Below are 57,671 nucleotides of genomic sequence, written 5' to 3'. Positions count from 1 at the left end.
CCGAGCAGATCGCCCATCATCACCACCGACTCGGGCATCGGCCCGCCGCTGTCGGCTGTCACCCCCACTCCGGAGCGGACATCGGACTCCCCGGGCAGGCCGAAGAGGTTCTGTGAGACCGCCTCGAGCTGACTCGCGGTCAGCGGGGGCACGTCGATCGCCTCCGAGTCGAACTGGCCCATAAGGTTGGGGCGTCCGGACTTCATGACGTGGTCAGGCAGTGGCAAGCCGTGCGCGACCTCGTGCAGCAGATCGAGCGGGCTCGCACCGGCCCGGAGGTTGTACCGGTCCATGTCCGCGGAATCCTCGACGATCGAGGCGTGCCAGTGCGCGGCCTTCGACTCGGCCAGCTCGACCCGCATGATCAGCTGGCTGCCGTTCCGCAGCATGTTGGCCGGCTGGCGGTTGAACGCCTGAACCCCCACCTGCAGAGCCGCGAAGACGTTCGTCACCCGATCGGTCGCCGGCGAGCCGCCATCGGTGAGCGACAACCTCTGAGTCACCTCGGTGACCGGTTTTCCGTTGAAGATGAACTCGCGGACGTCGAAATCAGCGACGAAGGTCTGACTCCGCTGGGCCGGAGGGCGGGGATCCTCGTCGAGTCGCTCGGGCACGACCCGGACGTACCTCCGAGGCGACGGGTCAGCCCCGGCACGGGCAGTCTCGAGCTCGGGATCGGCCTGCGGTCGCGGATAGACGATCTGATCGGGACCAGGGATCCTTCCCCGGACTGACAGGCCGGCGGCCGTCGCCATGCTCGTGAACAGCTTGCCTATCCCCGCTTGGTCGAGGACGACAGTGGCCTCCCAGTGGTTGACCTGGAGTCCGTCGGCCATCGTCACGTGCCAGCCGATGCGTGATCGGACGGAGTTGTCCCCCTCCCGCACGGCGACTTCGGGATCTCCCATGCTCATCGGGCCGACCAGATGAAACCCGGAAGCCGCATCGAGCAGACCCTGGTGACCCGGATACCCGGTACCGGAGCGTGGAAGGACCAGGATGTTCTCCGGGTTCAGCCGGGCCTGTCCCCGGAGCTCCCCGATCCGGGCGATCAGGGCGTTCGAACGATCGGCCAGTGCCCCCGGGTCATCGGCGTTGTTGAGGACGAAGACGTCGACGGTCCGGCGGCCGCCTTTCCGACCGTCGAGTTGCACGACGTGGTGAGAGAACGGACTGGTCTCCCGTGTATCGGCGAAGCCCTCCCACCGGTCGTCGATGCCGTCGTTGAGGAAGGCGGTGACGACGAGCTCCACCGGGTTGTGCCGCGTGTACAGGTCGGGGGTCTGCCTGAGGGTCAGGAGAATCGCCTCCCTGATCTGCTGTGGCGTGACCTCGATCCCCGCGGCCCTGAACCAGTTCCCCACCGTCGCTTGCAGCTCGATCTGGCTCGTTGCCGAGCCGGTCGGCGCAGGCGCTCCTTCCGGTATGGACGGAAGGGGACGCCCGCTCGGCCGCACCTCGGGCGTGTCAAGCGGCCGCATCAGCGTAAAGCGATCGATCGCGGCGTCGAAGAGGGCCGTGGCTCGTTGGTCAGAGCCCGCCCCGGCGGCCGATCGGCCGAGCTCGGCTCGTGCCTCGGCTCCGGTGAAGCCGAAGCCGAGAAGCCGCGCCTCGGTGTCGGCCCACACTCGATCCCGATCTGGTGCCGGCTCGCCGGCCACCGCTGCGCTGTCAGTGATGAGTTGGCCGGCGACCACGTCGGTGAATGCTCTGATGGCGCGGTCGTCGATGAACGGCAACGACAACCATTCACCGCCGTTCCTTTCCTGAACGGTGCCGATGGCCTTCAGAACAGCGTCGCGGGTCGGACGAGCGTCGTTCGCGTCCCGCGCCCCCCGCGAACCGAGGCTTTCCAAGGCGCCATCGCGCAGGCGGGCTTCGCGAACGGCCACGTCCTGCTCCGGAACCACGGGCGGAGCGGCGGCCACTTCGTCGGCGAGCGCCTCGAAGATAGCCGTCGCGGGCCGGCCGGCGGCGCTCAGGCGCCTTGCCGTCGCCCGAGTTCCGGCCCGGCTGAGCATGGAGACCAGCGACGCCGGCACCGCCTGTCCCCGGCCGCGCAACACAGCGTCGACGCTCTGTGCGGTTACGGCAAGCGTGTCCACGACCGCCGGAGCAGAATTCGCCGACGGGTCCTCGCCCGGACCGAACGCCGTGACGAAGGGCTGTTGCTGGTCACTGAGGTTGTACTGAACGAGCCGCCCCGCATCGTCGACCAGCAGCGAGACCTCAGTCACTCGATTCGGCTCGACCGGGCCTCCGCCCTGGGCGGGGTCCAGGAACGTCGGCCGTGCTGGGTCATCCGTACCGACCATCAGCAGAGCGTCGTCTCCGGCGTAGATCGGGGTGACCGCGCCCGCGTCCAGATGCGGCAGGTGGCCGGCCAGCGCGCCGTCGCCTACGGGTCTGAGCTGTGCGGGCCATCCGGAACGGCCGGCCCACGCGGTCATGGGGAAGTCGTCCGGCCCCGGCATCACCCCGGTGAGGCGGGCGAAGAACAGCCCGATCCGGGTCTCGTTCGTCATGCCGGGCGCGGTGACCGGGCGCATGAAGTCGAGCGCTTCGAGGGTCGCGTGCACCTGGCTGAGCCCTCGCAATGCGGTGGCCGGAAGCGGGATTCGGACGTCTCCGCCCGCGAGATGGGCGCCGGCATCGACCAACGCGGTCAGGTCGGCCACGCCGTACCCCACTTGCTCGACGGTGGATCTCAACGAGTACTGATCCGGCACCCTGATCCGCAGAAGAGAGTGGGTGGACCGGTTCACCGCCGGTGGCTCGAGCGGGAAAGCCATCAAACCCGACGGATGGGCCCTCAACAGGTCCAACAGGCTCGGCTCGGGCCAGCCGACCGGAATCCGGATGTAGGCGTTCGTGAGTTGGCCGCCGTTCGGGGACTTCCCGACCAGCGCCCGCCGGACGGCTTGTGCCTCCGCGCTGTCGCCGGCTCGAACCCTGCCCTGGACGACGCTCTGAAAGGCGGTCGGCAGGTCGACGGCGGGACTTCCCGCCAACTCGGGCCGGATGAGCTTGAACAGATCCTCCGGGGTGATTCCCCGATGAGTCGCTTTCTCGTTGCGGACCAGCTCCCAGGAGGCCCGGTTCGCCTCACCCCGATACACGAACACATCCGCGACCTGCGACAGCTGCCCGACGAAGCGCCCACGATCCCCGCGCATCTCGCCGGCCCGGTCCTGGAGGATCACGATCGGCCGGTCTTTGCCGTTGTTCGGCAGCCGGTCGGCGTACTGCCGGGCGTCGAGAAGCTCGGACTCGCCGACGTCAAGAAGTCCGCCCTCGAAACTGCCAGGCTCGATGATCAAGCGGCCGAGGTCCGCCGGAGGCAGGGTCTCCAGGTCCTTCCAGGCGGCGATGTCCCTGTGCAACGAAACCGCGACCAGTTCCTCGGCGCCGGTTCCAGCGACGCGGTATCGATTCACCCAGATCCGGGTGTTGGCCTCCACGGCCGGTTGGACGACGGATGCCGCAGTCTCCGGCAGCTTGAGGTTGCCGGGCACGTGGAGAACCTCCGCCCGTAGACCGAGCCCGATCCGGACCGGAACACTGGGCCGGGCCTCAGCGCGGGAGACGACCTCTCGGATCGACCACGGTTTCAACCAGATCCGCGTCACATTGGTGATGTCGCCGAAGCCGGCGGTCACCGGCACCCAGACAACCGATGCCGGTACGCGGACCGCACGGTCTCCGTTCGAGCCGGGAAGTGACGACGCCTGAATCTTCTCCAGCAGCGCGCGGTTGCTCAAGGTCTTCGCGAAGCCGAATCCCGCGACACGGGCGCGCAACTCGGCGAGCCCGGAACCGAGAGCCGGATCGCGCTCGAACACGGCGGCCAAGGCCGTGCTCAGATCGTCGGCCGGACGGATCGCTCCAATAGCGGTGACGGTTCGCCAGGAAGTCACGCCCTCCGTTTGACTGGTGCCGCCCAGCACGACACCGTGCAGGCGGCCGTTCCTTTCCAGCAGTTCTTGACCGATGAGCTGCTGGAGTTCGCGGCCGAAAGCATCGCCGGTCGCGGGATCGCCGGCGACGGTGAGTACCAGCGCTCGTGTCGCATCACCGAGCTGCGGCTTGACCGCGGCAAGCAGGTCTCGGGCGCTGAGCCTCGACCCGCTCTCGGCCGTCTCGATGAACGGCTCGCCGCGGTCTTCACCGACTGTCCCGGCGACAGTGAAGGAATGGGTGAGCCGGTCGGCGAGGGTGGCGGCATTCTGCGCGATGGTTCGCACGATTCTCTCGGCCTCGCCGCCGACCGCCTTCGAGTGCACCTCCCAGGCGAGCGACGAGGCATGCGCGCCGTACGCCATGCGCAACTCGGACCGGCGGTCGTCGGTCACCGGCTGCGCCGACCTGGCGCCGGTCAGGAATTGCAGTTCCACCAGTGGCGGAGCGTGGTCACTCTGGTGGACGACCGAGTCGTCCGTGGCCGTGATCGAGGAGAGAACGGTGGCCCGCCGGCCGAGTTGCTCGGTCAGTACCCGGGCGAGCGTGCCCCTGATCGCCGTGTCCCGGCTCGCCAGCCATCGCCCGGCACGGGCGGCGAGATACGGGTTGTCACGCTGGCCTTCGAGCTGAGCAAGCCCTCGCACCACCTCCGTCAGGGAGGACACCGAGGCCACCAGCACGTCGGTGTACCTCCGCCGGTTGTTCGCCCAGGCGTCCAGGAACCAAAGACTCGCGATGCCGTGGACGGTCGCGTACGACTGAACGTCGAGAAGCCCCGTAGCGGCGACCGCCTGCGTATCGATACCGAGCTCATCGCGGGCGAAGTCGCCGGCGATGAGATGGCCGAAGCCGTCGGCCGACCGCAGCAGCGACGCCGCCGGAGAATCGTCGGAAAGCGCGGACATCTCTCCGGTCAGCACGCGGCGGATATCGGTCAACGCCACGGTGACGGTGCGTTCCTCGGGCTGCGCCTCCTGACTCGGGAGAGCATGTGCCGCCAGTAGATCACCGCCACGGGTCCACTGCCGGACGTAGCTGGAGGGATCGGTGTCGGGCCACCAATGGGACGCGTCCATCGGCTGTCCCCGGCCGACCACATCGACAGTTCGGTGAGGCTGTCCGTCCGGTCCGACCCTCTCGGCCCGCAACCGCAGAAGACGGCCTTCCACCAGGATTTCCCTGCCGGCATGGAACTGTTCCAGGCCGGCCGCCAAGGCGCCGAAAACCCGCTCGGCCTCCTTGCCGCCGATCGAAACCCGCGTCGTCCGCTCGAGGAACGGCCGCTCCTGAAACTCGAACCGGCGTTCGTCGAAATGTGACCCGGCCGTGAGACTTCCGTCGGCACGGGCCTGTTCCCAACGGGCATCGGGAGGAACGGTGTACGAAGCGAAATCGAGGGGTGCTCCGACGGTCTGCACGTCGGTGGGTTCGGTACCGCTACGGGCGGGTGGGGCGAATCCCGCCGGCGAGCCCGCCAACGTCGGCACCGCCGGCACTGCCGGCAACCGCCGCGGCGTCCGCGCGCCACGGGGCTTCGACGACTCACCGGCCCTCTGCGGGGTTCCGCCGGAATCCGGATCCATTCCGCCGAGCATCCTGAATGTTCGGCCGGTCTCGAAACGGGTGACGACCGTGTCGACCAGATCTTCGAACGGGAACGGTACGTGGCTCCCGCGGGCCGCGCGGTAGAACTCCGCGGTCTTGACGATCGTGTAAGGCGAAGGTCCGGCGCCTGGCGGCCTGTTGAGTCGTTCGAGAACCCTGGCGATCAAGGCGTTGTCGTCCGTCGGGAGAGGAGCCCAGGTTCTCTGCACCTCCAGCTCCGCCGCCCCACTCAGATCCCGATTTCGCCGGACACGCCGGCGGAGCGGCTGTGCGGGCGCCGCATCGCGAACGTCATCGTCCGGAGCCGGCCCGGTCGTCGACCCTCCTTCGGGCTTGCTCGGCTGCGCGCCGTCGACCCGGGGTTCACCGGAACGTTCCGGCCTGGTCCACTCCTCGAGCTCCGTCGCGGTGAGGCCGCTGCGGCGCCTTCCCCGGCCGGCCGTGGCGCCCTCGGTCGCGATCGCCGGCCGCTCGGTGGCCGGCGACGAGTGCCTGACGAAGGCGACCGACCGGTCGGGCGAGGCGAGGTCGACCTGCGCGAGCCCTCCCCGGCCATCACGGAGGAGCTCGATGCCCCCGGCCATGACATTCCGCGAGGCCCGGCTCCCGTCCGGGTGGAACAGAATCGGCTCCGCCGGGTCATCGCCGCCGACGGCCACGAAGATCCGTTCCCCGGCCCGGACCGGGGTGGCCGCCCCGGCCATGAGCAGAGAGAGATCGCCGGCGGCGCCGGTCCGGAACCGGGCCCCGAAATCTGCCGCCCAGTCCGTCAGCGGAGACACTCCGGTCGCCTGAGTGACCATGAAGAACAGTTGACCGGCGCGGTCCTCGGCGTTGCCCTGTTCCGCCGACGTGGCCAGAAACCTCCGCACCCGCTCGATACCCAGATGGGCGGACGAGGGGACGGGAAACATCATGCGGCCGTCATAGGACTTGACGGCGCCGGCTTCGACCAGTGCCGTCAGATCGACGGCCCCCGGATAGCTGTCGCCGCCGACCCAGCCGGCGAAGCGGGCCGGAACACTGATCGGGATCGCGGGCCTACCGCCCGGCCTGGTCCGGTACAGGGGCATCAGGCCCGCCGGATAGACGGACTTCCATGAGGCGGCGGCGCTGGAGTGACGCAGGCTTTGCGGAAGCGGCAGATACCCATTCAGGACGGCTTCGTCGCCCGGGCCCGCCATCGCCAACAGCCGGCGGACCAGCATCGCATTGTCGTGATCGAGATCCAGGCCCTGGTCGAGCATGGTCAATGGATGCGCGAAGCCGGCGACTTCCAAGCCTGCCTTCTCCCGCAGGACCCAGCCGATTCCCCGGCCTTCGGGATCGGCATCGGCATCGAGCTGTCGGCCGTCGTCGAACTGAGCCCATCGACCGGTACCCGCCGTCTTGACGAAAACCATGGCGTGCCGCGCCAGTTCCAGCACGAATGTCCGGTCGTGGGAACTGCCGGTGAGCTCGGTTGACGTCAGGACCACGACTGGTCGTTGATCGTTCCCGACGAAGGGAAGCCGGCGTGCGTAGCCCACAGCGGAAAAGGGCTCGCCTTCGACGATGAGACGACCGCTCATGAGCTGACCCGGCTCCATGGTGAGCCGAGCGACCGAGGTCATCGAGAGCTCGTCGAGGACGCTCGAGTCGGCCTCCTCGGGCAGCGGGACCGCGGTCAGGACGATATCGCTGGAACGGTCGGCGGAGGAATGCCGGCGGTTGACCCAGATCCGATGCCGGGAGTTCCGGGTGCTGACCGGGTTGATGAACGATGCTGACATCTCGGGGTCGGCGCCGGTGGGCGCAAGACGCAGGACCCAGGCCTGGAGACCGTCGTTCACCCGGACGGAAACGACGGCCGATTCCCGGCCGCTGACCGGGTTCTCCCGGAACGTCCCAGGGCGCAGCCACATCCGGGCGGCATCCATCATCTCGACGTCGGTAGCACCGGGACGGACCGGAATCAACAGTTCGTCGACGGTCTCATAGCCCCCTACTGCCTCCGCGGGGACCGTCCGGCCGGCCGACGCCCTCTCGGCCTGGATCGATTCGGTCGCCGCCCTGAAGACCTCGGACGACGGCACATCCGGCTCGGCCAGGTGTCCCGCGGCCCGCGCACGAACTTCCCGAATCGCGTCGAAGGCAGGTGGGCCATCGCTTCGGGCCGCCGCCAGTGCCTGGTCGAGACCGGGCTCCGATCGCAGTTCGAAGGTCCGGCGGTCGACGACCTGCCATACTTCCGGGCCCAGCGCCGCAGGCGCACGAACGACGACGGCGCGGGGGCCGGGCCGCCCCAGCAACTCCTCGGCGCTGAGGTGGCGTTGCGCATGCTGGGCCAATTCCACGGCCGAGACCGGAGAACCGAAGAGATCAAGGATCAGTACGGAGGGATCGCCACCCTCACGGAGGACCGTGTCGACCAGACCACGGACCATCTGGTCGGGGAGCACCAAGCCGGTCGAGTCGAGTACGCCGTGCCGGCCATCGACTTCACCGGCATACCCGATGATCGTGATGGCGTCCGGCCGACGGCTCATCCGGGCCGCGAACACGACCGTCTCGTCGTCCGGACCAGGCGTCCGGCTCGCCGAGGAGGACGTGTCGCGGGCGTAGACGAAGACACCGTTCGCCGTGCGGACAGCGGTGCTGCCGGGCACGGGCCGAAGTGGGGTCCGATCGGTCCGCGCGGACCCGCCGGGCAGCCGGCCGACGTGGCCGTTGTTGCGGAGAAAATCGGTGACCCACATGGCGAGCTGGCTCACCTTGTGTTCCGACAACGGCGGATTCTGGAGTTTCCGGGCGTCGAGGATCTCCTGGGTGGCGGCCGGCCCGAAGTCCTTGAGCCGCCAGTTCACCTCGGCCACCAGAGCGGCCTCGTTGCGGGTCAGCCCGGCCGGCGGCTGCCGGCCGGTCCGGAGGTCGTCGAGCTCCGGCCACGAGAGGGCGCCACGACGATCGTCGCGGACGTCGCGATCCAGACCCGAGACCCGCCATCCCGACGGCGAGATCACATGTTTCCCGGTCCGCGCCACCGGAGCCGGCTCGGCCGGGACCAACGTGCCCAGGCCGAACCCGCGGGCCACCGCCTGGAAAACTGCGAGCTGCGGATCCTCGCTGGACATGCCCTCCAGGACCACGAACCCCGGCAACGCCGGGACATCCCGGTCCAGATAGTCGATGATCTCGGGCAGATTATCGGCGCCGGCGTTCACGCTCACCACGACCAGACCTTGGCCGGTGACCACATGACTGGTCGGCGCCGGCGGCGCGACGGGAACCGGGGCGGGACGGACGTCGGTCTCGGCCACCACTCCCGGTTCCAGCCCGATGATCCGGCCGTCGCCGCCGACCAGCACCCACAGATCACCGTCCACGACGGCCAGCGCCTCGGCTTCGTCGGCGGCCGGATGAGTCTCGGCCCCGGCCCGTCCGCCGACCGCCTCCACGAACGTCAACCCCAGCTCGGTGCGCTGCACCAGCAACACGTGTTCGGGGTCGTCGGTGCGTTGCGCCTGCACCAACGACACCGTGCCGGACGGCAGTTCGAACAGGCTCTCGGCCATCACCTGCTGCCACCGGCCCGAGAACTCGTCCGCCAGTTTCGGAGCGGACCAGTCGGTGCGGGGCTCGGAGGCGACCCCGGCCATGCTCAGCACCTCACCGACCCGCTGAGCACTCTTGTCCCCGACCGCTCCCCGCGGCAGTGCCGCCAGCGCCGGCGCCAGCCACAACCGCACCGCCCAGCGGAACATCCCTCGCGACGCGTCCCGCGTCGCGCCCTCCAGCGCCGCGTGATCGGTGCGGATCTGATCAAGCATGTCCCGCATGTCACCGGCCGCGGCCGGATCCGTCCGATCCCGGGACACCGCATCGACCCGGTCCGGACCCTCCGGCATGTTGTCGATCACGGTCAGCAACGCCGCCACACCTTCAGCCGCGGCCACCGTCTCGGCCAGTTCGGGCCGCGCCTCACCCACCAGCTGCAGCTCGAACCGCGGCAGATGCCACGATCCCGGCACCGGCTGCGCCATCACCTCCGCACCCGGCGCCGCCGTCGCCGGGCCGGCCGGGCCCGCAGCCGGGCCCAGCAGCCTGCTCAGCATGTCGCCGGCGGTCGTGGACATCCCGTCGGCCGGCACCGGGGTGTCCCACACCGGCGTGTCACCCGGCGTGGTGACGTGGCGAGCCAGGACCTCACGCAGCAAACCCTGGTGACCAGTCAGGAACGTGAGCAGGTTCGGGTCGGTCTCGGCGAGGATCGCGCTGATCGGCAGACGGGCCGTGACCACCGCGACATGCTCCGGATCGACAGCGGCCGCGACCGCCTCATGCACCAGGGCGACCACCTCGAGCAGACCGGCGACCTGGCTGTCCACCTGGGCCGCCTGCACCACATCGGCATAGGTGACCTCTACGCCCGTACGGTCGTGCAAGAAGTGGGCGGCTACATCGAAGGCCGACCGCAGCGGCGGGGAGTCCTCCCCCAGCACGCTACGGAGCACGGTGTGGACGCCACCACCGAGGGGGACGCTGACAACCGTCCCGGGTGTGGCGTCGTCGGCGACGGCCGCCGCCGGGGTGTCGCCCAGCTCGCCGTCGAACATCGCGGGGAGCACGTCACCAGGGTCGACGCCCAGCGTCCGGAGATGGTCGGCGACGTCGTCCCGCAGGCCGGTGACCTCGGTGTCCGCGACGGGCACCGGCAGGCCCTGCGCCCGCGCGTCGGCCGCGGCCTCGGCCAGGTGAACAGCGAGCCCCTCCGGACGGTCCGGCCTGGCGACAGCATCGTCGGCCAGCAACATCCCGGTACGGTTGAAGTCGGCGTCACGCTTGCCGAAACCGTCCTCGAACCGGTGCCGGCCGGTCGCGGCATAGCGCCGCCGGACGCTGCCGGGAATGCCGCGCCACCGGCCGGTCCGCTGATCGAGGGAGAGGTCGACCACCGACTTGACACTTCCCAGGTCGTTTCTCAGCGACCGCAGGAAACCCGTCCACGGCACGGCCGGATGCTCCGACGGCGCCAACGCCCGCTGCGCCGCCACCAGGTTCAGCGTCTCCCCGGAGCCGGCCAGCCCTTCGGCCTTGGCCGCGCGCAGCAGGCGTACGGTCTCCGCTCGGTCGTCCAGCGGCACGGGACCGCCGGTGCGCGGTTGCGGCCCCTCCGCGTACGGGAAATCCTTCTGCATGGCCCGGATCAGCTCGTAGCTGATCGCGAACTCGTGCGTCGGCGTCAGCCCGCCGTGCACGACCCAGTGCCCACCACGAGGGATCACCAGGCCCGCGTCGGACGACAACTCGGTCGACGGTTCGTAGACCCGCAGCGGAAAGCCCGCTTCGGCCAATGCTCGCTGCACCTCGCGGCCCTGCGAACCGGAGGTCAGCAGCGTGATCGAATCAATCGGGTCACCCGCCCGGGTCAGTTCCGCCACGAACTCCGGCATCGCCAGCAGCCGCTGCGCCAGCACCGCGCCGCTGTCAGCGTCGTCGGCCCGCACCGGGAAAGTCCGGCGGTCACCCGCCCAGGGCGCCGTGACGTCGAGGTGCCGCAGCGGGCCGGGGTTGCCGTTCTCGTCGACGAGCTGGTTCTCCAGCCTTGTCTTCGTTTGGTCGCACTCGCGAAACCGGCCCGCCGACGACGCCGAGATCGCCCGGCCGTCGAACGAGACAGCTGTCGCCCGGTCGCCGTCCTTGGTGACGGACCCACTCGGGCGTTGCGGGGTGGCGGTCGATCCGGCGTTGTGCGGGCTGGTCAAGGGTGTCTCCTCGGCGGTACGTGGTGTTGCTGGGAAAGTCGGGGATCAGCCGCGCCGGCGCACGTGCACGTCGGCACACTGGTCGACCGGCAGCAGCTTGGACGGCTGCTCATGGGCCGTCCGGTAGTCGTCGAACGAGAACACCTGGGAGCCGTCGCGGTTCACGGTCACCACGCGCAGATCGTCGTCGTGCCCGTGATGGACGAACACGACGTCGTCATTGCCGGACGCCAGGAAGGTGAGGCTGCCCGCACCGGTGTTCTCGGCGACCTCCTCGATCTCCTCCCAGGAAGACACCGTCTGCCATCCCGGTCCGGCCGGCCGGCCACCGTCGAACAGCCATTCCAGGCCGGGCTTCGCTCCCGGCGTTCCGGCTCGGGCGCCCTTGATCTGAATGCCGAGCGCGAACCGTTTCTGAAGCACACCGTGTGTCCGGGGGACGCCGGTCGACTCGCTGAGAGCAAAGCCGCGAACGGCCATGTCAACGACGCGGTGCACGGACGCCGGTAGTGACTCCGCCGGGATGGCGTTGATGGGCATCGATTCCCTTTCGGCTGGAGGCTGCGGGTCGTCCGGTGAAGAGCGTTCGGCGGGGGCCTCTCCGACGACCGGCGTACGCGGCGGAACCGGCGGCTCACGGGTCAGGGCCGGGTCGAACTCGCCGCCGACCCGGCCGACCTCGCCCGGTTCGACCGGATCGCCCAGTGGGGCCACCTCGACCGGGCCGACCGGGATGAAGATCGGCGGTCGATGTGCCGGCAGGACCGCCCGGCCACCCCGCTGACCGTCCAGGAACAACACGCCGTCGCCGTCGTTCACGACGTTGACGAGATGGTTCCGCCCGCCCGGGCCGCCGACGATCACCAGGCCCTGTGCGCCGCGACCGGCCGCCCGCAGCGCCCGGGCGATGACGTCGTACGACTCGGCCCGGACCAGTCGCCTCGGGCCGGTCGTCCCCCCGGGCGCCGGGAGGGTGTCGTTGGCGTAGGCGACGACCTCTACGGCGTCGACGCCGCCACCGCTGTACTGCGGATCCTCGATCGCCAGACCCGGCGCCACGAACGACGGGATCTCCCCGTTCAGCTGGGTCTCGACCGCCATGTGCGTCGCCAGCGCGGCCAGGAAACAGTTCACGGTCCGCTCGCCGGTCTGGTGGCGGTCCTGACCGCCGTCGTTCACCTGCGCGAGCCAGCCGTACCGCTGGTGGAAGACGGCATCGCCCGCACCCTGCGGGGCCCACCACTGGAAATCGATCGATGCTGGGGCCAGCCCACTCGGGACGGCGGCGCCCGGCGGCCTGTCGTGGTCGAGGACATTCCGCTGAGGCGGCTGCGCGGCGTTCGGATTCTGGGGCACGGCGGCAGGACCGGTCGAATCCGGAGCTGACATAGGCCCGGCGACCGCGGGCACATGATCATCCCAGTGGCTCACCCCATCGGCAGAGGACATGCCGGACGGACCGGTTGACATCGGACCCGCCTCGGTGGGCCGGGTCGTGCCGTCGGGAGCGAGGGCGGTGTCGCCCGGTCCGAAGGCCTGCGCGGGGTCGCTCGCGCTGCCGGGCGCGGGGACGTCCGGCGGGACGGAAGCCTCGACCGTCCGCCCGGCGCCGTCGTTCAAAGACCGGAATTCGTCGCTCAGGCGCACGGTCTGCGACACGGGTTTCGGGTCGCTGCCGGCGCCGTCAAGGAGCGGGGCCGGGCTCCGCGACTGCTGGGCGGGCGCAGCGGATCCGGTGGCCGGCGAAGCGGCCGGGGGAACCGGCGAAGCGGCCGGGGGAACCGGCGAAGCGGCCGGGGGAACCGGCGAAGCGGCCGGGGGAACCGGCGAAGCGGCCGGGGGAACCGGCGACGCGGGCCGGGACGGGACGCCGGGGTCGCCTCGGGTCTCCGCCCCGCCGCCCGGGATCGCCGCCGTCCGGTCGTCAGCCGCCGTCGGCACCTCCCGCTGGTCGACGACTCCGCCGGCCACGGCATCGACCGGCGCCGGCGTGGCGTCGAAGCCGGGGCCCACAGCCGCCGGCGTGGCGTCGAAGCCGGGGTCCGCGGCCGCCGGTGTCGCGTCATGGTCCGCAACGGCCGGCGCGGACCCACCGTCATAGCCGGGACCGGCAGGCGCCGGGGTCGCGGACGAGCCCGGGGAACGGGGCAATGCCAGGTCGTCATACGGGGCTTCGTTGTGGCCCTCGGTCACAGCCTCCGCCGCCGGAGCGCCGACGCGGTCGGGTGCGGGCACCGGCGAAGACGGCCCGGCGTGGTTGCCGGTGTGCGTGCGGTGGCGCAACGCGTCGCCCGACACGTGACCGGCGTGCTCCGTCAAGCCTGACACCGCACCGGAGGCCGCACCTCCGTACAACGACTCCGCAGTGACTTCCTCTCCCTGGATACCCGCCCATGTGGGTCCGACCAGGACCTCCGTACCGGCCTCGACCACCACGTTGTCCACCCAGCCCTCCTCCTGCTCCGGCGGCGCCGGAGCTCTGTTGACCGGAGGCGCATCGGTGACCGGAGATCGCGGAGCAACGGGAGGCACCTCGTCGCCGACGGTCGACCTCGGCACGGCGGGCGCCGGCGGAATCTCCGGCTTGGGGTCGGGCCTACCCGGCCCGTCCCTACCGATGATCTTGGCGAACACCTTGCCGAACTGCGGGCCGAGGATGTTGTAGAGCTGGCCGACACCGACGCCGAGCGCGCCACCCAGCGCGCCGATCGCCGCCGAGTCCGAGACCTTCTTCCAGTCGATGTCGTCGATCGAGCCGTTACGTTTCATGATGGCCTGCACGGCCAGCGACATGATCACCTGCGCGCCCGCACCCATGGCCTGCCCCATGGCGATCTGCATGCCCAGGCGCAGCAGGAACGCGATGACCCGGGACCGCCCGATCACCAGCCGCAGCAACCACCCCGAGATGAGTCCCGGGAACAGCCACTGCAACGCCAGAACGATCATGAATGTGATCAGCAGCTCGACCAGAGTCGCGATGATCATCAGCTTGGCGTACTCGACCTCGACGGCGAGGTTGTCGAAGTCGTCGCTCATCCGGTAGACGTAGCGCCCGGCGAGCGGGAGGAAGCCGGGATTGTCGACGTACTCCCGCATCGCGTCGACGAAGGCGCGGTCGGCCGCGCCCTGCATCGCGCTGGAAAGCGAGTTGACCACAGCCACGAAGTCCGGTTGCAAGCCCTCGATCTCGAGGCCGAGCGACCTCAGCGCCTCCCCCAACTGCCGAAGGATGGTCTCGTCGACCGCCGGGAACTGCTCGCCGGACAACCAGAACTGGAAGCGGTTGTACTCGTCCGAGACGTCGATACCCACGACCGAACAACCCCCACTGACGAACCGCGGCTATATCGAGGACGACGCACCGAACGACGGGAGCTTCAGGAGGGTGTGCGGCGCCACGCCTCGGCCAGGCGCTGCAGCGCCTGGCCGGCCTGCGGGCCGGACACGACCGGTGTGCCCGGCGAGGGCTCAGTCGCTTTCCGGGTGCGCAGGAAGCCCTCGGTCAGCTGCCGGCCGATCTCCTGAACGGTGCGCGGGTCCGGCCCGTACGCCTCGAGGATCATGTCGTGCCGCAGCGTCCACGGCAGCGTACGCAGGGCCGCACGCGCCTGCTCCGAAGGCACGGCACCGACCACGACGGTGACCCGCTCGTCGACGACCGGAACGGTGAGCAGCTCACCCGGCATCGGCTCGCTCGCCGGGTGCAGCCACAGGCCCGCGGGAATCGGGGTGAAGCCGGATCCGTGCCGCAGGAGCGGTTGCCATCGCGGGGCCGGGAAGCGAGCGCCCTGAGCGACCGGCTCCCGGCCGGGCTCGAACCGGACCCACTCGCCCTCCTGGACGAACAGCCGCTCCGGCAGCATCAGGGCGGCCCCGGTGGGCGCCACGACCGTCACGCCCAGGCTGTCGGCCAGCGTACGGGCGATGCCGTTGGCCCCCGAGAACGAGAGAAGCAGCCGGATCCCGTCGGTGCGGCCGCCCAGGAGCCGCGCGAGCTCCTCGCCGGTCGGCCCGGGGTGGACGGCGACGACGACGTGCCGGATGCCGGGCTCGGAGGGCAGCCCGGCCAGCAGTTCGTCGGGCGGTGCGGGTGAGTCGCCGAGCACGACCGTCACACCGGCCCGCTCGAGCAGATGGGGCGCGGTCACGCCCCGGCCTTCGCGACAACGTCCTCGACCAGCAGGGTGCGCAACTGGTCGACGGTCGGCCGGCCCAGCGCCCGGATCCGGCCGGCCTGGCGGGTCACCGCCTCGTCGAGGACCTGCCGGGCGTACCGGCCGTTGCCGAAGGTGGCCGTACGCCGTACACCCTCGAACCTCTCCCGAACCGCGCCCAGCGTGGCCCCCGGGCATTCGTAACCGCTGGTCATCGCCAGTTGCTGGAAGATGCTGGTCAGCTCGTCGGGGGTGTAGTTCTCGAAGTGGATGCGCCGGGAGAAGCGGGACGCCAGGCCGGCGTTGGCGGCCAGGAACGTCTCGATCTCCTGCTCGTAGCCGGCGGCGATCACCACGACCTCGTCGCGGTGGTCCTCCATCAGCTTGACCAGCGTGTCGATCGCCTCGCGGCCGAAGTCGTTCTGGGCGCCGGGCGGGGCCAGGGTGTACGCCTCGTCGATGAACAGCACACCGCCGCGCGCCCGCTCGAACGCCTCCCGGGTGCGATGCGCGGTGTGCCCGATGTACTCACCGACCAGGTCGGCCCGGGCGACTTCCACGAATTGACCTCCCGCGAGCACGCCCAGAGCGGTCAGCAGGTCACCGTACAGCCGGGCCACCGTGGTCTTGCCGGTGCCGGGCGGGCCGGAGAAGACCAGGTGCCGCGACATCGACGGGGCCGGAAGCCCGGCCGCGACCCGGGCCCGGGTGGCCGCCAGCAGGTCGATCATCTCGGTGACCTCCCGCTTGACCGCCTCCAGCCCGGTCATCCGCTGCAGCTTGGCCAGCATCTCGTCGACCCTCGCCTGCTCGCCCTCGCCATCGCCGTCCCGCGCGTCGGCGCCGAGATCCTGCGGCATCAGCTGGGCGAGCTCGACCCCGGACGGGTCGTCGCTCTGGGCCAGCCGGAACGCCTGCCGGCCCACCATCTCCTCGAACACCTTCCGGGCCACGCGGGCGTTGCCGAAGTTCTCGTCGCGCACCATGCCGCCGAACAGCTCGGTCAGCGCGAGGCGGGTGTCGTACTCCAGCGAGTAGTGGTGGCTGCTGCAGATTCGCTCGACGATCGTCACCAGCTCGGCCGTCGAGTAACTCTCGAACTCGATGGTCTTGGCGAACCGCGAGGCGAGACCCGGGTTGGCTCCGAGGAACGCGCGCATCTGCGGTGAGTAGCCGGCCACGATGACCACGACCTCGTCGCGATGGTCCTCCATGAGCTTGACCAAGGTGTCCACGGCTTCCCGGCCGAAGTCGTGGCCGCCACCCTCGACCGGCATCAGGGTGTACGCCTCGTCGATGAACAGCACCCCGCCGAGCGCCGCCTCGAAGCGTTCAGTGGTCTTCACTGCCGTGCCGCCGATGTGCTCGGCCACCAGGTCGGCCCGCGCCACCTCGACGATCTGCCCGGTCTTGAGGACGCCGAGGCCGGCCAGAATCTTGCCGTAGAGCCGGGCCACGGTGGTCTTTCCGGTGCCGGGAGCGCCGGCGAAGACCATGTGCCGGGACATCGGCGGGGCGGGCAGCCCGGCCGCGGCGCGGCGCAGGCCGATGCGGTGCAGGCCGACCAGGGTGGCCACTTCGCGCTTGACCCCGGCCAGGCCGACCAGGGCCTCGAGCTCGGTCAGCAGGGCGGCCACCGGGTCCTCGGCCGGCTCCGCCGGCGACGACGGGGCCGGAACCGCGGCCGGGGCGCCGCCGACGTTCACCGTTGAGCCCTGCTCGCGGCTCATGTTCTCGCGGGTGTTGTCGAAGGCCTCGCACTGTTCGATGCTGCCGGCCGACCCGGGGGCGCAGCGGACTCCGATCACGTTGCCGTGGGACCGTACCCGCTGGGCGCGCACGGTGCCGCCCGTCCCGATCAGCAGGCCGGCGCCCTGAGCACCGGAGACCTCGACCGAGGCCAGGACGGCCGTCCCGCCGTCGGCGACCACGATGCCGTCCCGCCCGCCGCTGACGGACAGATCGCCGGCCTCCATCCGGGAATCGCGTCCGATGTGGACGCCGGCGGTGGCGGCACCGCTGATCCGGCTGTCCCGCACCGTGACGACGGAGTGATCGTGCAGGTCGATGCCGGACTCGGAGCAGCCGGAGACGCGTACCCCACTGAGAACCGGGGTGGCCGATCCGGTGGCCACCAGCCCGTTGCGGCCGCCGGTCAGCGCGGTCCCGGTCATGGTTCCGGAGGCCTGCGCCTCGAACACCGCGGCCGACGTCGTGGAGGCGGTGAACCGGCCTCCGGTGATCTGCGGCGCCGACGAGCCGGTGGCCGCGAAGGGAACGGCCTGGGTGTTGGAGATCTCGCACTCGATGTAGCGGCCCGTCGCCGACCCGGCGACCACGATGCCGTGCCCGCCGGCGCGGTTCACGACGCAGGCCTGCACCAGCGGGTCGGCCGAACCGGTCACTTCCACGCCGTGCCCGGACAAACCCTCGAACTCACACCCTTCGAGTACGGGAGACCCGCCGTTGAGCACCGCGCCGGTGTTCCCGCCCCGCACCGTCACCCGTTCGAAGCGGGTACGGCTCTCCGCCTCGGCCACGATCGCCGGTCCGTCGCCACCGTTCACCAGGCATCCTCGGACCACGCCACCGCCGTCGCGGAGGCTGAGCAGAGCGGCGCCGGTCATCCCGCCGAACTCGCAGTCGGCGACGGCCACGCCGGGGCCGGCGATGACGACACCGACGGTCCCGACGTCCCGCACAGTCGTACGGCTGAGGGCAAGGTCGCCGGCGCCCTCGACCAGAGCGCCCGCCCCGCTCGGGTTCCGCACCACGCCGCCGGAGAGGCTCAACCGGCCCGACGGCACGTGCACGGCGACGACGCCCCGCCCGTCGATGTCGCAGTCGGCCAGCGTCAGCGCGCCACCGCCCACCTGGACGGCCGGGAGCTCGGGGCTGCCGCCGGTGATGGTGAGGCCGCGCAGCACGGCGGTGCCCGCGGCGGCGAAGACGGCCGCGCCGGAGCCGCCGTCGATGGTCACCGTGCCGCGGCCGTCCTCGGCCACCAGCGTGACGTCGCGGTCGAGGCGGAGCTGCTCGGTGTAGACGCCCGGCTGGACTACGACGGTCGCGCCCGGGCCCGCGTGGGCGAGCGCGGCCGAGATGCTCGGCAGGCACCCGGGATCGGTGTGCGATACCGACAACATGATATCGGTCATGCTCGTTCCATTCTTTCCGCGATGGCCGTGCCGGAGCCGGACGGCCGGGGGTGGGCGGGCGCACCGCGCCGGAAACGCCGCTGCTGACGGTCGACGCCGATCGGGAAGCCGGACCGGCCGACCGGCCGGATCACGCCGGACGGCCGAACCTCGCGGAGACGGGTGACGACCCGGTCCACGTTCTCCGGGCCGACCCGGTTGCGGCCGGTGGTCGCCAGATCGCGCAGCAGCACCCGTACCGGCGCCGCGCGGTCCGCCGGCTCGTCCACGGCCAGCACCGAGAAGCGGCTGCCGGGCGGGAAGAGTGCGGCCGACTCCCCCGCGCCGAGGCCGCCCACGCGATGGGCGCTGGTGGACCAGATCGCGAACTCGATCGCGACGTCCTCGCCGGACGCCGGAACGAGGTCGACGTCGACGAAGCCGGGCTCCTCGAGCTCCTCACCGGGGCGGTAGGCCACGGTGACCTCCGGGTCGGCGGGCAGGTTGCGGAACACCGGGCCGAACACCGACGGCAGCCGCACCAGGCCGTGCTGCGCGGTGACGGCGAGCAGGAGCGCGCGGGCCGCGGCGGCCTCGTCGACCGCGGTCTCGCCGCGCAGGGCGGCGTTGAGGGTGGCGTGCTCGTCGAGCAGATACGAGCGGACGGCGACCAGCCCGGCCGTCGCGGCCGTCGAAGGACCGGCGACGGCCCGGAGGCCGGGGTTCTCGGAGAGCAACCGGGTCACGACACGGGCGTGGGCGTCGTACGAACGGCCCAGCGTCTCCCGCACCGCGGCCAGGTCCACCGGCGAATCGGCGTCCGGCAGCCAGAGGCCGGACCCGAACCCCGTCGGCGGCTCCGCACTCCTGGGCGGCACGGCCGCCGGCGCGGCCGGAACCAGCGGTTTGCCGCTAGCGGCCGGCGCCAGCGGTTTTCCGGTACCGGCGGACGCCAACGGTTTTCCGGTACCGGCCGGCGCCAGCGGTTGTTCGGTACCGGCCGGCGCCAACGGTTTTCCGGTACCGGCCGGCGCCAACGGTTTTCCGGTACCAGCCGGGGCCGCGGTGACGGCGTCCCGAGCGAGCGGCACCGGTCGACGGGGCTCGACCACCTGGGACGACGCGGTCCAGGTACTGACGCGCAGCAGTTCGGCCCAGCCCTTGTCTACAATGGCCGGTCCCGGCGATGTCGCGATCTCGGGCCGAGGTGGCCGGGGCTTGGCATCGCCGGTGTAGGCGAACGCGGGCCCGGGCAGGATCGAGCCGACATCCTCGGCCGGGCGGGGCGCGGGATGCCAGCGCCGGAAGACGCCGTCGGTCGACGCGGTGCCGTCGGCGGCGAACCGTACCGTACCCTCGGCCGTGGTCACCGGCCGCCCGAGAGCCTGGCACAGCTCGATCAGGATCCGCCGCGAGGCCGCCGGCGAGCCCTCGGGCCGATGCGGCGCCAACAGGATCGGCCGGGCCGTCGCCAGCGCGGCCAGATGCGCCGCGAACAGAGCGGGTGAGATCCGTTGTCCCTCGATCTCGAACCCGCCCGGGTCCCAGCCGACGTCCACGACGAAGAACCCGATGACCGGCGGGCGTGCCGGCGCCCCCTCGGCGAAGGGGACGAAGGACCAGCCGGCCGGGGTCGGCCGGCCCACCGGCGGTCCGGCCTTGGCGGCCTCCCGCGGCCCCGGCCGTCGGGGTTCCGGCGTGAACCACGGCTGGGGACGACGAGCGGGCAGGAGCATCAGACCGCGGCGGCCGCCGACCAGCCGCCAATGACCCACGTTCGGTTCCATCGGTTCTCAGGCCGCGAACTCGTCGGACGCGGCAGCCCGCCGGTACAGCTGGTAGAGCGCACGATGGACGGACTCGTCGGGCACCGCGGGCACACGCGCACCCCGGGCGGCGATGTGGTCGAGGAGGTCGGGATCCGGCGCGAGGCCGTGTTCGGCCAGGAAATAGGTGGTCGCCTCGGCCCAGATCCATTCGCCGTCGGTGTGGAAGGCGACCGGCACGGCGTCGCCGCGTCCCGGCTCGACCACGTCGGTGGCGTACTCCGTCGTGTGTATCAGCGGCACGCCCTGCCGCAGATAGGCGAGCACACGGTCCCGCTCCCCGCCGTCGAGCCGGGGATGATCCGCCGAGAAGTACGCCACGCCGTCGTCGTCGAGCTCGTCGAAGAGCGCGGCGACCTGCACCTCGTGGGCCACGGTGGCGGTCCAGACCAGCGCGCCGAACGAGACGGCCGTCCTCTGGTAGTCCGGCAAGGGCAGGTCGTCTTCGGAGAAGACTTCGACCAGTACGTCTTCTCCGAGCGCCTGCTCGATCGCCGCCGCCACCGTCACCGGGTCGGCGCCAGGAGCGACCCGGGCCGCGTACAGCCGCCTCGGCCGTGGCCATGGGGTGTCACCGGCCGGAAAGCGCCAGGACCGCCAGAGCGCCTCCACACCGTGCCGGGCCGAGGCCGCCGCGGCCGCGCTGTCAATGGCGTCGATGCCACCGGGCCCGTCGTAGATCTCGGTCAGATCCAGGGCGTACGGCAGCTCGTCCGCGTACTCGGCGAGAACGTCCGGCGGCACCGGCGCGAACCCGTAGGCCGGCGTCTCCTCCGCGGTCGACCGTTCGATGCCGGCCAGGTGCGCGACATCCTCGCCGGCATCGGCGAGAACCGCTGTGACGAGGTCGGCGTCGGCCGGGGCGAGCGGGACGGCCCCGGTGAGGGCCGCGTGGGCGATCGTCTGACAGACCGCCGCCGCGTCCCCCGCGGCGAGCCAGGCCCGGCACTCGGCGACCAGGTCGTCGGCGAACCGCCCGGCCGCCCGCAGCAGCAACCCGTGCAGCCCGGCCCGTACGGCGGCCGTGCCGGTCGCGATGGTCACGGCTGGTCCCCGGCCCGGCCCGGCCGGTCCGACTCGGCGTCGCGGAAGGCCTGCTGGATGTCCGCCATGGCGGAGTCGAAGTCGACCGGGCCGTTCAGCATTTCCATGATCGGGATACCGGACGGCATCACCTGGGAGAACAGTTGCACGGCGTGGGCCCGCGACTTCTCCCGCGCCTCCCGGACCGTCTCGATGATCAGCGACGCCAGCTCGGCCGGGGCCATCGCCCGGTAGGCGTTGGTGACGAACCTGATCCCGGTCAGCTCACCCTGTCCGTCGACCGTGACCGTGATCGCCCGGCTCTTCGACGTCACGCTCGTCTCGGCCGAGGCCAGGCCATCCTGAAGGTCACCGATGGCGGCCTTGTGACGCTCGAGCTCGGCCATCATCTCTTCGAGGCGGTTGTGCATGGGACTGGTCATCGCTCGGTTCCTTCAATCATCGATTCGGCCGTACGGGTTCAGCCGCGCGCGCTCGTGCGGCGCTGGCCGGGTCGTGTCTGTGGCGAGCCGGGCGCCTGCGGGCGCGACGGCAGCGAGGGCTCGTCCGGGGAGGCGCTGTCCCAGTCGTCCCGGCCGATGACGGACGGGGCGAGGTCCAGGTCGGTGCCCCAGACCTCTTCCTCCTCGTCGAGCCAGGTCGAACGTTCGCGTTCCTTCTCCTGCTGGTTGCCGCCCATGCCGTTCATCGGCGGCATGTACGGCGGATAGCCGCCCGCGCCGTTGGCATCGGCTCCGGCCGCGCTGCCGGACGTCCCGGTCGTGCCGGCGGAGGCCCCGCCCAGCCCGGATCCGGCCAGCCCTGATCCGGCCAGCCCAGATCCGGCCAGCCCTGATCCGCCCGGCCCAGATCCGGCACCGTCCAACGCCGCCGCGCCGGCCGCTCCGCCTCCGGCCGTCAGACCGCCGGCCAGACCGCCGAGGCCGCCGGAGGCAAAGCCCGAGTTACCCGTCGCGCCGGCGTCGGCCGGGTCGTACGTGCTGAACCCGGACCCACCCGACGGCAGCTTGCCCGGTTCCAACGCCGACGCGCCGTTTCCACCCGGCTTACCGCCGGTGAAATCGTCGAGGTCGGGCACGATCCCGCCACCTCGGCCCGGAAGGGTGACACCACTACCCGGCTTGCCACCCGAACCCGCGCCACCGCCGACACCGCTGCCCGAGCCCGGCTTGACGCCACTGCCTGGTTTGACGCCGCTACCCGGCTTGACGCCGGAGCCGGCGCCAAGACCGCCGCCCAACCCGCCGCCGACGAGCCCGCCGCCGACACTGCCGGCACCGCTTCCACTGCCCGTGCCGCCACCGAGGCCGCCGGAACCGCCGAGCCCACCGCCGGCCGAGCCGGAGCCGCCGAGGTCGCCCAGGTCCAGGCCGCCGCCGGAGCCTCCACCACCAGACAGCCCACCGCCAGACAGCCCACCGCCAGACAGCCCACCGCCAGACAGCCCACCGCCGGACAGCCCACCGCCGGAACTTCCACCGCCGAGGCCGGGGGTCTTGATGCCACCCCCGCCACCGCCGAGGCTGGGAGTGTTGATCCCACCCCCACCACCTGAGCCGCCGGAGGTCTTGATGCTGCCTCCAGCACCACCCGGAGTCTTGATCCCGCCGCCGCCAGGAGTGGTGATCCCACCGCCGCCGGGGAGGTTGGCCCCACCGCCTCCACCGGAGCCCGAACCGGTGGTGATCTGCGACGGCGGGGGGACGAACGGCGTCACGCCGAGGATGTCGACGCTGATCGCGTACAGGGCGTCCCGGAGCGGACCGAAAAGCCTGCGCATCTCGTTGTCCAGGCCCGACACCGCGTCGGCGAACTCGGCGTGCAGATCCCGGTCGATGACCGGGAAGTCGATCATCACGTCATAGTTCTTGTTCACGATCCGGCCGAACGACAACGGAACGATCCACGTCGGGCCGTGCGCGTCCCAATGCTCACCGATCTGGCGGTTGAGGTTGTCGCAATGGTCGGCCAACTGCTGGAGGATCTTGAAGATCATGCTCGTCGGATCATGACCGGGATGAGCGGCGAACGCGTTCCAGGCGTTACGAGTTCCGTTGAGGAAATCGTCGGTCCGGTCGGCGACGTCCTTCAGCATCGTCGCCCACTTACGCTTGGTGTTCATGTCCAGCTCAAGCCGGGAGAGCTCGGCCGAGAACCTGTACATCAACTCGGAGAACGCCTGGGCGGACGACCCCTTGAACCCACTCTGGTCGGTACCGAGCCCGTCCCGGCGTGTCTTCAGAACCTGCACCGTCCGCTCGATCCAGGCTCCGATGCCCTCCATCGTGGCCGAGGCATTGCGAAACGACTGCGGATCGAGCTTGTTGCCGGTGTTGAACACCCCGTTCTGGCTCTCGACGACGAACTTGTCGAAGATCGCGCGAGGCGACGGGTCGCCCTCGAACCAGTTGACCCGTCCTTTGACGATGTAGAACTTGGCTTCCTCGCTGTCCCCGCTCACCAACCTCGACTTGCGGTACATGGTGAAGTCGTTCTCGCCGGGGGTGCCGAAAGCAGGATCGTCGTACCACGGGTCCCGGTTGTTGCCTATCCACTCGAAGCCCGTGCCGACGAACCAGCTCCCGCCGACCATCCCTGGACGGTTGAGTCCGTCCGCCCCGAAGACAGTGCGGATCCCGCCCTCCCAGTCGGACGGATCAGGCGACCCAGGCATGATGAATTCCTTTGCGTGACGTGGTTTCCGGACCGGGTACGACACCCGCGACGACGATGGCGCGCCTCACCCCCGGGTGGGCACCCGGCGCTCGGCGGGCGACGGCCGCGGAGCGCCGGCGGGACTCGGGCCGAACGGCCGATTCGGCTGATCCGGCGCGGATTCGGCCTCGTCGCGTCCGATCACCGCCGGACTGACGCCCGCCGCGCCCCACACTTCCTCGTCCTCGTCCAGCCACGTCTTGCGCTCCCGTTCCTTCGCGTCCTGATCGCCGGTTCCCGTCATCGGGGGCATGTAAGGCGGGTATCCGCCGGCATTCGCGGCCGGCGTCTCGCCGAGATCCCCGACCGCCAGCCCCGACCCCGGCATCGCGCCGTTGGTGTCGAACGTGCTGAACCCGGAGCCGGCACCTGTACCGGGGCCGCCGCCCAGCCCACCGGATCCGCCCAGCCCACCGGATCCGCCCAGCCCACCGGATCCGCCCAGCCCACCGGATCCGCCCAATCCGCCGAAGCCTCCTGTCCCGCCCAAACCATCCAGCCCACCGAGGCCGGCCCCGGCGCCATCCGGGATGTCGAAGCTGGAACCGCCACCGCCGCCCAGGCCACCGAAGCCCGCTCCGGTGGCACCCGGAATGCCGGAACTCGAACCGGAGCCGCCGCCGAGGCCACCGAGGCCGGAGCCGGATCCACCCCCGCCTATGCCGTCGAAGCCGCCGCCCGGGACCACCTTGCCCGGGTCGATCGGCAGCGCGCCGTTGCTTCCGGCCCCACCGCCGATGCTCCCGAACGAACCGCCACCGGCCGGGCCGCTGCCGCCGGTGAAGTCGTCCAGATCGTCCCACGCCTGGCTGCCGCCGGGCCGGTCCGGCGACTCGTCACGCCCCGGCTTGCCACCCAGACCTCCACCGATGACGCCGCCGAATCCGCCGCCGATGATGCCGCCGCCGAACCCACCACCGCTCGCGCCACCGCCGAGACCGCCGCCGCCGGAGCCGCCGGTGAAGTCGGAGCCACCCGGCCCACCGAAGCCACCACCCCCGCTGAAGCCGCCACCGGACCCGCCGCCGACTCCCCCGCCGCCCGCGCCGAGGCCGCCGCTGGAGACGCCGAAGCCACCGCCGGTGCCGCCACCGGACGTACCTCCCCCGGTGTTGAGCGCGCCGAAGTTGCCGCCTCCGGCGGCCCCACCGCCGCCGGCCCCGCCGCCGCCACCGACGTTCCCGGTGTCCATGCCCCCGCCGCCACCGCCGCCATCGCCACCGGTTCCGGTGTCGATGCCGCCGCCACCGCCCGTACCACCGCCGGTGATCTTCGAAGGCGGTGGAACGAATTCCGTCAGCCCGTGCATGTCGAGGTTGATGCGCTCGAGGCTGTCCCGCAGCGGCGGGAACACCTCGGCCAGCTTGTCCTCGAGGAATTTGGTCGCGGCCGCGTATTCGGCGTGCAGGTCGGCGTCGAGCCTCGGGAAGTCCTTCATCATGTCGTACGGCCGGCCGGCGACGTTGCCGAAGGACAGCGGCACCGTGAAGGTGTCCTCCAGGGAGTGGCCGAACTCGCGTCCCCGGTTCAGCTGGTCGCAGTAGTCGGCCAGCTGCTGCAGAACCTTGAAGATCATCGTCGTCGGGTCGTGGCCGGGATGGCCCTTGTAAGCGTTCCAGGCGGCGCGGATGCCGTTGATGTATTCCTCGGCCCGGGTGCCCGCGTCCCGGAACATCCCGGCCCAGCTGCTCTTGGTGTTCATGTCGGTCTCGAGGCGCTGGAACTCCAACGACAACCGGGTCAGATATTCGCCGAACGCCTGACCGGCGCTGCCCTGGAAGCCACTGCCGTCGCCGCCGAGATCGTTGCGACGGGTCTCCAGCGTGCTCAGCGTGGCGGCGAGCCACGTGGTCAGGTTGTCCATCGTGGAGGCGACGTTGCGGTACGACTGCGGATCCAGCTTGTTCTGCGGGTTCTCGACGACCATCTGGCTCTCGATCACCATCTTGTCGAAGGCGGCCCGTGATGACGGGTCGCCTTCGAACCAGTCGACCCGTCCCTTCACGATGTAGAACTTGTCGCCCTGGGCGTTCGGATTGAAAGCCTTCTTGTACAGGGTGAAGTTGTTCTGGCCGGGCCGGCCGAAGAGGGGATCGTCGTACCAGGGGCTCTTGTTGGCGTCCCACCACTCGGTGCCCGTGCCGCTGATCCAGGTCCGGTCGACGATCGCGCCGTGGTCCAGTCCCTCGATGCCGAAGACCGTCTGGAGTCCGGCCTCCCAGTTCGGGGGCTGAGGCGTGAGCGGCATCGAGGATTCCTTAATCGGGGCAGGGCGGGACGGACGAGCTTTACGGCGCGGGAGTCGCGGGCGGCGTGCTGCCCGTGGTGGCGGGCGTGCCGCCGGTGGTGGTGGGCGTGCCGCCGGTAGTGGTGGGCGTGCCGCCGCTGGTGATCGGCGAGGATCCGGTGCCGCCGTTGAGCAGCGAGGCAGCCCCGGCCGCGTTGAGGTTGCGGATCTCGGCGTCCGTGCTGAGGTCGATCATGTAGGTCAGGTTCTGCACGGTCTTGCCGAGGTTCAGCTCGATCGCCTCGAACTTCTGGTGCAGTGCGGCACCTGTCGACTTGATCTTGTCGGCGGCGCTCTTGGCCTCGGGGAAGGTGTCGGCGCCGCCCTTGACCACCAGGTCGTTGAGGGGGACACCGCTGCGGTTACCGGCGTTGTTCGGGTTGTTGCCGGCCTGGAGCGTCGGGATGCCCAGCCACAGGTTGTTGAGGAGGTCCCGGAAACCGCCGATGTAGTCGTGGTCGATGACGATCTTGTTGCCCGCGGGCATGTGCGAGTCCTCTCGTCCATGAGGGTGGCGGGGCGGGGGGGGCGGCCCCCCCCCCCCCCGGGGGTTGGGGGGGGGGGGGTGGGGGGGGGGTTGGGGGGGGGGGGGGGGGGGGGGGGGGCGCGGGGGGGGGGGGGGGGGGGGGGGGGGGGGCCCCCCCCCCCCCCCCGCCCGGAGATCAGTGGAGGAACAGGTTCCGTCCGTTGTTGTCGGTGTTGACGTAGTTCTCGGTGATGTTGTTCAACGCGCCGATCTTGTCGTTCAGGGCGTCGCGCATCATGCCGATGCCGCTGTTCCACATCTGCTGAGCCTCGGAGTAGCTCTCGATGGCCGCACCGGCGTTGTTGGACTGGTAGATGCCGGCCGCTTTGGCGAGGTCCAGGACGGCGGACTCGATCTTGTCGGTGATTGCCTTCAGCTTGACCGTCTCGTCCATCGTCAGGGCGGTGTCGACCGAGTATGTGGGCATGTCAGAGCCTCATTCCTGCTGAGTTCGGGCGGGGCGGAGAGTCGGTCAGGTCCAGCTGGCGACCGTGCCCGCGGCCGCGGACGCGACCGCGTTGTCCTCGGTGTCGGCGGTCAGCTTGGAGAAATTGACCATGCCCTCGTCGAGCTTGCCGAGCGCGATGCCGATCTTGCTGAGGCCCGCGATCCATTCGTTGAGGCCCGAGTCGAACTGCTTCGCGGCGGCGCCCTGCCATCCACCGGCCAGGCTGAGCTGGCTGGCCGACACCGCGGTGTGCGCGCTGTTCACCTCGTCCACAGCCCTCTTGAAGGCACTGATGAGCGCGACGGTGCTCTGCTCATCAACGATCTTGATAGGAGAGGTCACCTATGTGTCCTTTCTCGAATGCGGTCTCCGGTGACCGCTGGTCTTGTCATCCCGCACCGGCGCCGAGTCGCGGGCCGGTGGGAAGCAGGTCGAGCAGCTCCGGCGGGGCGGTTCGCGGCCCGCCGGCGAAGCCGAGGCGTTCCGCCGTCGCGGCGTCCGCCATCGGGTACTTGACGCCGGCGTCGGTCACGACGAACCAGCCCGGGCCGGCCGGCTGACCGAAGCGCCCGGCGGCGAAGAGCCCACCCTGACCGGCCGACACCGAGACGGCGTTCGCGGTGCGATCGGTCCGGGACAGCTGGTAGCCGTCGACGACCGCGTCGACGGGCGGAGCCGGGCGGTCCACCGTCATCGCGGGCGGAGCGCCGTCCATCGACTGCCGCACACACCATGCCGTCCCGTCGGGTGGCTCCTCGGCGAGGACCGGGACAGCCGCCGGCACCTGATCGGTGGCAACGGCCGGAGCGGAGCGCACCGCGTTGAGCGCGGCCGGGGTCATCTCCACCGGTTCCGGGGGCCGGCCACCGCGGAGGCCGGCCGGATCGAAGCGGGCCAGGGCGTACTGCAACGGGTTGAGCACGGCCAGGCCGTCCGAACGGAGCTGGTAGTGACGGACCGTGTCCCCTGTGCCCCGTACGAGAAAGAGGTCTCCCACCTTGCGCCGCACACCGTCGATGACCGGGCCCGCGCTGCCGCGACGGCCGGGCGGCGGGGCGACGAGATCGGGCCCGGCCGGGACGATGCGCAGCCAGTTGACCGGCACCGGGGTGGCGGCCCGGTCGGCGCCCAGGATCCGGGCGATCCAGGGCGCGCCGAGCCGCAGCCGGCGACCGTCCAGGATCAGGTACTGCTCGCCGCCGGCGCTGACCAGCACCGCCCGGCCGGCCGGAAGCGGCGTGCCGGCCGGCTTCGAGGTGATCGACAGGGTCGTCGCCGTGTCCTGCCGGCCGACCCGGTTCACCGCCACCGGAGCACAGACGGACCACACGCTCGACCCGGCGGCCGCGGTGGGCAGCGAGTCCGGCGCGCCCGGGATGCCCACCGGCTGACCGTGCGGCGCGGTGGCCAGCGACTTGGCCGAGACGGTGACGGTCTTGGCCTCGGCGCCGAGCAGCAGCCGGGCCGAGGCGTAGTTCAGGATCGGCCGCAACCGGCCCTGCACGTAGACGTAGCGGCTGCCGGTCTCCTTCTCGACCACGAGCGCGCCGGGGGTCTGCCACTTGGTGGAGCCGCCGGGGCGGAGGTAGCCGTAAACCGCGAACCCGACGATGATCAGAGTGGCGACCAGCAGTCCCCCGATGGTGCCGGTGCCGAGCGGACGGTGCGGGTTGTCGGCGGCGTCCGGGTCGGCCGAGACGAGCGCGCACACCATCCGGTTCTGCACGATCGACTGGGCCTGCACCTGATCGCGACGTGACGGCATGGTCAGCCCCCCATCGCGCGGGCCGCGCCGTACAGTCCCAGGACCGCGGCGAGCAGCGGCAGCAGGGCGACGATGCTGATGAGCTGGACGACGTCGCCCATGCGGCCCCACATCGGCATCATCCGGCGATCGGGCAGGTGCCGGGCGACCGCGACGAGCACCGCGGCCGCCACCGGCACCCCGGCCAGCAGGACGGCCAGCCGGCCCAGGAGGGGCAGATCGCCGGCCTCGTTCGTGGCGACCAGCAACAGGCCCACCAGCGCCGGCGCGCTCAGCAGGAGCCGCTGCCACGCGCTGGTGACCGCGCGGGCGAGCAGCAGCCGCGCGAGGGCGACGAGGACGGCCAGCGCCGGGCCGGCCCAGCCGCCGGCCGGGAGAAGCACTGTCGCGGCGAGCCCGGTGGCGGCGAAACCGGCGGTGAGGCCGATCATGTACCGGTCGGCCACGGCGGCCATTCGCAGCACCTCGGTGCTGCGCTCCGGATCGATGTTCTCCTGCAGCTCCTCGGCCTTGGTCGGCACCGGGTCGATCCGGATCCGGGCCAGCCGCAGGGCGGCTCGGGGGACGGCGAAGGTCAGCAGGACCGCGAGGACGGCGGTGATCGCGGCTCCCTGCTCGCCGCTGAGCCCGGCCAGGGTGGCCGCGGCGGCACCGGCGGTGGCGGACGCGGCGGCGGCCACGACGCCGGCGAACACGGGCCCGTTGCCGCCGGACACCAGAGCGGCGACCACGGCGACGGGAATCGTGACGGCCGCCGCGGCGAGGGTCTGCGCGGGGCCGAGCACCAGCGGGGAGCTGCCGGCCGGGATGCTCGGGGCGAGCGCCGCGGCCACCGCGGCGTCACCGATCCCGGCGCAGGCCGCGATCGTGGCGAACAGGCGGTCCTTCCAGGCCGCGGTGAAGGCGTACGCGGCGGCCAGCGCGAGGACGGCCAGCACGCCGGCGGCGATCGCCCGGGGCAGTACGGGCCCGTCCGCGGCCAGCATCGCGGCGCCGGCCAGGGCCACCACACCGAACCCGCCGGCGGCCGCCCATCGGGCCATCTCGGGCCGCCACGCGCCGGCCCGCTCACGCAGGCCGGTGGCGAGCCCGTCGGCGAGGTCGTCGAAGTCGGCCGGGGGGATCTGGTCGGCCCGGGGCCGCAGGTGGACCACGGCTCCATCGGTCAGGCCGAGGGACTCGACGCTGGCTTCCTCGTCGAACGGCGACTCGCCCAGACGTTGCAGCACCCAGCCGCCGTGCGCCAGGCCCGCGTCGGACAGCCGCTCACCGAGGTGGGGCAGCAACGCGGGAAGCAGGTCGGCCACCGCCACCTGCGAGGGCACGGCGATCTCAGCCCGGCGCTCGGGCCCGACCACCACCAATCGGCACAGATCCGCCGACGACACCACCGTCATATCTGTGGCAACGCGCGTCCTTCTCCGATCTTCATTCCGTGCCCCGGCTATCTGACGGCTGCCCGTCCACAGCCGTTGATCTCGTGGGGGCCCGGCGCGATTTTCGCCGGCCAGAGAGGATTCCTATGTCGACCACGCTGTTCCAGCGGCCGGCCCGGCGCAACGGCCCGACGATGCCCAGCGGCGAGATCCAGCTGCAGGAACCACCGGAGATCCCGGAGGTCAAGAACAACGGGGTCCGCCAGGCCGTCACGGCCCTGCCGATGGCGCTCATGTCCGGGGTCATGGTCCTTCTGTTCGTCGGCCCTTCGAAGGGGGCGATGACCTGGGTCATGATCGGCGTGATGATGGTCGCGATCGTCTCCACGGCCGCCGTCTACATCTTCTTCGGCAGTGCCGACCGCACGGACCGTATCGGCGGCGACCGTCGCGACTACCTGCGTTATCTGGCCCAGCACCGCCGGCGGGTACGCAAGACCGTTCAGGCCCAGCGGGAGGCGGCCGACTGGAAGCACCCCGACCCTCGATCGCTGTGGTCGCTGGCGATGACCTCGCGCCGGTGGGAACGGCGCCCGACCCACCCCGACTTCCTCGAGGTGCGCATCGGCACCGGCGTGCAACACCTGGCGACCCGGATCAGCCCGTTGCAGACCAAACCGGTCGAGGACCTCGAGCCCCTCTCGGCCAAGTCGTTGCGCCGCTTCATCAAGGCCTACACGACAGTGGCCGATCAGCCGGTGGCGGTGTTCCTGCGCGGCTTCGCCCAGGTGCGGATCGGCAGTGAGAACCCGGAGCAGACCCGCGACCTGGCCCGGGCGATCGTCGCCCAGCTGGTCGCCTTCCACGCCCCCGAGGAGGTTCGGATCTGCCTGTGCCTGAACCCGGCCGGCGCCGGCTGGTGGGACTGGGCGAAATGGCTGCCGCACGTGCAACTGCCGGGCGAGCAGGACGCGGCCGGCGACGTACGGCTGGTCACCGACACCGCGGAGGGCGCCGAACGCCTGCTGGGCGAGGACTTCGCGGCCCGCCCGCGGTTCGAGCCGGGCGCCACGCCGACGCGCGAGGAGCCGTACGTCGTGGTCGTCCGCGACGGCGGGCACCTGGGTACCTCGAGCCGGATGGCCACCACCGGCTATCGCAACGTCACCCTGCTCGACCTCGACGACGCCCGCCCGTCGACCGCGAAGACGATCCTCACGCTCGCCCTGGACGACGACGGCCTGCACATGACCCGGCGGGACCGTCTGGGCGGCGAGAACCGCACCCGGATGGCCGCGCCCGACCGCCTCGGCCCGGCCGCCGCGCGGGCGCTGGCGCTGCAACTCTCGCCGTACCGGCTGGGTCTGCACACCGAGACCGTCGAGGACAACCTGGCCGCCGACTTCGACCTGGCCACCCTGCTCGGCATCGGCGATCCGGAGAAGCTGGACCTGGACGAGCTGTGGGCGCCGCGCCCGACGGCCGCGCGCCTGCGGGTGCCGATCGGCGTCGACACCGAGGGCGAGCCGGTCGAGCTCGACCTCAAGGAGTCGGCGCTGGGCGGCATGGGCCCGCACGGGCTGCTCATCGGGGCGACCGGTTCGGGCAAGAGCGAACTGCTGCGTACGCTCGTGCTCGGGCTGGCTTCGACGCACTCGCCGGAGACGCTGAACCTGATCCTGGTCGACTTCAAGGGTGGCGCGACCTTCCTCGGCCTCGAACGGCTGCCGCACACCTCGGCCGTCATCACCAACCTGGCCGACGAGTCCGGCCTGGTCGGCCGCATGCAGGACGCCCTGCACGGCGAGCTGGTACGCCGGCAGGAACTGCTGCGGCAGGCCGGCGGTTACAGCTCTACCTTGGAGTATGAGCGGGCCCGCGCCCAGGGCGCTCCGCTCGACCCGCTGCCCACGCTGTTCGTGGTGGTCGACGAGTTCAGCGAGCTGCTGGCCGCGCACCGCGACTTCCTCGAGCTGTTCGTGATGATCGGACGGCTCGGCCGGTCGCTGGGCGTACACCTGCTGCTGGCCAGTCAGCGCCTCGACGACGGCCGGATGGGGCAGCTCGAGTCGCACCTGTCGTACCGGGTCGGCCTGCGCACCTTCTCGGCGATGGAGTCGCGGTCGGTGATCGGGGTGCCGGACGCCTACGAGCTTCCTCCCCAGCCGGGCAACGGCTACATCCGTACGGACGTCTCGACGCTCGTCCGATTCAAGGCCGCGTACGTCTCGGGCGCCTACCGCACCGAACGGCCGCGGGCCCGGCAGGAGGTCATCGAACGGCAGATCGTGCCGTACGTCCTCGACCGCGTCCCCCTGCCCGAGGTGGAACCCGAGGAGCAGGCGGCGCCCGAGCCCGAGCCCGCCGCCGACGCGGTCTCCGTCCTCGCGCTGGTCGTCGGCCAGCTCGTCGACCGCGGCATGCCCGCCCACCAGGTGTGGCTTCCGCCGCTGGGCGTCTCGCCGACGATGGACCAGCTGCTGCCGACGCTGACGCCCGACCCCGATCTCGGGTTGTGCGCCCCGGAATGGGCCGGCAGCGGGCGCCTGATCGCGCCGGTCGGCTTCGTCGACAAGCCCTTCGAGCAACTGCGGGACCTTCTGGTCGTACGTCTCGACGGGGTCGGCGGTCATCTGGGCGTGGCCGGGGGACCGCGCAGCGGCAAGAGCACCCTCATCCGTACGGTCATCTGTGCCCTCGCCCTGACCCACAGCCCGCGCGAGGTGCAGTTCTACTGCCTCGACTTCGGCGGCGGCACCCTCGGCTCGCTGGCCGGGCTGCCCCACGTCGGCAGCGTCGCCGGCCGCCTCGACGGCGACCGGGTCAGCCGCACCATGGCCGAGGTGATCGGCCTGCTGACCGAGCGGGAGCGGCGCTTCGCCGAGCTGGGCGTCGACAGCATGGCCACCTACCGCCAGATGCGCGCCGACGGGCGGATCGCCGACGACCCGTACGGCGACGTCTTTCTGGTCGTGGACGGCTGGTTCACCCTGCGGCAGGAGTTCGAGCAGCTCGACGCGCAGGTCCGGCGGATCGCCGCGCAGGGCCTCAACTTCGGCGTGCACCTGCTGATGACGGCGGCCCGGTGGTCCGAGGTGCATCACGCCATGCGCGACCAGATCGGCACCCGGCTGGAGTTGCGGCTCGGCGACTCGGTCGACTCGGCCGTGGACCTGCGGCTGGCGGCGACCGTTCCGCACCTGCCCGGCCGCGGCCTCACCAGCGACAAGCTGCACTTCCTGGCCGGGCTGCCGCGGATCGACGGGCAGAGCGACGAGGAGACGCTGGCCGAGGGCGTACGGGGTCTGGTCAGCATGGTCGACGAGTTCTGGCCCGGCGACCCCGCGCCCCGGGTGCGCACGTTGCCCGCTCTCCTGCCGGCGGCCGATCTGCCCGCGCCGGAAGGCGACATCCGCGTCGCGCTCGGACTCGACGAGGAACGGATGCAGCCGGTCTGGCACGACTTCGGCGAGCTCCCCCACCTGACCGTGCTCGGCGACGAGCAGAGCGGCAAGAGCAGCGTGCTGCGCCACCTGGCCCGGGCCGTGATGGACCGCTACACGCCCGCACAGGCCCGGATCATGCTGGTCGACTATCGGCGCACGCTGTTCGACATGGTGCCCGAGGACTATCGGCTCGGCTATTCGGTGTCGGCCGACTCGACCCGGGCCACCGTGGCCGACGCCGTCCTGGGACTCCAGCCGCGCATGCCGGGCGCCGACGTCACGCCGGAACAGCTGCGGCGCCGCGACTGGTGGACCGGGCCTAACCTGTTCATCCTCGTGGACGACTACGACCTGCTGGCCGGCACCGACTCGCCGCTGCTGCCCCTGCTGCCGTACCTGGCCCAGGGCGCCGACATCGGGTTCCACCTGGTCCTGACCCGGGGCGCGTCGAACGTCATGCGGATGTCGATGGACCCGCTGCTCCGGCGCGTCCAGGAGGCCAACGCGCCCGACCTGGCGCTGTCCTGCCCGCCGAGCGAGGGCCCGCTGCTCGGCAACGTCAAGCCGCGCAACCTCCCGCCCGGGCGGGCGCTGCTCTGCACCCGCCGGGGCGGCCGGTTGATGCAGACGGCCTACCTGGAACCGGGATCGGCGGCGTCGTGACCGCGGCGCCGGACGACCGCGACCACGAACAGCAGCCCGATGGTCAGCATCACGGCGAGACCGGCGACGCCGAAGGCGATCCTCGCCGCGGGGTCGCGGCGCTTCCCGGCGGGTAGGGCGAAGGGCTCGGCCCCGGCCGCGTCGCGAACCCGCGACGCGGCCGGGGCCACCGCGCTCACCGCGGCGTAGACGTCGAGCCGGCGGCCGGCCGGGCCGGCCGGGGCGGCGGTGTCGACCAGCCACTGCCGCACCCGGGCGGCCTTCAGCCCCGGCCGGTAGGAGCGCACGAGCGCGGCGGCGCCGGCCACATACGCGGCGGCCGCGGGTGCGCCACCGATGACATAGTTGCCGGGCCCGGTGGTGCCCACGGTGTAGACGTCCTTGCCCGGCGCGACCAGGTCGAGCGCGGCCCGTTCGGTGACGAGCTCGGTGGCGTGGCCCTCGGCGTCGAGGCCGCCGACGGCCAGCGCGAGCGGATAGGCCGCCGGATACCAGGCGGGCTCCGGTGTGCCGTCCGCGCCGGGCTTCTCGTTGCCGACCGCCGCCACCACCAGCACGTCGCGTGACTCGGCGTAGACGACGGCGGCGGCCAGGGCCGGGTCGGGGGCGGCGCCGACGGCGACCAGCACCACCCGGGCGCCGGCGTCGACGGCGGCCCGGATGCCGGCCGCCAGTTTGCCGGGCGGGATGCCGCCCTTGGCCGCGTTCACCCGGACCGGCAGGATGCGGGCGGCCGGCGCGACCCCGGACAGCAGGTTCGCCGGCTGGGGCCGGGCCGCGATCACCGCGGCCAGGGCGGTGCCCCGGCCCAGGCAGTCGGTGTCGGCCCGGCCGCCGGTCACGACGTCCCGGCCCGGGGCCACCGCCCCGGCCAGTCCGGTCGCGGCCGCGCTCACTCCACTGTCGACAATGCCGACCAGCACGCCGGCGCCGCGACTGAGCGGCCAGGCCGTCTCCGGGGCGACCCGCCGGTAGGCGTCCGATTCGGCCTCGGCGACCACCGAGGACGGCCCCGCGCAACTCCCCGCGCGGGGGTCCGGCAGGGCCGGCGGCGCGCCGGCGGACGCCGGAGCCAGGGCGACGGCGGCGGCCAGCGCGGCACCGGCTGATGTGAGCCTCACGCCCACTCCAGCCGGCCCTCCGACACGACCGGGACGTGCTCGTCCAGGCACGGCTCACCGGTCTCAAGCGAGTCGGCGATCCGCTCCAGGAACTCGGCCAGGGACGGCGGCCAGTCGTCGAAGTCGGTGCCGTCCTCGGCGGAGAACTCACCGACCCGGCCCTCGCCGTCCAGCACCAGCGCGCCGCCGTCGCCGGACCAGGCGAACGGCACGTACGACCGGTCCCACAACGGCGGCTCCAGCACCTGGGAGTTCGTGGTCCAGGTGCTGAGGATCTCCGGAAGACCGGCGCCGGTGAAGTCCGGCGGGAAGAAGAAGCCGAGACGGTCGAGCGCCCCGTTGTGCCGAAGCAACGAGGCGACCAGATCGGGCGGGAAGGCTGTTCCCATTTTCGCCTGCACGGCGTCGATCTCGTCCTGGGTCGCGTAGGCGCCCAGGCCGGCCAGGGTGATCGGCGCGTGCGCCTCGAGCCAGGCCTCGATACGGTCCCAGGCCGCGTCGACCCGGCGGACGGTTGCGGCGTTCGGTGGTGGAAACGCGGGGTCAATCAGCACAGGCCTGCTCCAGCTTCTCGGTCAGGGTGGCGAAACGTGCGCGCAAAGGTGCGGGGCCGCCGTCCGGCAAGTCGGCGAGCACCTTGCGCGCCCGCTCGACGGCGTCGCGCGCCTCCGCCGGATCGCCGATCTCGAGGAGCAGCTCGGCCAGCCGGCCGAGCGCCTCGAACTCGTTGGGCCGCTGCCGAACCTGGTGGGACGTCTCGGCCGACAACTCCAACTGTTCGGCCGCCTCCCGCAGCCGCCCCATCTGCGCGAGGTTGGCCGCGATCGCCATCCGCGTCTCCCCCTCGACCGCGATCAGCGTCGCGTCCCAGGCCGGCTCGAGCTCGCCGCGGATCCGATGATGAAGCTCCAGTGCCTGCTCCAGCAGGTGTCCCGACTCCTCGAGGCGGCCCAGCCGGGCCAGCGACCGGCCGTTCGACATCAGGCCGAAGGTCTCCGCCCGGCGGTAGCCGATCGTCCGGTAGAGCTTCAGCGCCCGCTCGCCGTGCAGCAGCGCCTCGTGGTCACGTCCGAGCGCCTCGTCGACCCAGTGCAGGTTGGTGTGCACCAGCGCCTGTTCCAGCACCATGTCCCGCTTCTCGAAGATCTCCAGGGCGGACAGCAGCAGTTCGAGCGCCTCCTCGTTGCCGCCCAGCGACCACCGGGCGCCGGCCAGACTCCGCAAGGTGTGCGCCTCGCCGATCTCGTCCCCGCCCGCGCGGGCGGCGTCCAGGGCCCACCGCATGATCTCTTCCCACTCCTGGAAGCGCCCGGTCCACTGGAGGTACTGCTGCATGGTGATGGCGAGCTGCCAGGGCGCGATGCCGTAGCCGAGCTCGGCCGCGACGCGTGCGGCCTCCTTGAGCACCTCCCGCTGACCGGCGAACCAGGCGATGGCCTCCTCGTAGCCGCCCGGCTGCTCGGGCGCCACTCCGGGGAGCGCGGGGTCGGGCTCGATGGGCAGGCGGTGCGGTTGCAGGACGACCTGCGCGTTGAAGCTGCTGTGCACGTAGTACTGCAACAGCCGGGCGATCGCGGCCCGCCGCTCGCCGACCGGGTCGACGTCCCGCAGAAGCTCCTCCGCGTACGCCTTGACCAGCACGTGCGAGGTGTACCGGCCGTCTTCGTGCTCGGTCACCAGCGCGGCCTCGCACAGCTCGTCGAGCTCGGCCCGGGTGCGGTCGGGATCGAGGCCGGACAGGCTGACCGCCGCGGCGGCCGTCACTCCCGGTCCGAGCGCGACCCCCAGCAGCCGGAACAGCCGCCTCGCGCCGTCGCTGAGCTGCCGATAGGACCACGCGAAGGCGGCGCGCGGGTCATGCCCGGCCAGCCCGCCCGGGAACGACTCCAACCGGCGTGCCCCGCGCAACCCGGCGGCCACCGAGGCCAGCGACAGGCTGGGCCGCGCGGTCAGGCGCGCGGCCAGGATGGCCACCGCCAGCGGCAGCCGCCCGCACGACTCGATGATCTCGTCGACGATCTCGAGGTTCGGTGCCGCCGCCGCCCGGTGGGGTGTGGCGGTCAGGCGGCGCAACAGCAACTCGCGGGCCGACGCCGGGTCGGGCACCTCCAGATGCATCAGGTGGGCACCCTCGAAGGCGGCCAGGCCGACCAGCGGACGCCGGCTCGTGATCAACACCAGGCTCTCGGCCGAGTTGGGCAGCAACGGGCGCACCCGGGCCGGGTCCACGACGTTGTCCAGCAGCACGAGGATGCGTTTGCCCGCGGTCAGACTGCGATAGGTGCCGACCTGGGCGTCGAACGTGTCCGGCACGTTCGACGCGGGAACGCCCAGGGCGTACAGCAGCGACAGCAACGCGTCGCCCTGTTCGCCGTGCAGGTCGAGGTAGAGCTGGCCGTCGGTGAACTCACCGGCCACCGATCGGGCGAAGCGGGCGGCCAGCGTCGACTTGCCCACCCCGCCCATGCCGTCGATCGCCACCACCAGCGGGCCGGTCCGGGCGTCGTCCCGCATGCCGGCGACGAGGTCGCCGAGGACGGTCAGCTCGGCCGAGCGCCCGACGAACAACGACAGGTCCGGCGGCAGTTGCGCCGGGCGCACCAGTGGCGCCGGCACCAGACCGTCGGTGACCGGCGAGATCACCGGGAGGTGGGGCGGGTCCGGGGCCGGCGGGGGCGCGCTCTGCGTGAGGACCTGCTGGTGTGCCTGCTGAAGGCTCTGGCCGGGGTCGATGCCCAGGTCGTCGGCGAGGCGTTTGCGGATGGTCCGGTAGACCGCCAGCGCCTCGGCCTGCTGACCGGCCGCGGCCAGGGTGTTGACCAGGCTCGCGTGCACGAGCTCGTTGAACGGGTCCATCTCGGCCGCCAGCCGCAGCGGTGACAGCACCCCCGACGGCCGGCGCAGCCGGATCGCGAGGTCGGCCGCGGCGACGGCCGCGTCGAAGAACTCGCCGTCGATGCCGGCGAAGACGGCCGTCGCGCCCGCGCTGTCGGACAGCGACTCACCGGCCGAGCCGCGGCACAGGCGCAAAGCGTCGGAGTAGTGCGCGAGGGCTTCCTCGCACCGGTCCTCCTCGGCACTCGCGCGGGCCGCCGCGACGTGCCGGCGGAACTGCATCAGGTCGAGCGTGTCGGCGCCGGCGGTGATCCGGTAGCCGTTGCCGTTGCGCAACACGAAGGACCCCGGCGTCCGCAGCAGCAGGCCGGGCTCGAGGAGGCGGCGCAGCACTCCGACGTACTTGTGGATGACGCTGACCGCGCTGGCCGGCGGGTCGGCGCCCCAGATCAGGGCGACCAGCTCGGTCATGCTGATCGGGTGGCCTCCCCGGGCCAGCAGAAGGGCCAGCAGACAACGTTGCTGCCGGGGCCCCGCGTTGACCTCGACGCCGCCACGCCAGACCCGCAACGGGCCCATGATCTGAAGTCGCAGTGCCTCCGGGCCGTCACCGGCCGGGAGCTGACTGGCTGCGGTCACGCACTGTTCCCCTGTTTCCGTTCGGTTTACGCAAGATCCCGAGCGAGGCTAGCCATCGACTGTGAAGAGTTTCTGGACAAGAACTAGAGCGGTGGAACTGGCTCAACTGTTACCGAGTCGTTTCGGAGCGTTTGCCGGCTGTTGAAGTTTCGCCGTGTCCCTGCGTCGTCCTCGGTAGAGGTGAACGCCGGGGAGGAGTACCAGCCGTGGGTCTCGATGTCTCCGACGAGCTGAACCGCTTTCAGTTCTGGCTGTCCGGCGAGCAGTTCCCGGCCACCGACGAGGACCGGCTGCGGCAGATCGCCGAGGTGCTCAAGAGCCTCGGCGTCGACATCGAGAGCCTGCAACCCGACTTCGTCGCCGTGGTGAACTCGATCTCCGAGAACATGGCCGGAGAGGCGGACCGGGCCTTCGTCGACGCGATGCGGGAGTACACGGAGGAACCCGGCTTCCTCCCGCTGAGCGGGCGATATGTGAACCGCTTCGGCGAGGACTTCGCGAACACGGCGACCGAGGTCGAGTTCGCCAAGCTGATGATCATCGCGACGTTGATCGAGCTGCTGATCGAGTTCACGATCGCGCTGGCGTTGTCGTGGTTGTTCCCCGGCCTGATGCAGAGCTTCCTGCTCCGCTTGCTGGTGGGCCGTTCGCGGGTCGTCTCCTGGCTGATCCGGATCCTGGTGCAGATCGGCGTCGCCCAGGTGGCCGGCGTCGGCATGCAGGTGCTGATGGTCCTGATCGTGCAGGCGATCCAGATCCGCAACGGCTCGCGCAAGGACATCGACTGGGAGAAGGTGCGCAAGGCGGCGGAGGTGGGCTCGCTCGGCGGCATCATGCACGTGGGCGTCGGCGGCCTGTTCAACGTCCTCGGCCCGCAGTTCGGCAAGTTCTTCAGCCGCGGCCCCGGCGGGCCGCCGAACGGCCGGCACGGCCCGGACGGTGGACCGGACCTCGGCGCCGCCCCCTCACCGAAGCCCCGAACCGGCGACAAGGACGGACCGGGCACGAACACCGGGCCGCCTCCGGTCCCGCCGCCGCGGGAAACGCCCGTTCCTCCAGTCGCCCCACCGGCCGGGCCGCGGCGGGAGGTTCCGCCCCCGCCCAGCCATGCCGGTCACGGGCACGAGATCGCGACCAGTTTCACGGCCGAGGGCCTTACCGAGGGCGTGTCCGGAGCCATCGACGGCCAAGGCTGGAACTGGGACACGGTTTTCGGCGGTGCCGTGTCCGGTCTCACGTCGGGCCTGGTGGAGGCGGGCGGTGACATCGCGGGCGGCGGATTGCGCCACTACACGCACCGGGAGGTGACAGAGCCGTCCGGCACCGATGACGGAACGCCGACGCCAGCGGTGATCCCCGACGCCGGCGCGCAGCCACCGGCCGTCCCCGCCGACGACGGCCGGGAGGACCGCAGCTCGCCGGCGAACGACGCGCCCCGCCCGGATCCAGGCCCGGACGGCTTGGTCGCCGGATCGGACGCCTCCCCCGTCGTGGATCCGTACCCGGAGGCGGCCTTCGAGGAGGCGAACGACGCCCCGATTCCGGCCGCCCCGGCCGCCGGCGGCCAGGGCTCGGCAAAGGGCGGCGAAGTCCTCGCGCCGGCGCGCAGCCCCGCGGTGACGCTTGGCGGTCCCGGAACCGACCCGCGGCCCGTTCCCCAGACCGTCCATCTGCTGGTTACCGGCGGCGCCGGCGACGACCTTCGCGCCAGCATCGCCGCCTGGACCGACAACGCCGCCGACGGATGGTCGGTGCGGGCCTGGGCGCCCGCCGACGTCGTCGCCGCCCACCCGGACCTGGATCTGCGGCCCCTGCCCGGGCACGCGGGCGATCCCCGCCAGGCCGCGCTGGAGGTCCTGCACGAGCACGGCGGCCTGCTCGTCGACGCGGACCTCTCGCCGGCGGGCATCACGCTGCCGGCACAACCGGTCCTGATGGGAACCGGACCCGCCGACGCGCCCTATCTGGGGGCGGCGCTGCACAGCGACGACCAGCTGCGCGGCACCGCGCAACGCCTGGCCGCCGACGGGACGAGAGTGCCCGGCCATCCGGCCGAGCTGCGCCGCGACCCCGATGCCCTGCAAGCCGCCTACCGGCACGCCCTCGACCACCAGGGCCCCCGTCTCATCATGTCGCCGCCCGGCACGCCCTTCCTGGCCCAGGTGACGGCGCCCCCGGCGCCGGACCGGCCCGACGCCGGCTCGGCGGCGCACCCCGCCCTGGACGCCCTGCGCCGGATCCAGCCGGGATCCGCGCCCGGCCAGGTCGCCTACGCCCCGGACCCGGCCCTGGCCGCGCAGCTCGAACCCCTCGGCTGGCCGACGGCGCCGCGGCCCGAATGGCGGATGTGGACGCCGCCGGGCGACCCCGAGGCCGTGTTCGCCGGCCGTTACGGGTGGCTCGCCGAGGTCAACGACGGCGGCGGCCGCGACCTGGACGACCGGCAATGGGCGCTGAACTGCTTTCTCACCGCCGTCGCCACCCACCTCACCCTCATCGAGCAGGCGGCCGGCGGGAACCTGACGTTCACCGCACCCGGTCTGGCGACCGGCGAAGGCTTCGCCCGCGGTGTCGTCATGGTCGACGTCGTCCGGTACGCCAACAGCGGCGCCGCCGGCACACGCCGGCTGCTCCAGGTCGCCTCGGCCGGCACCATCGCCGCGGCCCTCCAGGAGGCCGGGACCGGCGCGCACGGCCTGGCGATCTTCCGGAACTCGGCCGGCCGGCTGCATGTCGTGAACGTCCTCAACGACGGCGACGGGGTGCTGTTCCTCGACGGCCAGAGCGGCCGGCCGATCGTTCCGCCCGCGCACCAACGGCCGTACTTCATCGCCGCCGGCCCCATCGACGTGACGCCCGCCGGCACCGTGGTCGTTCCTGAGACGCTCGACTCGGTCGGCGCCGCGGAAGGCAGCCGGGCCCTGCCGACCGTACTCGAGGAGCCCGGCCCTTCGGTCCCGGAAGCGGAGCCGGCGGAACGCCCGGACTTGTCGACGATGCGCGTGATCCCGGTGAATCCGGATGGGGACTGCCTCTTCCACTCGATCCTGCTGAGCGCCCACGAGCAGAACGTCACCCTGCCCGACTGGGTGCCGGCGTACCACGCCGGCACGACGCCGTCCGAGCTGGCGACGGCTTTCCGGAACCGCGTGGGCCGGGAGCTGACCGCTCCACACCTCGAACCCTTCGGCCGTGAGGAGAGGACAACACAGACGTTGGAGTACGAGACCTTCAGGGCAGCGGACCGGCGCCAGGAAGCGTGGATAGCGCGATTCGGGACACCGCCGCCGTCGTACTTCGACCCGCCCGAGGAGAAACTCCTCGATTTGATCTCTCAGGAGCTGGGCTATTTCCAGATCATGTGGGAGACCCTGACGACGAAGGGTTTGTGGAACACCGCCGCCGGTGACGACATGATCTACGTGCTCGCCCGGATGCTCAACGTCAACATCACGCTCAAAGGCGTCGATCCGGACCTGGGGACCATCGAGGTCGACCGGCATCGGCCTTGGCTCGCACTCCAACGTGTCAACGACGACCACTTCGACGCTCTCACGCCTCGACCGGCGGCCCGGCGACCGGTCACCCCGCCGCCGGCCACACCGCCACCGGACCCGCCGTCGCCGGGCCCCGGGCCGGCGCCGACCCGAGACGTCGTGCTCGAGACACCCCTCGGTCCCCATTCGCTGCTCCATGCCGTCATCGCGGCCGCGCCGCGCCGGATTCTCGGCCTGGGCGGCTTCGACCAGGAGCAGACCGCCTGGCTCCAGCGGGTGAGCGAGGTGACAACTCCGAAGGAGATCACTGCGCTCTTCACCGACCAGATCGTGCGCCCGGTCACGGACGTGCTGGCCGGACAGGTCGCGCGGCGCCTCGACGAGCCCCAATACCGGGAGGCGCTCGATCGGCTGGCGAGTACGAACCGGCGGTCACCGACCGATGACGACCGGAAGGAGGCCATCGAGGCGGTCCGGCACTGGCTCTGGGAGGACGAAGGCTTCGGGAACGGCTTCGCCCTGGCCGTCGCCGAGGTCCTGGGGCTGCCGCTGGAGGTGCGGAGGGCGAACCCCGACCCGAAGGCCCTCTGGGAGATCATCCGGGAGGGCCCGCTCGAGACCCATGCCGATCCCGTCGTGCTGCGGGAACCGCGACCCGGACGGTACGACGCCGTCCTCGTCGACGGCAGCCGAAGCTCGTACGACTCCGCCGGCCCGGCCTCGGACGATCCGCCCCAGCCCCGGTCCTCGGCCGGTCAACGGGCCAAGCTCACCGTTGAGCAGATCCCCCAGACACTCCGCCGGGTTTTCGGCCGGATGGGCCCGCAGCCACAGGTCTTCGGGCGAAACCGGTTGTTGCCCGGCGAACTGGGAATCCCTCTCCGGACTTTCACTCCGCGCCCGGAGGAACCGACCGCGCCCCCGGCAAGCGAGCCGGCCCCGCCGCCCCCGGCAACCGAGCCCGCGCCGCCCCCGGTAGCCGAGCCAGCGTCGGTCCCGGCGAGCGAGCCAGCGTCGTCCCCGGTAACCGAATCGGCGCCGGTCCCCGCGAGCGAGCCGGCGCCGTCCCCGGTAACCGAATCGGCGCCGGTCCCGGCGAGCGAGCCGGCGCCGGTCCTGGCCGAGGCGCCGGCCGACGCCGAGCCCGAAGCGCCGGCTGCCGGCGCCCCGATGGACATCGCCACGTGGCGGCAGGCGGTCAGCGACGCCGTCCGATCCGTCCGCCCGGATCTCGATCCGTCGAACGCGGCGACGATCCAACGGCTCAGGGACCAGCCGGCTACTGAAGAAGGCCTCCAAACGAGGTTCGAGGAGGTCCTCAGGCAAGCCGGCCTACCGCCGTTCACGCTGACCCCCCGCCAGTTGCAGCGTGCGCAACAGACACGCGAGCAAGACATCTCGATCATGGAGTCGGTGGAATCCCGCCCTCAGCGGACACCGGGGACAGAGGCGAGGGCACAACGTCACAGCACCCAACGGATCGTGCTGGCGGACCGGGGGCACTGGAGCGAAAGTCAGTACCTCGAGGCGTTCCCGCCGGCAGCGCCACCCGCCAGCTCCCCGATGGACATCGACACGTGGCGGCAGGCGGTCAACGACGCCGTCCGGTCCGCCCGCCGCACGGATCCCGATCCGCCGGACGTGACCCCGGACGCGGCAACGATGCTGCGGCTGGAGAGCCAGCCGAACACCGATGAAGCCCTCCAGACGAGGTTCGGCGAGGTTCTCCGGCGAGCCGGCCTACCGCCGTTCGCGCTGACGTTCAACCAGGTGCTCCGGGCCAAAAGCGCGCGCAAGCAGGACCTCTGGGCCATCGGTTCGGTCCTGAACGACCCGGATGCGGCCAATCGGGAGGAGGCGGATCAGGCCCGATTCAACAGCCGTCAGCAGATCGTGCTCGACAAAACGGTCAGGTGGAGCACCAAGCAGTACCACGAGGCGTTCCCTCCGGCCGAACCGGAAGCGCCCGCGCCGATCCCACGGCCCGCATCGCCGGCCAGCGACACTTCGACGATCCGCGCCAACCCGGCCGGCAAGAAGGCGCTCCCCGTCGCTGGAGATGGTCCGGCTCCGCGGGAGGCACCGCCGGAGGCGCCGGCACCGGTGGAGGCGCCGGTGGAGGCGCCGGTGGAGTCCGGCCCGGACGGGGCCACGCCGAAGCCCGACGCCGCGCTCGGTCACGCCGTCCGTGGCGTCGGCACTCCCCGCGACGGCATCCCCGGCCTGACCGAGTTCCTGGCCGAGCTCAGCGGTATTCTGGCCGGCCACGGCATCAACGTCACCGGCGCGCAGTTGACCGGGATCGCCCATGAGCTTCTCCCCAGATACCGGTACCTGGTCGCCGACGGATGGACGCTCACCGTCGGCGGCGCCGAGGTCCGCTTCACTCTCCAGCTGGAAGACCCGAGGCTCGATGTCGACTCCACCCCCGTACCCAAGACCGAGGGTGACGAGCCCAAGACCGCCGAGGACGACTTCCGGAGCCCCGAGTCCACCCAGCTGACGAAGGGCGACTTCCAGACCGGCGGGCACAGCGGCGGCCAGTCCGGGCAGGCCGGCGCCTACCGCGGCGCGATCAGCGCCTCCGTCGGATTGGGCGCCACACCCGCCGTCCTGCAGAGTTTCCGGATCGGCATCGGCTTCAATCTCGTGGCGAACGCCGTGATCCGCGGAACCAACCACAGCAGATACGCCGAGCAGGGTCGTGTCCTCGACGTCCGCAGCACCCAGAGCGTTCTCTCCTACAAGATCAGGCTGTTGGCGCACATCACGCCGCCCGGCGCGCTCGTTCCCTCCCGCACGGTCACCTACGCACCGGAGGCCCGGATGGAGGTCCGGATGCCGTGGCAGTTCCTGCTGCCGGCCCCGGCCGGCCTGATCAGGGCTGCGCGACCGGCCGCGGGTGAGGGGGGCGAGGGGCCGGACATGGTCCACCTCCCGCCGACCTTCTACACCATCCAGACCACCGGCCTCATCCCGCTGGCCACGGCCATCACCGAAGCGCTGGACAAACGTGGCGTGAACATGACCGCCGGGCAGCAGGCCCGGAAGGACCTGCTGGAGGGGCTCGAGCATGTGAGCCTGCACCTGGAACCGGCCATCGAAGGGCACGCGTTCTGGCTGTACGGCGACGCCAAGCGGACCACACGCATCGCGCGGGTCACCGTGATCGCCCGCCGTGTCGAGGACGGGGACCGGCGGCACGGTGTCGCCAGCGACGAGGCACACATCGAGAAGGTGCGCACCGCCGTCGTCAGCGAGGGCAACAGCCAGTCGACGGACAGCTCGATCACCCCGTCCGTTTTCGCGGAGGCGTCCGCCGTGCCCCTCCCGGGTCTGTCCCTCGGCCCCAAGGCCGAGATCGCCTACACCGTGACCGACACCGACACCATCGACGGCGGCCGTGGCAACCTGCGCGTCCAGGTCAGCCGGCACACCGGTATGGCGACGGTCCACGGCCTCGAGATGACGTTCGCGGCCAGGATCGAGGCCGATACGTTCCCCCACGAGTCCCTGTCCATCGCCCCGGTGACGGGACAGAGCGTCGTCACCGTCAGCGAGGCCGAGGCCTTCAGCCACGGCTTCGAGATCGACCGGGAGGCCTATCGGGACCCGTCGGTCACCGTCACCGGCGGGACCGTGCCGTACGACCCCGCGCAGATGCGGTTCACCGGACAGGACGACCAGCCCGAGACGAGACCGAGGCTGCCCGGCCACATCGAGCGGGGTCTGCTGGGCCAGGTGATGGTGGATCTGGAACGCGGCGCCCATCGCGAACTGCGCAAGGCGCTGACCGCCGAGCTCTCCCGCCACGGCTTCCTGGTCCCGCGGGCGGACCGTCCCTTCCAGAAGAAGCCCGGCGAGCGGGTGCACAACAACGGCGACCGCATGGCCAACCTCGTCTCGAAAAGCGCGTTCGAGGCCTTCATGCCGGAGATGATGCAGGACGGCTCCCCGGTCACCCTCACCGTCGACGAACCCGGGGGCGTGGTCAGAACGGCTCGCGTGACCGTGCACGCCCGCTTACGGCCCGATCCGGGGGCGAGCAATTTCGTGCGGCGTACCGGCGACCTCAGCTCCGTCTATCTGAGCATGGGCACGGCCGGCCACGGGCAGGGCATGGGCGGGCAGCACAAGTGGGCGTGGGCGCTGTCCCTCGTCTTCGGGACGGCCTTCGTGTCCCACCTCAAGTCGATCAGCGGCGGCGTGCGGTGGGAGCGTTACCGCGCCGCCATGGACCGGGTCAGCACGATGACCAACAAGCCCACCCTGATGGAATACCCCGGAATGGTGGACAACCACAAACTCCCGATCGAGCTCTGGGCCACCGTCGAATACAGCGACGCCACTCCCCGTTTCGAGACGCCCCACATCAGGAAAATGGCGCAACTGCACGTGTTGCCGTACTTCGACACGCCGGCAACGCCGCCACAGGAGGCCCGCGGCTCGGTTCTCACCAAGGCGGTGATCCCGTACGTCGACACGCGCGGCCTGGCCGCGGCGGCCCGCGAGATGCTGCCGGAGCTGACCGGTCCGGGCAGGCCGGCCGATCAGGAGGTGAGCCACTTCGTGTCGCCCCTGTCCGTGCTGCCCAACCTGCCGGCGATATTCGAGGGCGAGTACAGCCGGCAGCTCTCGGGACCGGGAGTGTTCCGCGAGAAGGTCGCCCGGATCGCGCTCACGGCCACGCCGACCTCGATCGCGTACGCCGGGTCGACACCCGACAAGTACGTCTCCGGCCAGATCGACCTGGCGCTGATCGGCGGAAGCCAGGGGAACAGCCAGGGTTCCGGGCGCAGCCTGACTCCCCTCCGGCTGAAGGCGGGCGGCGACGTCGTCTCGCCCGGCCTGAGCGGCCTGGAGGGCGCCGTCGACCTCGCGCACCGTCGCGGTTCCGGCCTGAGCTTCGTTCAGGCGTACCAGTCGGGCGTGGAATATCTCAAGCTCGACTTCAATCCCGTCGACGCCTATCAGGTGTCGATGGAACTCAACCTGTTCACCTCCTACGAGCGCAAGGGCAAGTTGGGGCGGAACACCGTCCGGCGTTCGGCTCCGCGAAGATTCGCGAATCTCGAAGCCATGGCGATCTTCCCCCAACCGGTGTCGCTCGCCCTGTACGCCGCCGGCCGGCTGCCGATGCCCCCGGACGCGCTGTCCAATGTCCTGGGTCGATGGTCCCAGCAGAAGCAGCCGTTGACCGGCGATGCCGTCGCCGGGGCTCTCGTACGGTGGCACTTCGACCAGCTCATCGGCACGACCACCGACCGGCTCGGCGCGGAACGTCACCAGTGGGCCCGCGAACTGGTACAGCGCCTGAGCACCGAGGAGCGCCTCTCGGTGCGGCCCCGGACCGGCCGGTGGTTCACGCAGATGTTCGGACTGGCCCTGCCGGTCCGCGCCGATCCCTTCGCCGATCTGCTGCTTCCGCAATATCTCACCGCCGGGCTGTACGGATCGGCGGCCGGCCCGGTCAAGCCGCAACCGAATCCGCTCGGCTTCGCCGCCATCGAGGACATCGCGTTCGATGGCGGTCACCGCCTCATCCGAGTCGTCCGCGACGCGATCGACAGGATGCATCCCGGGGCGCTGGCACAGCAGGTGTACCGGTGGGACGAGCACCTAAATGCCGTCACGGGCCGCCTGCAGTCCGGAACCGAGATGCTGGAGTCGACGTTCGCCGGCAAACGCTTCTGGCCGCTGTTCAACCAGATGAACACGGAGGAGGGCTACTCGATCTCGTTCTTCGTGCCGCACGGGGTGCTGGGCCACGTTCTGAGGGTCAATGTGCGCAGCGGCTGGACGAGCATGCCCAAGGTGTCCGATCTGCTCGAGGGCACGGGCATGGAGCAGTACATCCACGGCCACTCGTCGAAGAGTGTCACGGTCAGCAACTATCACGGATGGATGTTCGGCAATCCGGCTCTGAACCTGTCGGGCACGGACACGGTGCACGACGGCGAGACGAAGGACAAGAACGCCGATCTGCGCGGTGGCTTCGCCCTGGCCGTCAGCACCGGGCACAGCGAGTCGGCGACCCGCAGTGAGGTGGCCAGTCAGGAACAGACGGCCTACGAGCACAAGGCCGGCTTTGTCGTGGAGAGCAATTTCGAGCTTCAGGTGACGGTCAGCCGGCACAAGCGGCCGAAACGCCCGATCATGAACGCGATGGGCCGGGCCGTGACGCTGGTGACCGGCCGGCCCGACGTCGCGGCGAAGACCCTGACCGGCCGGGCCGAGATGCGCATTCCCCAGGGGCTGCTGGAGGCCAAGCCCCTGCCGTCGTCCCTCGACATCGACCTGACCCCGGTCGGCCGCCTGCCCGGCGACGCCGTCGTCCTCGCGGTCACGGCCGACGACGCGGTGGCCATCGGGAACCGCCTCGTGGCCAGGCTGCCGTGGGGCGCGGACAATGAGCACGCTCAACTACCGTCGTCGCTGGTGGCCAAGCTCAACACCAACGGCCTGGCCGGTTTCCTTCCCGCGGCGCTGCAGCCGAACGGCGCGGTGATCGCCGACAAGATCCACCAACCGGGCAGCAGCCGGAATCCGACGAAACTCGTCCTGGAAGCGGTGCTGTTCGACCTGCACGGACTCCGCCTGATCGACGGCGCCGGCACCGGCCGCTACGGCAAGGGGCAGACCGGCAACGCGTCGAACGTCACCACGGACACGCCGGCGGTGAGCGGCGGCGTCACGGGTGGCGGTGACCCCACGCTCGACGTGCTGGACCCCCAGCACGTCGACACGCCGTACGGCAAGGATTCGATGGCCCTCACGCTGTCGGGCGCACACAGCTGGGCGCCCCACAAGAACTTCGGCATGGGCGGGAACGGCCGGATCGAGGACCATCTCAAGCAGGTCGGCCCGACCGTGCTGGCTCGCGTCCGCCTGCTGGCACGCCTCACCGCCGGGGAGCAGACGCACCTCAGCGCCGAGCGGCAAGCGCGCCTCACCGCCGAGCAGCGGGAGGGCACGGTCGCCGCGCTCAACGGATCGAGCAGGACCCTCGGCGGGATCAGGAGCGAATACTTCGGTGGCGAGGTCTTCCTTCTGATCCACGCCGACGAGTTCAAGCAGTTGACCGAGGACATCGCCCGGCGGCGGACCGTTCCGAGACAGCTCCCGGCACCCTCCCGGGACACGGCCCGGGAGAACGCGTACCGGATCGACCTGGACCGGCTGTTCGACGACGAAGCCTGGCTCCATCCCGACGGCGGCTTCTCGCTGGGCCGAATAGCGCGTCAGGTCCGCCGGCAGTTGAGGCCGGGCCAGGGCATCGTTCTCGAGACGGCCCCCGACGTCCACAACAGGAAGAGCCACAGCCGGGTGAAGTCCTGGGCCCGGGAAAGGATCAGGCTGGCCTATCCGAGCGCCGACAGCGACCTCAGCCCCATCTCCTCGATCATCGGCAGGCTGCGTGAGTGGAAGAACCCGGACCACGTACCGGGCCCGGCTGAGGCGAAGCAGTTCCGGGCCGACGTCGAGAAGCTCCTTCCCCGCGGAGCCGCCTATCCCGCGCTGGCCTATCTGGAGGAGAAGCACCTGAGGCAACTCGCGGCGCTGGTCGCCAGGTATACCGACGCTCCGGTATGGCTCAAGATCGTGGGCCTGGACGGGGAGAGCCGATGGGTCGAATTCCGCCAGGACGGCGACTTCTACGACTACGACGTCGCGTCGACCGGCGCTTAAAGGAAACAAACTTGACAGCGGAACAGAGTTCATCAAGTACCGCCTGTCATCGTCGGCCCCCATGAGACTGCTGCTGCGGAACCCGGAATTCCGTGCCGTCGCGCTGACCGAGGTCCTGTCCGTCCTGGGCGACCAACTGTCGAGGGTGGCGCTGGCCCTGCTGGTCTTCGGGCGCACCGGATCCGCGGCGCTCAGCGGACTCACGTACGCGCTGACCTATCTCCCCACCGTGGCCGGCAGCCTGCTGCTGTCGCCGGTGGCGGACCGGCGGCCCCGCCGGGAGATCCTGATCGCGATCGACGTCGCCCGGGCCGCGCTCCTGCTGGTGATGGCGGTACCGGGCGCTCCGCTGCCGGCGCTGTGCGCCCTGGTCGCCGCATCGGCCTTCCTGAGCGGCCCCTATCAGGCGGCTCGCCTCGCGATGCTCCGCGACATCCTGCCGCAGGAGCAGTACGGGGCCGGCATGGCCGTACGGCAATCGCTGAACCAGGGCGCCATGCTCGCCGGGTTCGCCTCCGGCGGGCTCCTGGCCACCGCCTTCACGCCGTCCGCCTGCCTGATCATCGACAGCGGCACCTTCGCGCTGGCCGCCCTGATCGTCACAGCCTTCGTCCGGCGCCGGCCGGCCGCCGTAACCGGTGGAGACGCCCGGACCGTCGCACCCACCTTCCGCCTGATCGGGCGCACGCCAGCGCTGCGGGCGGTCTACCTGATGACGTTCTCGGCGCTGTTCTTCATCGCGCCGGAGGCGCTCGCCGTGGCCCTCGTGGCCGAGCGGGGGCTCGATCCCCGGTGGACCGGACTGTTCATGGCATCGGCCGGCCTGTGCTCGCTCGTGATCCTGCCGCTGTTCGCCAGGTTCGTCACCGCGGCGCACTACCCGGCGGCGTTCCCGATCGCCTGCGTGGCCCCCGGTCTGCCCCTGCTCGCCGTCGCCGCCCTGGACAACCCGTATCTGATCATGCTGTTCGCCGGGGTCAGCGGCGCGATGTGGGCTGTCCTGATCGTCATCTCGGTGTCGACCTTCGCCCAGTTGCTGCCCGACGATCAGCGCGCCCGGGGCATGGGCATCGCCGCCTCCACCAACGGCGCGTCACACGGCGCCGGCGCCCTGCTCGCCGGGCTGATGGCCGAGTCGCTGGGCGCCGGCGCGGCGGTCACCCTGCTCGGCCTGGCCAGCCTGTTCTTCGCCACGGTCCCCATCGTCCTCTGGCGTCGCGCTCAGGACTCGCGGGCCGTCCTGCGAAGCACGACGTAGGTCCCCGGGACGGCGGGACGCCTGTCCCGGGGACCTCCTGGAGGGGCCGCCGCTAACAGGCGCTGGAGATCCTGTCGTTCAGCGTGTTGATTCCGAAGAAGGTTCCGTCGGCGTTGTAGATGACGACGGAACTCAGGGCACTGGCGCCACTGTGAGCGGCGACCAGGATGTACTTCCCGCCGAGGTTCGTGTCCTGATAGAACCGGACGGTGTAACCCGTGTTGTTGTACACCGACGACGCTTTGTCGTTCGCACTTCCGACGTTCGTCGCGCACGCCCCTCCGGCCAGCAGAGTCCTCGTCCCCGCGTAGTTGGTGTCGGCGAACAAGCAGAAATACCCATTGTCGCAGTTGGCCCCGGCGGCCTGCGCGGGAACGGCCGCACCGAAAACTCCGGCGAGCGTCACCGCGAGGGCAACGGAGATTGAACGAAGTCGCATTTTTCCTCGATTCGTCGAGCGGGAAAGGCGACGCACAGGGTAGGCATCCCGGCTGGACGAGATCTGGATCCGACTATATTTCGAATCCAGCCTCTCGCTTGATGCGCTCGGCCAGAACCTCCAGATCGAGGAGACCCTTCGGATAGCTGTCCTCGCGGATCCAACGGTCGAGCCGCGCACGGGCGGCCCTCGGTGCCGGATGGTTGTACGCCGCTGGGTTCGCGAAGTGGAGGCAGCAGACCTCGACGAGGTACCGCCGTTCGGGGAGCCGAAGGAGCCGGCGGAGAAAGCCGTTCGCTCGCACGTGCCGGGCGGTCCGGTCGGCCTGCTCGTAGCAGTAGTGGCACAGAGGACCGAAGTTCACGCCGCTATCCCCATCATGTCGGCCAGGTTCGGCAACGGGAAGGGCGACTTTGAAGGGCCATTCCTCATTTCCGCGAGCGATGCACAGGATAGGCATTCCGGCTGGACGGATTCTGGACTCGACTATAGTCCGGATCCGTCGACTTCTGTTATGGCCGGCCCGGCGTGTACCGACCGTGAAGTTGGCGGGCTCTCAATTCCGGGATGAACGTGTCGTGAATACGTTTCGATCCCGGGCGCATCGGCCGTACCGATGGGTAGCGTCGCTGAGGCCCCGCATTCTTCGGTCAAGAGGTGACGCCAATGCTCTCTCGAATCCTCACCCCGGCCCACAGCCGACGGCTGGTCGCCCTGTTCGCCTCGGTGCCCCGCACGGCCCGGCGATGAGCCCGGCGCGTATCGCCGCCGACACCGAGAAGCTGAACAGCCGGGCGCTCCAGCACGCGGCCCTGGAAATCAGGCGCACGATCGGAACGTACGAGTCGGGAGTGGCCGGCGTCGGCCCGGTGGTGCTGCACCAGCGCGACTCCGAGCTCGACAAATATGTGACGAGGCTGATCACCGAGGTCCCCACGACCACGAGGATGCTGCTTTCCCTGATCGATCGAGCCTGCGTGGGAGACGCGGGAGCCACCGGCGACATGGCGGCCTTCTTCGAGCGGGGCGAAGAGCTCAACGTCGTCGAGGCCCGTGGCGGCGACTTCGGCACGCACCACTGAGGCCGGTGTCCGTACGTGGGCATGGACGTATCGGATGAGCTGAACGGCTTCCTGTTCTGGCTGGCCGGGGAATCGTTCCCCGGCACCGACGAGGACAAGCTCCGACAGCTGGCGCAGGTGCACCGCGACGCGGCGTCGGAGATCGTGAAGATCCTGCCGTTCTTCACCCAGGCGATCGGCGAGATCGACGCCGCCGTGGAGGGCGCCGCCAACGCGGCGGTCGTCGACGCCCTGCGCGAATACACGCAGGATCCCGGCTATCTCGGCCTGTCGGCCCGCTACGTCCGGCGGATGGGCGACGACATGGACGAGGCGGCCACCGAGGTCGAGTACGCCAAGCTCATGATCGTCGCGACCCTGATCGAGCTCATGCTCGAATTCCTGATCGCGCTGGCCGTCGCGTTCCTGTTCCCCGGCGCCCTGTCGGCGCTGGCGACAAGGCTGCTGATCGGACGGTTCAAGATCTGGGCCTGGCTCGCCCGGGCGATCGTCGCGGTGGTGCTGTCCCAGGTGGCCGGCGTCGGCATGCAGGTGCTCATGGACGTCGTGGTGCAGGCCATCCAGATCCGGGAGGGCCACCGGAAGTCGATCGACTGGGACAAGATCCGCACGTCGGCCGCGGTCGGCTCCCTGGGCGGCGCGATCGGCGTGATTCTGGGCGGCGCCGGCGGCACGCTGGGCAACTTCTTCAAAAAGCTCCTGGGCGGCGGTTCCGAGTACATCGGCCACGCCGCACACGCGATGGGCACCGAGATGCTCACGGAGGTCAGCTGGGCGGTCAGCCAGGGCGAGAAGATCGACTGGAGTCAGGGCGGCAGCATCCACGGCGCCGCCCTGTCCGGCTTGACGTCAGGCTCCGTCGAATTCGCCGGCGGCAAGCTCGGTCACGCTCTCGCTCCGCCGGCGAAGCGGCCGGATTTCCACGGGCAGATCCTCCGCGAACTGTCGTTCTCGACCAGCGCCAGGCCCACAACAATCGCAACACAGGACGGGCAGTGGCTGGTCAACGGCGAGCCCCTGTTGGTGAGGCCGGCCCCCGACGGCCGGCCCGGACTCACCCTGCTCTCCGACACCGACCTCGCATCCATCGCCGGCCGTCCCGTACTGCCGTCGCGCGGCGGGCCGGTCGTCATGGTCCACGGCGTCACCGGCGACGGCCCGCCCGCCGTCAAGGTTCCCCTGGCCGGCGGCGGCACCGCCCGCCTCACCCCCGAAGATCTGGCCCGGATGCTGGGCCCTCAGCCGGTCCGTTCCACGCTCACCCTGCTCGCTTGCTCCGACGGCGATGTCTCGGCCGAGTTCGCTCGTCGCCTGGCCGCCGCCACCGGCCACGACGTGCTCACCCCCGAGGGACAGGTCCGCGCCGGCGCGCTCACCCGGCCCGGCCAGCCCGTGTCCGTCGGAGACCAGCCCTGGCTGCTGTTCACCCCCGGGAGCGCCGACGCCTGGGACGTCGTCAACGACGAGCGGCCTTTCGAGGGCATCACCGCCCGGGACGCCCCGCACGACCCGACCGGCCTCACGCTCGACCGGCCCGCCGGCCCGTACGCCACCCGTCCCGAGCTGCTGTACGAGGTGGCCGGCGCCACGGATCTCGACGGCCTCACCCAAGCGGTCACCGAAGCCGCTCAGGCCCAGGTGCGCGACAGTGTCAAACCGCACCTCGCTCGCCTGACCCCGGGTGGACGCGACGGTGTCGCGGTGGACACCAGTGGCATCGAGACCGCGCTGCGCGACGACCTGCCCTCGTTCTTCGTCAGCGGTGGGCGCACCTTCGACGTCAAGGACGGCTGGGGCCGCTGGCACACCGTGACCGTCAACCCGGTCCGGCTGCCCGGCACCGAGACCTCGGCCGGCCTCCCCAGCACGAAATACGACACCCGCGTCGACGCCACCACGGCGATGCGGGAGACACACACCTCGGGCGAGAGCCTCGCCGTGGGCGCCGGCGTCACCCTCGGCGGGCGGATCGGCCCGGGCGGGGGCCTCTCCGGCGAGGTGGCCCTCGCCCAGGCCACCGAGACCACCGAGTCGAGCACCACCGTCTTCGACTCGCACAACGTCCGCAGCGGCCAGAGCGCCGACATCGTACGGTCCCCGGTCCGGTTCTCGGTGACCGTTGGGCACCCGGCCCGGCCCGGCGCCGACGTCACCGCCGACGTCGGCTTCTACGTCCTGCAGGACATCGCCACCGCCACGCCGCGCGACGAGAGCCGCACCACCGGCCCGTTCGACGTCGCCACGCTGGTCGAGAACACCAGTCCGGTCCGTATCCTCGGCGCCCGGCTCGATGCCGGCACCCTCTCCTGGAACGAGGCCGCCGAGCACATCCTCACCCGGCTGCGGGCGACCGGCGTGGCCGATCCGGGCAGTACCAGCCGCGAGCAGGCGCGATCGCTGCTGAGCGAGGCCAATGTGCTGGGGCAGCTGATGCCGGCGCTGGAGAGTCCCGCGCACTCGCCGCTGATCCTGAGCCCGTCCCGGCGCCAGGCCGTGAGCCTGGAGATGACCGCCGAGGTCACCGGCATCCGCACGGTGGCCGACGTGGCCAAGTCGTCGTTCCGCTGGCAGCCGGGCATCACCGAGACCGGCAAGCGGCAGCACACCAGCCAGGTCGGCGGCGGGGGCAGCGTGGTGCCGATCCGGTGGGGCTTCGGCCCGGCCTGGGTGCAGGCCCGCCTGTCGGCCGGCTTCCGGCGCACCACCGCCACCTCGGCCGGGCAGAGCAGCACCAGCCGCACCGGCACCGAGTTCAAAGACGTGCCCAACACCCTCACCGAGCTGACGGTCAAGGTCAAGATCGATCCGGCCGTACGTCTCAACGCCCTCCGCCATCCGATGCGGCGCACCCCGGGCATGGCGCCGGTCGAGGTCGAGCTGACCGTGCTGAGCCGGCTCCCCCGCGGCAAGCTGGCCGAGCTGCTGAATCCGCCGGCCGGACCGGCACCGGGCGCCGATCCGCCCCCACGGCCCGCGCCACCCTTCGCCGAGCACGGCGGGCATGCCATGCCGCTGGGCATGAGCCGCTTCCGGCACGTGCTGCCCGGCACCGAAAGGCTGGTGCGCCGCATCGGCGGCGGAATGCTGCCGCGCTTCCGCACCGAGGGCGTGGCCAGGCGGATGGGGCTGGCCCGGTCGGCCGCCGAACGCCAGCGCAACCAGGCCGAGCTCGACCGTGTGCTGTCGGCGCCGGGTCTGCGGCAGAGCTACACCGCGCTGCTCAACGGCGGGGTCACCGCCGTGCTGACCCGCACCGGCGTCCTCAGTGATCGGCACACGGTCGTCCATGTGCGGGCCAGGCACCCGGATCGGCTGCGCTACAAGGGCCCGCAGCCCGGGGTGGCGGTCCGCACCTTCCAGTCGTCGGGCGAACAGGACGGCGTGTCAGCCGGCGGTCAGTGGCGGGCCGCCGTGGCGGGCGAGGCCGCGTTCATCGGCCGTTACCCGGGTCGCGTGGTCAACGCCGGGGTCACCGCGGGCGGTGCGGTCGAGGCCAACCGGCGGTGGGGCCTGGACGGGAGCGTCGAGACCACCGGCCAGGAAAGCGCCTTGCACGGCGGCACCCCCGACTCCGAGGCGTACGAGGGAGACCTCGAGCTGGAGGTGACGGTCCACTCGTACCGGACCGGCCCCGGCTGGGATCGCGGCTCCCGCATCGGGGTCGGCCGCACGGTGAAGGGCCGCGACGTGCCGGCCGGCGCCCGCCCGCTCGCGCCCGGGTTCCACCGCGACACCACCACGGTGCGCGGTCACGTCGTGCCCCGTTACCGGCTCGTCGACCGCCGGCCGGTGCGGGTGCTCTACGCCCGCAGCGCGGTCCCCCAGGACGTGCTCGACGCCCACCCGGTCAGCGTTCAGGACCGAGAGAGCAGCCCGCTCCAGCGCAGGACCGCCATCGATCCGGGTTCACTGCGCGACTACGTCGACCGGCCGGGCACCCCGGCCGTCAGCGAATGGCAGTACGTCGAGTCGATGCCGGCCGCCCGGACGGCGATCGACCTGGTGCGCCAGGCCGTCCAGGACACCCAGAACTACGGCACGCGCAAGTCGCACCGCCGGCTCGGCGGCCTGCGCGGCGACGACGCCCTGGCCGAGGGCATGCCGGTCTGGGCCGCGCTGAACGACCGGCTGACCGCCGGCCGGCAGATCGCCAACCTGGCCGCCATGACCGAGGCCAGGTGGAGCCCGGAGACATTGACCACGATGGACGACGGCGGGCAGCTCGACGTCGCGCTGGCCGCCCACGTCACCAATCCGCGCATCGTCACCGCCCGGGCCGAGACGGCCGGCGAGAACGCTCCCGGCGGCGGCACCCAGGTCTCCGGGTCGAAGACCCTCGAACGGCACTTCCTGGCCCGGGTCGCCGGCGGTTTCGGGCTGCGCAAGCCGGGCACCGACCGCGACCGGTACGG

At 71.3% G+C, this 57,671-nt stretch carries 24 protein-coding genes (2 of these 24 only partly in view); 5 read left to right on the top strand and 19 right to left on the bottom strand.

Annotated elements, in window-relative coordinates:
• From ACFY36_RS01330 to eccD, 14 genes are all read right to left on the bottom strand, one after another.
• Window positions 1–11,309, bottom strand: partial view of a hypothetical protein gene (locus ACFY36_RS01330; protein WP_499743881.1) — the 5' portion only. Its footprint begins 415 nt before the window's first position; 11,309 of the gene's 11,724 nt are visible here — the first part of the coding sequence; it begins with the start codon at window positions 11,307–11,309; its stop codon lies off the left edge, out of view.
• A gap of 45 nt (window positions 11,310–11,354) precedes the next feature.
• Window positions 11,355–14,624, bottom strand: a complete 3,270-nt coding sequence (locus ACFY36_RS01325; protein ID WP_499743880.1) for a toxin glutamine deamidase domain-containing protein — start codon at window positions 14,622–14,624, stop codon at window positions 11,355–11,357.
• Between the two features lie 65 nt (window positions 14,625–14,689).
• Window positions 14,690–15,460, bottom strand: coding sequence for a hypothetical protein (locus ACFY36_RS01320; RefSeq protein ID WP_499743879.1), 771 nt, complete (start codon window positions 15,458–15,460; stop codon window positions 14,690–14,692).
• Window positions 15,457–18,624, bottom strand: coding sequence for an AAA family ATPase (locus ACFY36_RS01315; RefSeq protein ID WP_499743878.1), 3,168 nt, complete (start codon window positions 18,622–18,624; stop codon window positions 15,457–15,459). Before ACFY36_RS01315 ends, ACFY36_RS01320 begins: the two co-directional genes overlap by 4 nt.
• The gene (locus ACFY36_RS01310; protein WP_499743877.1) at window positions 18,621–20,390 is read right to left on the bottom strand and encodes a hypothetical protein; all 1,770 of its coding nucleotides are present in this window, start codon (window positions 20,388–20,390) and stop codon (window positions 18,621–18,623) included. The genes ACFY36_RS01315 and ACFY36_RS01310 overlap by 4 nt, the downstream gene beginning before the upstream one ends.
• Window positions 20,391–20,396: 6 nt before the next feature.
• Window positions 20,397–21,473 carry a hypothetical protein gene (locus ACFY36_RS01305; RefSeq protein ID WP_499743876.1) on the bottom strand — a complete coding sequence of 359 codons (1,077 nt, stop codon included), beginning with the start codon at window positions 21,471–21,473 and terminating at the stop codon, window positions 20,397–20,399.
• Entirely contained in the window at window positions 21,470–21,895 is a 426-nt protein-coding gene (locus ACFY36_RS01300) for a YbaB/EbfC family nucleoid-associated protein (RefSeq protein WP_499743875.1), read from the bottom strand. Before ACFY36_RS01300 ends, ACFY36_RS01305 begins: the two co-directional genes overlap by 4 nt.
• 38 nt (window positions 21,896–21,933) lie before the next feature.
• Window positions 21,934–24,147 carry a WXG100 family type VII secretion target gene (locus ACFY36_RS01295; protein WP_499743874.1) on the bottom strand — a complete coding sequence of 738 codons (2,214 nt, stop codon included), beginning with the start codon at window positions 24,145–24,147 and terminating at the stop codon, window positions 21,934–21,936.
• Window positions 24,148–24,213: 66 nt separating this feature from the next.
• On the bottom strand, window positions 24,214–26,436 hold the full coding sequence (locus ACFY36_RS01290) for a WXG100 family type VII secretion target (RefSeq protein WP_499743873.1): 2,223 nt from the start codon (window positions 26,434–26,436) through the stop codon (window positions 24,214–24,216).
• 40 nt (window positions 26,437–26,476) lie between these two features.
• On the bottom strand, window positions 26,477–26,962 hold the full coding sequence (locus ACFY36_RS01285) for a hypothetical protein (protein ID WP_499743872.1): 486 nt from the start codon (window positions 26,960–26,962) through the stop codon (window positions 26,477–26,479).
• 175 nt (window positions 26,963–27,137) lie between these two features.
• A complete protein-coding gene (locus ACFY36_RS01280; protein WP_499743871.1) occupies window positions 27,138–27,428 on the bottom strand; it encodes a WXG100 family type VII secretion target in 291 nt (96 codons plus the stop codon).
• A 45-nt stretch (window positions 27,429–27,473) separates the two neighbouring features.
• Complete coding sequence (locus tag ACFY36_RS01275; protein ID WP_499743870.1) at window positions 27,474–27,791, bottom strand: WXG100 family type VII secretion target; 318 nt, start codon at window positions 27,789–27,791, stop codon at window positions 27,474–27,476.
• A gap of 46 nt (window positions 27,792–27,837) precedes the next feature.
• Window positions 27,838–29,214, bottom strand: coding sequence for a type VII secretion protein EccB (gene eccB / locus ACFY36_RS01270; protein ID WP_499743869.1), 1,377 nt, complete (start codon window positions 29,212–29,214; stop codon window positions 27,838–27,840).
• A 2-nt stretch (window positions 29,215–29,216) separates the two neighbouring features.
• A complete protein-coding gene (eccD, locus tag ACFY36_RS01265) occupies window positions 29,217–30,602 on the bottom strand; it encodes a type VII secretion integral membrane protein EccD (protein WP_499743868.1) in 1,386 nt (461 codons plus the stop codon).
• 134 nt (window positions 30,603–30,736) lie between these two features.
• On the opposite strand from eccD, the gene eccCa reads away from it, so the two are divergent.
• Entirely contained in the window at window positions 30,737–34,699 is a 3,963-nt protein-coding gene (gene eccCa / locus ACFY36_RS01260) for a type VII secretion protein EccCa (protein WP_499743867.1), read from the top strand.
• Here eccCa and ACFY36_RS01255 read toward each other — a convergent pair.
• From ACFY36_RS01255 to ACFY36_RS01245, 3 genes are read right to left on the bottom strand one after another with little or no spacing between them, the layout of a single operon-like run.
• Window positions 34,669–35,820, bottom strand: a complete 1,152-nt coding sequence (locus ACFY36_RS01255; protein WP_499743866.1) for a S8 family serine peptidase — start codon at window positions 35,818–35,820, stop codon at window positions 34,669–34,671. The two genes, eccCa and ACFY36_RS01255, sit on opposite strands and share 31 nt — an antisense overlap.
• A complete protein-coding gene (locus tag ACFY36_RS01250) occupies window positions 35,817–36,374 on the bottom strand; it encodes an SMI1/KNR4 family protein (RefSeq protein ID WP_499743865.1) in 558 nt (185 codons plus the stop codon). The genes ACFY36_RS01255 and ACFY36_RS01250 overlap by 4 nt, the downstream gene beginning before the upstream one ends.
• Window positions 36,364–39,294: an AfsR/SARP family transcriptional regulator gene (locus ACFY36_RS01245; RefSeq protein ID WP_499743864.1), complete on the bottom strand. Its 2,931-nt coding sequence runs from the start codon at window positions 39,292–39,294 to the stop codon at window positions 36,364–36,366. The genes ACFY36_RS01250 and ACFY36_RS01245 overlap by 11 nt, the downstream gene beginning before the upstream one ends.
• A gap of 206 nt (window positions 39,295–39,500) precedes the next feature.
• Between ACFY36_RS01245 and ACFY36_RS01240 the strand changes: the two genes are divergently transcribed.
• The gene (locus ACFY36_RS01240; protein ID WP_499743863.1) at window positions 39,501–50,480 is read left to right on the top strand and encodes a WXG100-like domain-containing protein; all 10,980 of its coding nucleotides are present in this window, start codon (window positions 39,501–39,503) and stop codon (window positions 50,478–50,480) included.
• Window positions 50,481–50,541: 61 nt separating this feature from the next.
• Complete coding sequence (locus ACFY36_RS01235) at window positions 50,542–51,738, top strand: MFS transporter (RefSeq protein WP_499743862.1); 1,197 nt, start codon at window positions 50,542–50,544, stop codon at window positions 51,736–51,738.
• A gap of 52 nt (window positions 51,739–51,790) precedes the next feature.
• On the opposite strand, the gene ACFY36_RS01230 is transcribed toward ACFY36_RS01235, so the two are convergent.
• Window positions 51,791–52,177, bottom strand: a complete 387-nt coding sequence (locus tag ACFY36_RS01230) for a peptidase inhibitor family I36 protein (protein ID WP_499743861.1) — start codon at window positions 52,175–52,177, stop codon at window positions 51,791–51,793.
• A gap of 73 nt (window positions 52,178–52,250) precedes the next feature.
• Window positions 52,251–52,541, bottom strand: a complete 291-nt coding sequence (locus ACFY36_RS01225; protein WP_499743860.1) for a hypothetical protein — start codon at window positions 52,539–52,541, stop codon at window positions 52,251–52,253.
• A gap of 382 nt (window positions 52,542–52,923) precedes the next feature.
• On the opposite strand from ACFY36_RS01225, the gene ACFY36_RS01220 reads away from it, so the two are divergent.
• Together ACFY36_RS01220 and ACFY36_RS01215 are read left to right on the top strand one after the other, a co-directional pair.
• Window positions 52,924–53,259 (top strand): hypothetical protein, encoded by a 336-nt coding sequence (locus ACFY36_RS01220; protein WP_499743859.1) that lies wholly within the window; start codon window positions 52,924–52,926, stop codon window positions 53,257–53,259.
• Between the two features lie 21 nt (window positions 53,260–53,280).
• On the top strand, window positions 53,281–57,671 hold the 5' portion of the coding sequence (locus ACFY36_RS01215) for a WXG100-like domain-containing protein (RefSeq protein WP_499743858.1). It continues 2,206 nt past the right edge of the window; 4,391 of the gene's 6,597 nt are visible here — the first part of the coding sequence; the start codon lies at window positions 53,281–53,283; the stop codon falls past the right edge of the window.

Source organism: Actinoplanes sp. NPDC000266 (assembly GCF_042899005.1).
Taxonomy (GTDB): domain Bacteria; phylum Actinomycetota; class Actinomycetes; order Mycobacteriales; family Micromonosporaceae; genus Actinoplanes.
Note: the sequence above shows the minus strand (reverse complement) of the source record. Positions and strands in the feature narration are given on the sequence as shown.

What these genes read in the sequence shown, in the direction of transcription:
- ACFY36_RS01315 (WP_499743878.1), bottom strand. Translation starts at nt 18,624, where the DNA reads ATGACCGATATCATGTTGTCGGTATCGCACACCGATCCCGGGTGCCTG.
- ACFY36_RS01310 (WP_499743877.1), bottom strand. Translation starts at nt 20,390, where the DNA reads ATGGAACCGAACGTGGGTCATTGGCGGCTGGTCGGCGGCCGCCGCGGT.
- ACFY36_RS01300 (WP_499743875.1), bottom strand. Translation starts at nt 21,895, where the DNA reads ATGACCAGTCCCATGCACAACCGCCTCGAAGAGATGATGGCCGAGCTC.
- ACFY36_RS01295 (WP_499743874.1), bottom strand. Translation starts at nt 24,147, where the DNA reads ATGCCTGGGTCGCCTGATCCGTCCGACTGGGAGGGCGGGATCCGCACT.
- ACFY36_RS01290 (WP_499743873.1), bottom strand. Translation starts at nt 26,436, where the DNA reads ATGCCGCTCACGCCTCAGCCCCCGAACTGGGAGGCCGGACTCCAGACG.
- ACFY36_RS01285 (WP_499743872.1), bottom strand. Translation starts at nt 26,962, where the DNA reads ATGCCCGCGGGCAACAAGATCGTCATCGACCACGACTACATCGGCGGT.
- ACFY36_RS01280 (WP_499743871.1), bottom strand. Translation starts at nt 27,428, where the DNA reads ATGCCCACATACTCGGTCGACACCGCCCTGACGATGGACGAGACGGTC.
- eccB (WP_499743869.1), bottom strand. Translation starts at nt 29,214, where the DNA reads ATGCCGTCACGTCGCGATCAGGTGCAGGCCCAGTCGATCGTGCAGAAC.
- eccCa (WP_499743867.1), top strand. Translation starts at nt 30,737, where the DNA reads ATGTCGACCACGCTGTTCCAGCGGCCGGCCCGGCGCAACGGCCCGACG.
- ACFY36_RS01235 (WP_499743862.1), top strand. Translation starts at nt 50,542, where the DNA reads ATGAGACTGCTGCTGCGGAACCCGGAATTCCGTGCCGTCGCGCTGACC.
- ACFY36_RS01230 (WP_499743861.1), bottom strand. Translation starts at nt 52,177, where the DNA reads ATGCGACTTCGTTCAATCTCCGTTGCCCTCGCGGTGACGCTCGCCGGA.
- ACFY36_RS01220 (WP_499743859.1), top strand. Translation starts at nt 52,924, where the DNA reads ATGAGCCCGGCGCGTATCGCCGCCGACACCGAGAAGCTGAACAGCCGG.